Origin of the sequence: Seonamhaeicola maritimus (assembly GCF_008056315.1) — a bacterium.
GTDB classification, from domain to species: domain Bacteria; phylum Bacteroidota; class Bacteroidia; order Flavobacteriales; family Flavobacteriaceae; genus Seonamhaeicola; species Seonamhaeicola maritimus.
The window spans coordinates 461,374-519,044 of the sequence record NZ_VRKQ01000008.1 but is presented as its reverse complement, the minus strand read 5'-3'; the positions used below and the strand labels follow the sequence as shown (position 1 = coordinate 519,044).

Below are 57,671 nucleotides of genomic sequence, written 5' to 3'. Positions count from 1 at the left end.
GTCTTTCTACATCACCTGATGATTTGTCTAACTCTAATGTAATATCTCCATTATTAGGCAACCCCTTAAACACATAGTTCTGTTCACTACTTATTGCAATAGATCCCGAAGTCCCTTTCATGGTATACCCCTCTCCTGGAAGAAGTTCAGAATTCTGATTTAAAGAAGCCCATGAACTCATATCATCTGGAGCCCCATAAAATTTATATAACCAATAAGAACTAATTACACGTGGTGTTGATGGCGTATCGGAATCGGCCGCGGTATAACTACTGTTGAACAGAACGCTTTGATATGTTTCAGAATCAGTACCATCCATTAAAACACCTGAAATAGTAAAATTAGAATTCGATCTTGAAACGCCCGTTCCCCTTGTTCCAGTATTTCCGCTTATTGGGCCAACAGATGACGACCAATAATTATAGTTAAAAGCATTGGCTGTACCTTGTTGATCGCGCTCAATATACCCGCCACTATCAGTATCTACAATACTTCCTTCATCTTGTATTAATTGGGACTCTCCAACTAGGTCAATAACCCCATCAATTTCCAAATAATGAGTAACACGAAGACTTTGACCATCATTATCTTCTATAGGAGCAGTTATCACGGGATCCTGAATAGTAAGCTTGCCTCCAGTTTGTGTTAAACCTAAAACGGTTATATCCTTATCGCCAGAAGTGATATCATGCCCTATTTCAACAATATTCCAATCAACATATGTACTACCATCCAAGCTTAGTGAATTTGGAGCTACGACGTCAGTACTATTTGCCCATGTACTAGAACTACCCCATTCTCCACTGGCAGTAGATATATAAGGCACAGGAATACTTTGATCTTCAACTAGAGTTTTGTCTTTATCTAAATACTTTAATCTTAAAAAGTTCCTGTCGTCAGTCATTCCTTCAACAGTCGACCCATAGAATACATTAAAGTCATAATACGCTTTTAGTTTACTCCAAGGAATAATTGCCACCTCATTACAAGATGCATCTTGAGGAAGCATTTTTCCAGATACAAAATCGCCTGTACCCTTTTCTATTTCCTGATTCATTAAATAACGTACTTGAGACTCTGTTAACCCCTGATCCCAAACATAAATCTCGTCTATTTCACCTAGGAATGGATTAATAATATTTCCCTTATCAATATAAACCGCGCCAACCGAAAATCTATTATAATTTGGAGAAGGAGCACTAACATTTTGTTCAGATTTATCCAATACCCCGTCTACATATAAAAATATAGAACCACTATTATACACAAAACTTACCTGATGCCATTTGTTGTCATTTAAAACCATTGAAGAAGTAAATCTTGGTGTAACATCATCATCAACCATTACTTCTATTTGATGGGAACTATTAAGCCTTAACTGAAGTTTAGTTCCTTTTGCCATAATGGTTCTCGTACTAGTTTGAGTATTATCTGCCTTTACCCAGGCTGAAATTGTAAAGTCATTTATATTTAGGTTTAAAGCATACTCACCTACCAAATAATCTCCTGTGGCAATACTTACAGCTTGATCTTCTTCAAGTTTAGCGACTTTTCCAAACGTAAAAAACTTAGTCCCATCAAAATCATACCAGGTTTGAAGATTAGAACCACCATCTGATTTTAGAGGAATTACATCAATAATATCTCCATTGGCAAAATTGGCATTATCAGCTACAATAAGTGCATATTCCTCATCTACATCCAAAGCGAACCCGCTAAAGGTATCAGAAGGTATGGACAAATAAACATTACCCACATCACCATTAGCATCTTCTTTAGATTCAACAATTTTCCATTTTCTGTCTATTCTAGTTATGGATGTTGTTATACCAGAAGCAATAGTTATTGTATTTGTATTGGATCCTGAATAAGAATCATTATTACTCCCCCAAACTAAAAAATCTCCGTCTTCAACAAATTCATTTATATTGGCACTATTAGTACTAAATATACCATTTAAACCTATTGTTACTTCATTAGAAGTATTTATGGTTTTTGATTGTTTCTGATTTAAATCTGAAATAGAATCTCTTCCAATTCCAGCGACATGGTGGTTATAACCAGAATTAGTTGTAAAATCCCAGACAGAAGTTCCAAATGAATTAACATAGTCCTTTTGAGCCTCTGTTGATGCGCCTAGTGTTATTCCGTATTTAATAGCTAAATAAGATTCTATTTTCTGTCTATCAGTATCTGTTACACTTTCTGCAAAAGTGAAAATTTCTGCAACGCGTCCATTTAAACTTCCTTGCACATCATAATTTCTCCCAATCCAATACTCCGTACCATAAACCACGTCTGGATCAGGGGTCGTATTTATCCAACCTACATTAGCAAAAGCTATATCATTAATAGAAGATGTTGTTAATACACTAGAATTATATAAGATATCTTGTCCTGTTGGAGAACTAGAAGCATTATTCCTAATATTAATAATTCCTGCATTTGAGTAGGTAGTACTAATTTCTGCTTCACCATTATAAGAAAAGGATGGCGAAGGAATATCTTGATTGTATGAAAGTGTTTCGTTAGTAAAACGAGATGAATAATCTCCAAAACCAACTCCCGTTTCATCTCCCGTATTACCTGAAGACACACCGGCAAAAATTGTACTTCTTGAAGTTGAACTCGTCATGGTTGAGTTTGGAATCATAACAATAAAGATATCCTGACTATAAAAACCATTAGAGGCATTATACATATATTGCTCTATTGAGCCTCCATCATTCTCAAACTTAACAACAGGATTAAAATTAATATTATCGGTAACTGAATCAGCATAAGTAGGTTCTTTTCCAGAAACCGTTGTAGCATCCTTACCGTTTGAACCTAAATCTAACCAATCTGTTACATTATTCCCAGAAGTTGTAATTCCCCTAGTAGATTTTAACCATAATCTAAAATCTGCCGTAACCCCACCTGGTCCAGGAATATTAAAATTGAACATTTCTGCACTTACATCAAAAGTAAAAGTGGTATTATCTGAATTAGAAACACTTATAGTAGAGGTGTATGTTCCTGAGCCAGCCAATGGCGCTGTAAAAACAACTGGCAAGATTACATAAGAACCAGCATCAACACTGGTAGTAAATGGAGACGGTGTATAATTTGGAAGCAACACATACGATGGTACAACAAATTCAGTTTGTGAACTTGAAACCCCAGTAATATCTAATGGACAACTACCTGTATTAGCAATAATATAATATCGCGTTTCTGAAACCCCTTCTTCAATTACACCAAAATAGGTTCCGTTAACGGAAGATGTTGTAGAACTAGCATGAATAATATCTGCAGAAGGGCTACCTCCTAAAACATTAATCTCGGGGGATCCATTAATAGAAAAGGTAAACAAAAAATCTGGATCACTATTACTAGCAACCGTCACATCTGTAGAAGCACCACAAATACCGCTGATGTTTGTTACAGTAAAATCCATAAATTTTGTACCATTTCTACAATGTGAAGGTTTTATATTCTGAGGAAGACCGCTATGAGCAATAGAAAAGTCTGTATTATTGGTCAATGTAATATCCTGAACTCTTAAATTGGCACAACTACTTGCGGTTGTTGTAATTCTAAAACTAATAGCATTACCAGCAGTTATAGAAACTGTAGAACTTTGTGATACAACAGATCCTCCAATAATATCTATTTGTATATTTTGGGAATTTACACTTAGTACGGTTAATAAAAAAACGACAGTAATGTTCCGTAGGAAAAATTGGAGGGATAGGGCTAGTCTCATTTAAAAATTTATTTAATTATTAAATTTGGGAGAGATTAGCAATTTACAAAAAACACGATGAAATGCATTTTTCATCGATAAAAGTAGTGTAATTTATTGAATCAACAAGTTTTTCTCTTGTTTTTATATAAAAAAAAGTAGGACTAGACCGTTTATCGGGTTTTTAAGATAAAAATTAAATCAGACTAATAATTAACCTTTAAACTTTTGAGGTAAGTGCACTAATTTCTTGGTTTCGAAAAAGTCCTCTGAATAATAATCTGATAAATTATGGATGGTTGCCGTAGTATAACCTTCAAGTTCTTCTTTTAAATCCCCTCCTTTAAGATAAAGAATACCATTCTTTAAATCGTGATTCTGTTTTTTAGCAATTTTCCCTTTTATCCAATGTACAAAAGTAGGCATTGCGGCAACTGCTCTACTTATAATAAAATCATAAGTATCATTAATTTCTTCAACCCTACTATGGGTAGTCTTAACATTAATTAATCCCAATCCATCAACCACTTCATTTACTACTTTTAACTTTTTTGCAATACTATCCACTAAATGGAAAGTACACTCTGGAAACATAATGGCTAGTGGAATTCCAGGAAAACCACCACCTGTACCCACATCCATTATTTTTGTGCCATTTTTAAAAGTAATCAACTTAGATATTGCCAAAGAATGCAGTACGTGACGTAAATAAAGTTCATCAATATCCTTTCTTGATACCACGTTAATCTTTAAATTCCAATCTTGATATAAACCTTCTAACTTTTCAAATTTTGAAATCTGATCTTCAGTTAAATTTGGGAAATATTTTAAGATGAGCTCCATCAGTTCAGTTTATTTTAAAAAATTGTAAGAAACAATTCTGTTAAATTTTCAACAAAAATATGTTTTTTATGTGCATATTTTTACAAAAAAACGTTATTACTTAAGTTGGTTTATACCTATCTTTGCCCGTTGTAAAGTATAAAACCTATTTTACGAACAGAAAAATTAATAGCATAATGAAACAAGCACTATCTTTTTCAAGAGTTGACTCTGCAAAGTTTTTTAAAACATTGAATAAGCGAGTTAACAATTACTTCAAAGAAAATAACATAAAACGTACTGGTAATTGGGAATTATATACCAAAGCCATTGTAATGTTTAGCTTATTAATAGTTCCAGTAGTTTTAATATTAACTCTTAAAGAAGATATCCCTGGTTGGATTCAAGCACTATTTATGGTGATTGTTGGCGTAGGTATGGCAGGTGTAGGCATGAACGTTATGCACGATGCCAACCATGGTTCTTTCTCAAGCAAGAAATGGGTTAACAAATTAATGGGTAGCAGTATTTATATTTTAGCTGGTAACGATTATAACTGGAAAGTACAACATAATGTTTTGCACCATACTTATACAAATATTCAAGGGCATGATGAAGACATTGACGCTGGCAGAATTATAAGGTTTTCTAAACATGCTAAATGGTTCAGATTTCATAAATACCAAAGATTTTACGCATTCTTTTTATATGGTCTTTTAACTGCAAATTGGGCAATTACTACAGATTTTATCCAAACCTATCAGTACCTAAAAAGAAAATTAGCTTATGGGAAATTCCCTAACCCAGCAACACAATGGACAAAACTAGTTATTGGAAAAATAGTATATTATGCTATATGGGTAGTGCTACCACTTTCTTTAGGATTTACTTGGTGGCAGGTTTTATTAGGTTTCTTCATAATGCATTACACGGCAGGAATAATTTTAAGTGTTATTTTCCAATTAGCACACGTTATGCCAAATACTGAAATGCCACTTCCAGATGAAAATGGTAATATGAAAAACACTTGGGCCATTCACCAACTATTCACTACTTCAAACTTTTCACCTAAAAGTTGGTTAGTTGGATTTTATACAGGTGGGTTAAACAGACAAGTTGAGCATCATTTGTTTGCTAATATTAGTCATGTTCACTACAAAAAAATCGCAAAAATAGTTAAGGAAACGGCTCAGGAATTTAGCTTACCATATAACGAGTATAATACTTTTTGGAAAGCTGTAGCTGAACACTACAATCAATTAAAAGCACTAGGGAAAAAACCTAGTTTTGCATAAATCATATAATTTACCCTATAAACAAAAACTAAAATGAGCTTACTATCTGACAGAATTTTAAACATGTCAACGTCTGCAACTTTAGCTATGGCAGCTAAAGCGAGAGAATTAAGAGGAGAAGGAAAAGATATTATTGGTTTAAGTCTGGGAGAACCAGATTTTAACACTCCAGATTTTATTAAGGATGCAGCAATTAAAGCCATTAATGATAATTACAACTCTTATACTCCAGTTGATGGGTATGCTGATTTAAAAGAAGCTATCATTACAAAGTTTAAGCGTGATAACAATTTAACTTATAAACCATCTCAAATTGTAGTATCAACTGGTGCTAAACAAGCATTATTTAATATTGCCGGTGTTATGCTTAATGATGGTGACGAAGTAATTCTACCATGTCCTTATTGGGTAAGCTACGCGGATATTGTAAAATTATTTGGAGGTGTTCCTGTTGAAGTTAAAACTTCTATTGATACAGACTTTAAAATGACTGCTGAACAACTAGAAGCAGCTATTACGCCTAAAACTAAAATGATGTGGTTTAGTTCTCCTTGTAACCCTAGTGGTTCTGTTTACAGTAAAGAAGAATTACAAGCTTTAGTTGATGTATTTGCTAAACATCCAGATATTTATGTAGTTTCTGACGAAATTTATGAACACATTAATTATGGACAAGGACATACAAGTATTGCAGGGTTTGAAGAAATGTACGATAGAACCATTACTGTAAATGGTGTTTCTAAAGCATTTGCAATGACCGGATGGCGTATTGGTTATATTGGAGCTCCTGAAAAAATTGCGCGTGCTTGTAACAAATTACAAGGGCAAGCAACTAGCGGAGCAAACTGTATTGCTCAACGTGCTGTTATTACGGCATGTAATGAGTCTCCAGAACGTGTTCAATTTATGATTAATGAATTTAAAGAGCGTCGTGATTTAATCTTAGGATTATTGAATGACATTGAAGGATTTAAATCTAACGTTCCTGATGGTGCTTTTTATGTATTTCCAGATGTAACTCATTTCTTTGGAAAAACATTACGTGGAAAGAAAATAAACAATGCCACAGATTTTTCATTATACCTTTTAGAAGAGGCATTGGTAGCTACAGTTACTGGTGAAGCATTTGGAAACCCAGATTGTATAAGAATATCTTATGCAGCTTCTCAAGAGCAAATTATTGAAGCTATTAAAAGAATTAAAGAAGCTGTGAGCTAAATTATAATTTTTTATATATAATTAAAAAAGCCACTTTTTAAAGGTGGCTTTATTAATTTATGAAGTATAGGAAGGTTGAAAACAGTATTATAAAAATAATTAAAAAGGTGAGCCATTGCCGTATTCTAGTTTTCCTGTTTTCCTTCTGAATTTTGTTTCTAATTACATTTAATTCCTTTTTTGAAGCCTTTGGAAAATCTATAAGTTCATCTTTAGACCAGGCATAACCACCAACAGTTTTTCTAAATCGTCTTGATTTATCGAGCATAATATTCCTATTACTCTTTAACGTACTTAACATGGATTCTGCTAATGGCATAATTTTAAAATTAATTTATTAAATATAGAAATCATGAGAGGAGCACTACAAATAGGATAAGAAACAAAACTATTTGCTTTAATTTAGACATTCTATTTTGTTACTGAATTCTCTGTCTAATTTTTTCTAATTGGGCTTCTGTGGCTACTGGAAAATCTTTTAATTCAAGATTGGAATAACTTCCACCTAAATGAGATCTTTCCTTTCTCTTAGACAACATACCCCTATTATTTTTTAAGGATACATTCGCATTCATCATGGAGCCTTCTCCCCCCATAGTTTTGATTTTTTATCTGATTAAATAAACAAAAGTTGAAACTAAAATTGTCATAAATACAATTAAAACAACAATTTGTTTTCTCCTAATTCTTTTGTTCTCTAAAAGTACCTTATCCCTAATAGCATTTAATTGATAAGAAGTTCCTTTGGTGTTTTAAATTCTGGCTTTGTTTCATCCTTTCCTGAAAGCCTATTCTTTAACCTATCTCTTTTAGATAATAAACTTCTATTATACTTAAAAGATGCTATTGCATATTGTATTGACCCTAGCCCCATACTTTTCTAAATTAGAATAAATTACCTAAAAAGAACCTTTACAATATAGGTAGCAAATAAGATGGAAATGTTACACCATTACCGCATGTAACAAGCACCTGCGTTAGGGATTGCAATGGCATCCTTTTTTGAGATTCGAGAAAAAGATATAATGGAAAGCCCGCCCTGTTTTACTGAACAGGGAACGCCAAAAAGCAAGCCTGCTATTAAGAGAAAATGACTATAAGCATAGTAGTAAAAGCACATACTTTTAAGGCAGTAGCTATACCAGAAGTGAATTGGTATCGGTGACTTTTAATACGCTGCTTAATACCGAAAATTGAGCGTGAATTTTTATTGTAAAAATTGCTCTTTACAAGTCTTTTATAAGATGAATTTAAAATTCCTTCTGGTTCAAAATCTTGTTCTGTTAGTACTGTTTGCATGATTAATTATTTTATTAGTTTATACAAATAAGACGTATAACAAATAATTTTGTTACACTAACTACTTAAAAGTCAAACAAAAGAGTCCTGAAATCACCTATTACGCCAGAAGAATGGTGTAAATAAAATAAGCACCGTAAAGAGTTCTAAACGCCCTATAAGCATTAAAAATGATGCCCACCATTTTGCTAATGGTGGCAATGGAGCGTAATTATTTACTGGTCCAAAATCACCTAATGCGGGTCCAACATTTCCTAAAGTTGAAGCTGATAAACCTATGGCGGATTTAAAATCTATATCGAACATAGAAAACACCAAACTACCTATTATAAACGATAGCATATACAGAATAAAAAACGCCAATACATTGAACACAATAAATCTGTTTATAGCTTTTTTATTGTATCTAACTGGTACAATAGCATTTGGGTGTAGCGTTCGCTTAAATTCTAAAAATCCGTTTTTAATAAGGATTAAATGACGTACGACTTTCACTCCACCTGAAGTACTTCCGGCAGAACCACCTAAAAACATAAGACCAAAAAAGAACACCATTAAAAAAGGTGTCCACATAGTATAATCTGCTGTCACAAAACCAGTAGTTGTAATAATGGCCAGTACTTGAAATAATGAATGCCTAAACGCACTTTCACCTTCGCCTAAAACCATTGGATGATCTACAGATGATGCACTAACATCAGCTCCAAAATAAATTACAAGTGCCCCAATCACGGTAAAAACAGCGATAAATTTAAAATAGAGCTTAAACTCCTCATCTTGAATAATCTTTTGAACCCTGCCTTTAAAAGCAAAATAACTCAACACAAAATTGGTTCCTGCTAAAAACATAAACAGCATAATTATGTACTGAATTACAGGTTGTCCATTCCAATGGGCTACGCTTGCATTTTTGGTTGAAAAACCACCTGTTGAAAGTGTACATAAAGCATGATTAATTGCATCAAAAAACGACATACCCGCTACTTGTAAAAGTATAGTTTCTGCAGCCGTATACCCGAAATATATTAGCCACAAACGCTTAGCGGTATCCGTTATTCTTGGGTGTAACTTATCTCCACTTGGCCCAGGAGCTTCTGCCGCAAAAAGCTGCATACCACCAATACCCAATAAGGGCAAAATGGCTATGGCTAAAACAATGATTCCCATACCACCAATCCAATGCGTTAAACTACGCCAGAATAGAATGCCTTTTGGCATTGCTTCAATATCATTTAAAATAGAGGCTCCTGTTGTAGTGTAACCAGACATGGTCTCAAAAAAGGCATTGGAAAACTCTGGTATACTTTGGGTTAAAATATATGGTAATGTTCCTGAGAGTGACATAATAATCCATCCAAAAGTTACCACTACATAACCCTCGCGCTTATTAATTTCCTTTTTATGGTTTCTGGTAAAAACCATTCCTATAAGCCCAATTATCAAAGTAATTATTCCTGCATAAAAAATCTGTGATGTAACACCATCTTCATAAAGAAAACTTACTAATGAAGACAATAGCATAAAACCACCATTAAATAATAGTAGTAATCCTAAAAAGTGAAAAATAATTTTGTAGTTAAGTTTCATTTACCAGAACTAAAGGAATAATTTTTCAACGCGTTTAATAGATTTTAATAAGCAACATACTACTACTCTATCTCCTGTTTGAATTTTAAAATCTCCAAGTGCTATCATTCCAACACCATTTCTAATAACACCACCAATAATAGCGGTTCTTGGAAAATCAATTGATTTTATAAGCTTATTACAAACAGCCGATGTTTCCTTTACTTCAAACTCCAGTAATTCTGCATTAAGGTTACTTAACTTGGTCATAGCAACCACTTCTCCTCTACGTATGTATCTAAAAATGTCATTCGCAGCTAGTAATTTTTTATTTATTAATGTTTCAATTCCAATGGAATGAGACAAATCGAAATAATCCATATTTTCAACTAAAGCAATGGTCTTTTTAACCTCTTTAGATTTGGCTACTAAACAAGACATAATATTGGTTTCAGAGTTTGGACCCACCGCAATAAAGGCATCCATATCAGCAATATTTTCTTCATCAAGCATATCTACATTCCTTCCATCACTATTAATGACTAAAACTTTGGTAAGTTCTTCTGCTATTTCAAAAGCCCTATCTCTATTACCTTCAAAAAGCTTAACATTTAGTCCCTTTTCGCTTAAATCGCGTGCAGTTTTATAAGCAATCTTAGTACCACCAAGAATCATAACATTTTTGATTTCTTGGTTTATTTTTCCTGTGAGTCTACAAAGTTCATCAGCGCCACCTTCAGATGTAATAAACACCACATTATCGCCTCTTTTAAACCTAGTATCTCCTCTTGGAATTATAGTGTATTGCGTACCAAAACGTTGAATAGCAATTGGCACAAAATGTATTTCAGGGAAAATTTCCGCAGCTTCCTTAACCGTTTTACCAACAAACGAAGCTGTTTTTGAAAGTGTTAAACCAGCCATGGTTAAGGCTCCATCTTCAAACTCATAATTTTCATTAAAAGAAGATTGTTTTAAAGACAATTCAATTTCCGCCGCGGCCAAGGCCTCAGGAGAAATTAGTTCGTCAATTCCCAATTCTGTAAAACCAATTTCATCTTTATGGCGAATAAACTCGGTATTAGTAATTCTTGCAATGGTTTTTTTTGCTCCAAGCCGTTTAGCCAAAACAGAAACCGTAATATTAGTAGGCTCACTAGATGTTACCGCAATAAATAAATCGGCGTTATTTATTCGAGCCTCCTTTAAAACAGAAATAGAGGTAGCGTCACCCCTAACAACTCTAATATCTAACTGAGAATCTGCGTATGCTAAACTTTTTTTATTGGGGTCTATTAAGGTAATTTCTTGAGATTCGTAAGACAATAATTTTGCCAAATGAAATCCAACTTCACCGGCTCCAGCAATAATAATTTTCATTTCTGATTAATCATAAAAAGTAGAGCAAATATACTATAAATTACATATTGGCACATTAAATTACCTTAATATAATATTTGACTAGGTATTCCTTTTTGATTTTTCAAAGTCGGAATAAATTGTGTAGGTTTGCCAAAAAATATTAGTTTGTCAAAAATAAAACCCTACAAAGACAGCGATTTAGGTAAGAAGGAACAGGTTACCAAAATGTTTGATAATATTTCTGGTGATTATGATGGTTTAAACCGTGTCATTTCTTTTGGAATTGATGTAAAATGGCGAAAAAAAGTGGTTAAGTTAGTTAAAGACACTTCTCCAGATTCGATTTTAGACATCGCAACAGGAACTGGTGATCTAGCCATAAATCTTGCCGAAACTAATGCCTCTAGAATTGTTGGCCTAGATATAAGTAGTGGTATGTTAGAGGTTGGTAAAGAAAAAATTAAAAAGAAAGGTTTAGAATCTAAAATTGAAATGGTTTTAGGAGATAGTGAAAACATGCCTTTTGACAATAATACATTTGATGCTATTACAGTAGCCTTTGGAGTAAGAAACTTTGAAAATCTTGAAAATGGTTTAAAAGAAATACACCGTGTACTTAAACCTAATGGCACTTTTGTTATTTTAGAAACATCTGTTCCTACAAAAACTCCTTATAAGCAGGGGTATAATTTTTACAGTAAAAACATCCTTCCATTAATTGGTAAAATCTTTTCTAAAGATAGAGTCGCCTATAAATATTTAAGTGAATCTGCTTCTGTTTTTCCTTATGGGGAAACTTTGAACAATATTTTACGTAAAATTGGGTTTATTAATGTTGAAGATTTCCCACAGACTTTAGGTGTGGCAACAATTTATAAATCATCGAAATAAGAAAATGAAGTACTTTCTTGCCTTAATATCATTTTTATTTATTTTTCAATCTACTGAAGCGCAGTTGTTTAAAAAAGAAAAAGTAACATATGATGCTAATCAAGGTAGAGGTTCTACAGACAATGATTTATTACGTTGGGGCTATTATTTAGGTTTTAGTCATTACGATTATAATTTTGACTACGAGTTTAGCAATAACATTGATTTAAGAGATATTTATGTTAAAAGAAACCCTGGATTTAATGTTGGTTTAATAGGAAACCTTAGAATTAACAGCTTTTTAGATTTACGCCTGGAACCTGGTTTATTTATAACCTCAAGAGAAGTTCATTATAGTGGATTATATTTTCAAGGAACTTCATTTAATGATTCCGATTTAGTTAGAGAAGTTAAATCTACATATATTCATGTACCTTTATTGTTAAAGGTTTCAACAAAACGAATTAATAATTTTAAACCTTTTATTGTTGGTGGTTTTTCTACTGCTTTAAACCTATCAAGTAATGAGAAAAACCCAAACGATAATAGTAATGGCCAATTTAGGACTACTAAAAATAATGTTTTTTATGAATTAGGTTTTGGAATTGACTTTTACCTATACAATTTTAAATTCACTCCCTCTGTGAGAGGTGTGTTTGGGCTAAATGATGAGCTAGTTAGAGATAAAGATCCTAATAGCCCTTGGACCAGCAATATTCATAGCATGAAAACACGAGGTGTTTTTGTAAACTTTACATTTCAATAACATTTGGTGTCAACAGTAAAATTGCTTTTAGTTTATATTTTCAGAAGTTAAGAATACAAATAAACAAGCATCACCTTCTCTTAAATTCACTAAGTAAAACAGCGGTAGCGGTAGCAACATTTAAACTTTCAGTAGCACGAATATTACCAAATCTAGGTATAGAAACCCTTTCATTTATTACGGATTCAATCTCCTGGGAAATACCATTCGCCTCATTTCCCATAACTAAAACTCCTTTTTCTAGTAAATTGGTTTGGTAAACATTTTTACCATCCATAAATGCTCCATAATTAGTGGTCTGGTTATCCTTCAAAAAACTAGCTAAATCTATATAACTAATATTAACTCTAGTAATTGAGCCCATGGTTGCTTGAATTACTTTAGGGTTAAAACAGTCTACAGTTTCTTTACTACAAATCAAATCTCTAATTCCAAACCAATCACATAACCTTATAATAGTTCCTAAATTTCCAGGATCTCTAACATCATCTAGGGCCACAATCAATTTACTTTTATCTATTTGTTTTACTTCAGGAATTTTAAAAACAGCCAATGCTTTGTTAGGTGATTTCAAAAAACTTATACGCTTCAAATCGGCTTCCGAAATTAAAATTTCATCTTTGGCATCAATATTGAATGTTTCCGTCGTATATAGTTTATGAAGTACTAAGTTAGATTGAAGTAGCTCTTTTATGGTTTTGACACCTTCAACAACAAAGAGTTCATGTTGCAACCTATATTTTTTTTGCTTTAAACTCGTTATTAATTTTATCTGACTTTTGGATAGCATGTAACCTATGGTAGTTTCATTTTATTTTATAAAGAAAATAAAAAATCTGGTTATGGTTACCCAAGATTAAAATTATTTAAATAAACAGATGAAATAGTGTATTTTTGAGCACGTACTCAATAAATATTATTTCTTTTAATTTATAAACAACAGAACCCTTATTAATTTTTAGTTTCATTTGAAAAAGCTTCTCTCAAAAATATTAGTTTTCTTATTATTTATTGAATGCTTAACAGGATGTGAGGCTACCAAAAGAGTTGCTGAAGACGAATACCTTTTAACAGATAATACCATATTGGTAAACGGTAAAAAAGAGAACTCTGAAACCATTAATAATTTGTTGGCTCAAAATCCAAACAGAAAGATTTTAGGCGTTCCCTTAAGATTACACGTATATAACTTAGGTAGAGAAAATAGAGACTCTTTATTTGAAGTTTGGCTAGATAAAAAGCCTAATCGTAGAGAACGATTAACTCGAAAATTATCAAAAAAGCAGGTTGATAAACTAAAAGAATCTTCGGTTGGTTTCAATAATTGGTTAAGAAAAACTGGAGAAGCTCCTGTTATTGTAAATGAATCACAAACAAAAAAGTCTATTGGACGTTTCCAAAATCACTATATAAATAATGGTTGGTTTGATGTAAACACAGACTACAAACTTAAAAAAAACGACAATAAACGTGCTCAAATTGAATATATTATAAACACTGGAGAGGCTTTTATTCTAGATTCTATTTCATCTAATGTAAAGTCAGAAATTGTGGATTCTATTTATCAAAACACAAAAGAAAAAGCACTAATAAAATCAAATGAGCAATACAGAACTAATAATTTTGAGCAAGAAAGAGAACGAATTTCTAATGAATTAAGGAATTCTGGTGTTTACCATTTCAATCAAGATTATGTAACCTTTGAAATAGATACCGTTGGAACAAATAAAAAGGTTAATGTGGGGGTTCAAATTCAAAATAGAGCAATTAGAACTCCAGACTCTATTAGAAGAGAGCCATTTAAAATTTACGATATTCGTGAAGTAAATATTTATACTGATTACTCTTACGATAAAAGAAACCAAACTCCACAAGACACGATTAAATTTGGAGGCTATACATTTTATAGCTACGGGAAAATGCGTTATAAACCAAGAGCTTTAACCGATGCTATTTTTATAACACCGGGAGATATTTTTAGAGATAGAGATAGAACGCTAACATATAGACATATTAACCAATTGCTCACGTTTAAATACCCAAATATTGAATATGCCGAAAATTTAGATAATTCGCTTTCAAGCACTATCAAATTAGCTCCATTAAAGAAATTTAGCTTAAGCATGGGAGCAGATATATCCCAAAGTAATATTCAAACTATAGGTTTTTCAGTAAATCCAAGTCTTTTAATTCGAAATATTTTTAGAGGTGCTGAAACATTACAAGTTTCAGCTATTGGTTCAGTTGGAGCCTCAAAAGATAAAAATAACCCCGATGATCCATTCTTCGATATTAATGAATTAGGTCTTGACGTGAAACTTACAATTCCTAGATTATTATCACCTTTCTATACCGAACGAATTATACCAAAATACATGTCGCCCAATACAAGAATTGGTATATCAACTTCGGGGCAAACTAACATTGGCCTTGATAAACAAACTTTTACAGGAACCCTTAATTATAACTGGTTTCCCAATAGTAAAAAAACAAATAGGCTCGATTTATTCAATATACAATACGTAAGAAACATTAATATTGACAACTACTTTGAGGTTTATCAAAACTCTTATGACCTTTTAAATCAAACCGCAAAAGATGTAAATTATATTGATGAAGATGCAGATTTATCTATACCTGATGGCGCTAATACATTTATTGATTACGCCCTTGCTGATAATACACCAAATGAGATTTCAGAAAGCCAATTATCAACAATAAATAGTATAGACGAAAGAAAAGAACGTCTAACAGAAAACAATCTAATACTGTCATCTAGCTTTAGTTTTACCAATGATGGAAGAACCAATTTATTTGATGAAAACTTCTCCATTTTTAGATTTAAAGTTGAGTTAGCTGGTAATTTATTATCTACTACCTCAAAGCTTTTAGGTCTTGAGAAAGACGAGAACGACCGTTACAAACTATTTAATGTGGCTTTCTCTCAGTACGCTAAAACTGAATTAGAATACACAAAACACTGGGATTTAGGAAAAAAAAATGTATTAGCATTTAGAAGCTTTTTTGGTATTGCCATTCCTTACGGAAACTCTACCAATATTCCATTTTCAAAAAGTTTCTTTGCAGGAGGTCCAAATGATAATAGAGCGTGGACTGCTTACCGCCTAGGTCCTGGAAGTTTACAATCCGCAAATGAATTTAATGAAGCTAATTTAAAATTAGCTTTTAATTTGGAACAACGTTTTAATATTTTTGAAAATTTAAATGGCGCCCTATTTGTTGACGCAGGAAATATATGGAATGCCCTAGATGATGTTGAAGATGAAAGAGCCACTTTTACAAGTTTGAACTCATTAAAAGATATTGCTGTTGGTTCTGGTTTTGGCTTACGATATGATTTTAGCTTTTTCGTATTTCGTTTTGATATAGGCTTTAAAACCTATGACCCTGTTTATGAATTAGGAAATAGATGGTTAAAAGATTATAACTTCTCAAATGCCGTTTATAACATAGGTATAAACTACCCCTTTTAAGCTCCTTTTCAATAATTTATACTATAACGTTTTAGTGGTTAATTCATCTTTTCAGTACAAAAAACTGACTGTAATTCTCTAAATTTTAATTACTTTTGCTGCCACTAATTACTAAATTAAAATTAATTCAAAAATGGGACACAATATAAAACCGGGAGTAGCTACAGGTCAGGAAGTTCAAGCTATTTTCAACCATGCAAAAGCTAACAATTACGCACTTCCTGCTGTTAATGTTATTGGTTCAGACACTATAAACGGAGTTTTAGAAACTGCAAGAGATTTAAATGCTCCTGTTATTATTCAATTTTCTAACGGTGGTGCACAGTTTAATGCTGGTAAAGGTTTAAGCAATGAAGGACAAAAAGCAGCTATTGCAGGTGCAGTAGCCGGAGCTAAACATGTTCACACCTTAGCTGTAGAATATGGTGTTCCTGTTATTTTACATACAGACCACTGTGCTAAAAAACTATTACCTTGGATTGATGGTTTATTAGATGCAAGTGAAAAACACTTTGCAGAAACTGGAAAATCACTTTTCAGTTCTCATATGATTGACCTTTCTGAAGAGCCAATTGAAGAAAACATTGAAATTTGTAAAACCTATTTAGAGCGTATGAGCAAAATGGGTATGACTTTAGAAATTGAACTTGGTATTACAGGTGGTGAAGAAGATGGTGTGGATAATACAGATGTAGATGATTCTAAATTATACACACAACCAGAAGAAGTAGCTTATGCTTATGAAGAGTTAAGCAAAGTAAGTCCTCAATTTACAATTGCAGCAGCTTTTGGTAACGTACATGGAGTTTACAAACCAGGAAACGTTAAGTTAACACCTAAAATCTTAAAGAATTCTCAAGAATATATTACAGAAAAATATGGTGTAGAGCATAATCATATAGATTTTGTATTCCACGGTGGTTCTGGTTCTACGGTAGAAGAAATTAGAGAAGGTATTAGCTACGGCGTAATTAAAATGAATATCGATACTGATTTACAATATGCATTTATGAGCGGTATTCGCAATTACATGAGTGATAAATCTGGTTACTTACAATCTCAAATTGGAAACCCGGACGGAGATGACGTGCCTAACAAAAAATATTATGATCCACGTGTTTGGTTACGCGAAGGAGAAAAAACTTTTGTTGAGCGTTTAAAGAAGGCTTTTGAAGATTTAAACAATGTAAATACTTTATAAATCAATATTTTAAGTATTCTAATTATAAAAAGGTTCTGAGTTATCAGAGCCTTTTCTTTTACCCATACTTCAAAAAAGTAATATGCACGCATTACAATAAAGTACTTGGGTGTTACCACAAAATTAAAAAAAGGTTTAATTTTGTCTTCAGGCTTTTGGCAGTCGCTCTCTTTGAGGAGCTCCAACAAATGCCTCAAATGCTGTGCATTCACGATTTCATAATTTACGATCAATATGCATGAGTAATCCTTAACACAAATACAATGATAAATCATTAAATATTGGTATCATTGTAAAACTAAAATTATAAATCATATGTCTTGGTTTAAAAGAAAAAATAAAGGAATAACCACTACAACCGAAGAAAAAAAGGACACTCCTAAAGGACTTTGGTACAAATCACCAACCGGTAAAATTGTAGACACAGAAGAGCTAGAACAGAACTTTTATGTAAGTCCAGAAGATGGTTATCACGTACGTATAGGTAGTAAAGAATATTTCGAAATACTTTTTGATGATAATAAGTTTAAAGAACTTGATGCTGGCTTAGAGTCTAAAGACCCTTTAAAATTTGAAGACACTAAAAAATATCCAGACCGCTTAAAAGCAGCTCAAAGTAAAACTAAACTTAAAGATGCTGTTAGAACTGCAGTTGGTAAATCTAAAGGAAAAGACTTAGTAGTTGCCTGTATGGATTTTAGTTTTATTGGTGGCTCTATGGGTAGTGTTGTTGGCGAAAAAATTGCACGTGCAGCAGATTATGCATTAAAGCATGAACTACCTTTAATGGTTATCTCTAAATCTGGTGGTGCAAGAATGATGGAAGCAGCCTTATCTTTAATGCAGCTTGCAAAAACATCGGTTAAGTTAGCACAATTGGCTGAAGCTAAATTACCTTATATATCATTATGTACAGACCCAACTACTGGTGGAACAACAGCCTCTTTTGCTATGTTAGGTGATATTAATATTAGTGAACCAGGAGCTTTAATTGGGTTCGCAGGACCAAGAGTAGTCAAAGACACCACAGGACAAGATTTACCCGATGGTTTCCAAACCTCTGAGTTTTTATTAGAACACGGATTCTTAGATTTTATAACTCTTCGCAGAGATTTAAAAAACAGGGTGAATCAGTATATAGATTTAATACTAAATCAACCTTTAAGAGCATAAAAAAAGCGACCTAAATAGGTCGCTTTTTCTTTTCAATATATTCATTTGCAAATCAATAAAAAACCGTATATTTGCCGCTCGAAAGAAGACCTTTCGTATACATAAAAATCATTTACAATAATATTAGCATGTATTTAACAAAAGAAATTAAAGAAGAAATCTTCGCAAAACACGGAAAAGGGAAAAACGATTCTGGTACTGCGGAAGCGCAAATTGCGTTGTTTACTCACAGAATTAACCATTTAACTGAACACTTAAAAAACAATCGTAAAGATTATAACACTGAGCGTTCGTTAGTAAAATTAGTAGGTAAGCGTAGAGCGTTATTAGATTACTTAACTAAAAAAGATATCTTAAGATATCGTGCGATAGTTAAAGAATTAGGATTAAGAAAATAATCACAATAAGTAAAGACCACGCATTTAGCGTGGTTTTTATTTTTTACCCTGAGCGAAGTCGAAGGGTGCGTTAGGGATTGAGGTATTGTTGGAGCTCCTCAAAGAGAGCGACTACCGAAAGCCCGACCCCTTGCGGGTAACGCCCAAAATATAAATACTCTATTCGGGAGAGTTAAAACTCCGAAAATTAGAAGAAGCTAATTATAGTTTTTCATTGGTCACAGACATTTACATGTCTCACACAACAACTACAACAACACAACGACCATTGTTTAACATGATTCAGGCATAGGTTTGCTTGAACGAGAAGAAAAAATTTATGATTCCAAAAACATTTAAAGAGGTTATAGACCTTGGTGACGGTAGAGAAATCTCTATTGAAACTGGAAAATTAGCAAAACAAGCGCATGGTAGCGTTGTTGTGCAATCTGGAAAATGTATGTTACTATGTACAGTTGTTTCCAACTACAAACAAGCAGACGTAGACTTTTTACCTTTAACGGTAGATTATCGTGAAAAATTTGCTGCTGCTGGACGTTATCCTGGTGGTTTCTTTAAAAGAGAAGCTAGACCAAGTGACGGTGAGGTATTAACAATGCGTTTAGTAGACCGTGTTTTACGCCCATTATTCCCGAAAGATTACCATTCTGAAACTCAGGTAATGATTCAGTTAATGTCTCATGATGATGAAGTTATGCCTGATGCTATGGCAGGTTTAGCGGCTTCTGCAGCTATTCAATTATCTGATTTCCCATTTGAATGCCCAATCTCTGAAGCTAGAGTTGGTCGTGTAAATGGTGAATTCGTTATAAACCCAACACGTGCTCAATTAGAAGAGTCTGACATCGATATGATGATTGGTGCTTCTGCTGATTCTGTTATGATGGTTGAAGGTGAAATGGATGAGATTTCTGAAGAAGAAATGACTGAAGCTATTAAGTTTGCACATGAGGCTATTAAAGTACAATGTGCTGCTCAAGTTGCATTAGCAGAAGCTTTTGGTAAAAAAGAAGTTCGTGAGTACGAGCCAGAAAGAGAAGATGAAGATTTAGCTAAAAAGATTCATGATATGGCATACGATAAAGTGTATGCTGTAGCACAAGCTGGTTCTGCAAAGCATGAAAGAGGAGCTGCATTTGCTGAAATTAAAGAAGAAATAAAAGCTACTTTTTCTGAAGAAGAATTAGAAGATTTTGGTGATTTAGTTTCGAAATATTACTCTAAAGCTGAAAAAGCGGCGGTTAGAGATTTAACCTTAAATGAAGGTTTACGTTTAGATGGTAGAAAAACTGACGAGATTAGACCAATTTGGTGTGAGGTTGATTACTTGCCTTCTACTCATGGCTCTTCAATCTTTACACGTGGAGAAACTCAAGCTTTAGCTACAGTTACTTTAGGGACAAGTAGAGAAGCAAACCAAATAGATATGCCATCTTACGAAGGTGAAGAGCGTTTCTATTTACACTATAACTTCCCTCCTTTTTCAACGGGTGAAGCTAGACCTATTCGTGGAACATCTCGTCGTGAGGTAGGACATGGTAATTTAGCACAACGTGCTTTAAAAGGTATGGTTCCTGAAGATTGTCCTTATACAGTACGTGTGGTTTCTGAGATTTTAGAATCGAATGGTTCGTCTTCAATGGCAACTGTTTGTGCTGGTACAATGGCAATGATGGATGCTGGTGTACAGTTAAAGAAACCTGTTTCTGGTATTGCAATGGGATTAATTACTGATACTGAATCTGGCAAATATGCTGTATTATCTGATATTTTAGGTGATGAAGATCACTTAGGAGATATGGACTTTAAAGTTACTGGTACTGAAGATGGTATTACAGCTTGCCAAATGGATATTAAAGTAAAAGGATTAAGTTACGAGATTTTAGTAAATGCTCTAAAACAAGCTCGTGATGGTCGTTTACATATCTTAGGTAAGATCACTGAAACTATTGAAACTCCAAATGCTGAAGTTAAGGATCATGCGCCTACAATGGTTACAAGACGTATTCCTAACGAATTTATTGGTGCCTTAATTGGCCCTGGTGGAAAAGTAATTCAAGAATTACAAAAAGAAACTGAGACTACTATTGTAATTAATGAAGATCCTGTTACTGAAGAAGGTGTTGTTGAAGTTTTAGGTGTTGGTAGTAAAGGTATTGATGCTGTTTTAGCAAAAATAGATTCTTTATTATTTAAGCCTGTAGTTGGTAGCGTTTATGAAGTTAAAGTCATTAAAATGCTTGACTTTGGTGCAGTTGTAGAATATGTTGATGCTCCTGGAAATGAGGTATTATTACACGTTAGTGAATTGGCATGGGAACGTACTGAAAATGTATCTGATGTTGTAAACATGGGTGATGTATTTGATGTAAAATACTTTGGTATTGATTCTAGAACTCGTAAAGAGAAAGTATCTAGAAAAGCTATTTTACCAAAACCTGAAGGTTACATAGCAAGACCACCAAGAGATAACTCTAGAGATAACCGCAGTGGACGTGATAACCGAGGTAGAGATAATCGTGGACGTGATAATCGAGGTAGAGATAACCGCAGAGACGATAGAAAACCAAGAGAAGACAAAAAAGAAGATTAATTCTTTTTGAATACATACTTTTGAAAGCCCGTCAATTTAAATTGATGGGCTTTTTGTCTTATATAACTTGAATAAATAGGTCGGATCTTATAAAGCTCTCTTCTATTTTTCAATTTATTATATTAGCTAAACTTTTTGAATTTAAATAATATAATTCCATTTATATCAGATGTTTAAGCGGATATTTTTTTTGAATTGCGAGAAATTTTGATTACATTGAAATCTCAAATTTTTGCATGAGCAAGCCTTTGGAATTATTATTCTCCCTAACAATAATTTAATTCTAAAGTAATTTTGATAAAACCGAGAATTCTTTTAATCAGTCCGACAGGTTTGGATAAAAAGGGGGAACCCATCATCCAAAGAAAAACTTATTTACCTGGGTTGACCATGCCACAATTGGCTGCAATTACACCAGAATATTTTCACGTGACTTGTGTGTCTGAGACGTCAGAGCCTATTCCTTGGAACGAAAGGTGGGATATTGTTGGACTTACTGGTATGGGAGGAGCAGGAGTCATTAGAGCATATCAAATTGGAGACGAATTTAGAAGAAAAGGTGCCATTGTAGTTATGGGAGGCATAGCCATTTCCTTATTCGATGAATCTATGACCAGACCCCATGCAGATGTAATTATTAAAGGCGAAGCAGAAGATACTTGGCCAAGGTTTTTAAAAGATTATTTAAACAATGAGGTAAAGTCTATTTACAAAATGGAATCGGTTCCAGATGTTACTTCCTTTCCGCCTCCTGCATATCATAAATTTAATGCCAAATACTATGGTTTTTGGAGACCTGTGCAAGCCACAAGAGGCTGTCCGTTTCCTTGCACATTTTGCTCCATTTCAGAATTTTTTAAACGTAGTTATCGAAAGAGGCCTGTTGACCAGGTGATTCGCGATGTTAGAGCTGCCAAAGCAAACGGCAGTAAGTATATTACTTTTATCGATGACAATATTGGGGTAGACTTTAATTACTGCAAAGAACTTTGGACGGCATTAATCCCCGAAAAAATAATCTGGGCCAGCCAATGTAGTCTGCAAATAGCTAAGGAGGATGATATGCTTCAATTAGCTTATGATAGTGGATGCAGGATCCTATCTTTTGGAATTGAAACGGTTAACGAAGCTAGTCTTACGCATATTGATAAAGAATGGAATGATCCTCAAAATTACAATACCGCATTTGCAAACATTAAAGCTCATGGTATTGAAATAAGTACTGAAATGATTTTAGGGCTAGATGGTGACGATGAAACCGTTTTCGACAAGACATTTGATTTTCTTATGAAAAATAAAATCGCCTTACCAAGAATGTACATCCTTACACCTGTTCCCGGAACACCAATGTATGACCAACTTATTAAAGAAGAAAGAATTTTTGATTTTGATATTGAAAAATATGTAGGAGGGTCTGCAGTTTTTCACCCTAAAAAAATGTCCGCTCAAACCTTGCAAGAAGGTTATTGGGATCTATATAAAAGATTGTATTCCACAAAAAACATCATAAAGCGATTAAAGGGAAACCACGCCAATCTAAACTACTTTATGAGATTATTTGTGTTTGGCACCAACATGATTTACCAATCTCATATTCGAAAAGGCATAACACCAGGTATTGTTTAATTGTTCTGAGACATCTAAAAAATGGATTAAAAATTACAAATATGAAAATTTTATTAGTTCGCCCACCTGTTCCCAAACACACCATCGGATTAAAGCATATTATGATATGTGAACCTCTGGAACTAGAATATGTTGCCGCAAGCATCAATGGGCATGAGCTCATGATTTTTGATCATTTGGTTGAAAAAGGTTTCAAAAAACGATTTAAAGACTTTAACCCAGATGTGGTTGTGAGCAGTTGCTATAAAACAGGAACTAATGAGGTAATTAAGATTTTTAGATATGTTAAGACAATTGCTCCAAAATGTATAACTATAGTAGGCGGCGTTCATGCAACACTTGTACCTGAAGATTTTGCTGATATTTCTGTAGACATTATTGGCATTGGGGATGGTACTATGCTATTGTCTGAAATAATAAACGCCATTGCACAAAATCAATCTTTATTAGATATTCCCGGAGTAGCTATTCCGATACGGAAAGGCGAACTGATAAAATCTCCAAAGCGACCCTACATGCCAAAAGCAGATACACTACCCCTTCCAAGAAGGGACTTGGTGAAGCATTTAAAACATAAATATTATTATTTAATGCATAAGCCAGTGGTTACGATGAAAACAACTTGGGGATGTTGGTATAAATGCAATTTCTGTTTCACATGGAAAATTACCGATGGACTTCCTTATAGTCGCTCACCAGAATCTATCGTAAAGGAATTATTAACAATCGAGGAAAGTGAGATTTATATAGTTGATGATATTTTTTTGATTAATAATAGTAGACTTGAAAAACTGGCAAAACTTATTAAAGCTCATAATATCAAAAAAAACTACCTCTGTTATGCCAGAGCTGATTTTATAGTTGAAAATGAAGATGTTATAAAGTTATGGGCAGAATTGGGGTTAAAAGCTGTTTTTATTGGTTTAGATGCCATTACAGATGAAGAGTTGAAGGACATGAACAAACAATCTCCTGCACATTACAATAAATTAGCCATCGAAATATTAAGAAAATATAAAGTGGACACCTACGGTTCGTTAATCCCCGGTGCAGATTATGTTAAAAAGGACTGGAATAAATTATGGAAGTTTATAAAAGAAAGTAAGCTGTACTATGTAAATATATCGCCAGCCACACCTCTTCCCGGTGCGGCGGACTATAAGAATCTTAAACCGTACTTAACAGTTCCAGAAGATGCACACGATTTATTTGACTTATCGCATCAACTTTTGCCTACAAAACTCACAAAAAAACAATATTATAGGGAACTTCTTAAACTTTATGGCAAAACCATATTGAATATGAAGCGGGCCAATGAGAATACATTTAGAACCTTACCATCTATATGGACAATCAACTATTGGAATATTATTTTGGGAGCTATAAAAATAGGATTACAGTTTTACAACGGGCACAATCATCATTCTGAGAAAGAATTAATGATTTCAAGGTACAAAGGCATTGAACTGAAGGATTACAGCTTTAACAGCAAATTTAATCATCCGTCATTCCAAAATTTTGTTACTAAAGAGGTAAGCTTTACAGAAGATATGGCTAATGCGGTTGGATAATAATTTAAAAATAACAACTTTAAAATCAGCCGACAAGTTAGATTTAGATTGGGATGTATTATGTGATAGCACCTATCAAAGGGTGAGGTTTTTAAAACATATTGAGCTTTATAATTATTGCAACCAAAAATATTATCAGGCTCATAAAAATGAGAAGTTGGTCGCTGGAGCTGTTGTGTATTCGTTAAAGGTAAATGTGTTGACATTTGCTAAATATGAATTGAAACTTCCAATGACCATCATTGGTATCCCTGTTTCTGTCGATGCGCAAGGCATTATTGGAGCTGAGGAGTATTGTGAAACTATACTTGATTATATCATGCGTCAAGAACATGGAATTATTCTATGTTTAAATTACGATGTACCTATTGAAATTAAAAAAATAATAGAAATGCAAACACTGCCTTCCATGATTTTTAACTTGAAGATTCCCAGTTGGGAAGCTTATTTAGATACCATGCGGCATAATCATAGAAGGCGCATATTAAAAGCTCAAGATAAATTCTCCAATGTTATATTAAAGGAAAATTTATGCGCAATGTTTACCACGGAACACTATAATCTTTATTTGGATGTTCTGAAGGTATCCAAAACAAAATTAGAAGTTTTGAACTTTGATTTTTTTATCAATTTACCATCTGAATTTAAGCTACACTCTTTCTATTCGGAAAACAAGCTACTTGCATGGCATATCAGCACTTCATTTAACAACATATACTATTTCTTGTTTGGAGGCATAAATTATGAGCTTAGAGATGCATTTGATTCGTATTACAACAATTTAATTCAAATCATAAAAGAAGCCATAGCTGTATCAAGCACTACCATAAATTTTGGTCAAACGGCCGAAGTTTCTAAAAACCGATTGGGGGCCACACCCCATAACAAAAAAATGTTCATTTATCATAAAAACAGACTTGTTTCCTCAATTTTTAAATGGAGCAAAAACTTATTGACCTATAGCTTGCAGCCAACAATGGTTGATATTCGTAAAAAAAACTTTAATAGAGGATAAATAGGGGCGCTATGGGAGACGATATTAAAACTATATACAAAGATTTTTCTAAACCATTAATTAGCGAATTAATAGGTGCATTAAAATTGGATAAAGTGTATCATAGAGCTCAAGGTGATTTTGTGTATTACTTTAATAAAGAGAAGGAAGTTAAGGTTTTAGATTTAACCGGAGGCTATGGTTCGTTATTATTAGGTCATAACAATTTCGAGTTAAGGGAATACATAAAATCCTTATATGACCAAGAAGTGCCGGTGCATACTCAATTGTCTGTTCGTTCAGGATCTGCTTTATTAAGCAAAAAAATAGGCAATCTAATCTCATCTAAAAGTGGCAAGAAGTACTATTGCACATTTCTAAATTCTGGAAGTGAAGCCATTGAAGCAGCTATCAAGCATGCGTTCTTGAGTTTCAATAAAAATTTGAACGCATTTTTCGAAGAGCAAGAGTTAGCTTTTCTAAATATTAAAAACTTTTATAACGCTCAAAAAGACAGTATTCAATTAAATTATAATGATAAAAACTATAACAGTTTTGAGGGCTTAAAAAAAGATATCGAAGCCTCTAATAGTCATAAAATAAAACATTATGAAAAATGCGTACTTGCATCAAAAGGGTCTTATCATGGTAAAACTTTGGGAGCATTATCTATAACCAATAATATTAAATACAAAAACCCCTTTTTTCAAACCTCTCCCATAAGCACCAAATTTTTTGAATGGGATTTAGAGAACATCAAGAATCATATTTCGGTCAATAGCTTTATCCTGGAAATCCCTAAACTAAATGCAAAAGGCAAACTTCTGATAAAGCATAAAAAAATGAATGCGATTACAGCCATTATTATTGAGCCTATTTTAGGCGAAAGTGGCATTCATGTTGCTCCGGAAACCCTATTGAAAAATCTCAAAACTGAAGCCGAAAAGAACGGCATACCACTAATTTTTGATGAAATACAATGTGGTTTTTATAGAACGGGAGAATTTTTATCCTCTTTCAAATCAAAAGTATTCGCAGATTATTATGTAATGGGAAAATCGTTAGGGGGCGGACTTGCCAAAATTAGTGCTTTGGTAATTAATACCGATGCCTATATTCCTGAATTTGAAATGAAGCATACCTCAACCTTTTCTGATGACGACATCTCCTCTCTAATAGCTTTAAAAGCCATTGACATAGCTGTCGATCAGAAAAAAAATATTATCAACAGTGGAATATATATTCGTCAGGCATTACGCAAAATAAAAACCAAATATGCAGATATTATTACAGATATCCGTGGTGATGGCTTGATGATAGGTATTTCGTTTAAAGACTTTGATCTTAGTCAATGTTACGGCCTACAATCGTTATCAAGATCAGATTATTTCGGATATATGCTTTCTTCTTATTTACTGAACAAAGAACATATTCGAGCTTCAGTTACGCTTTCAAACTCAAAAACAATTAGAATTCACCCCAGTGCTTTCATTTCAAAATCGTCCATAGATTATTTTATAAGTGCAATCGATACTTTATGCTATATATTACAATGCAACGATTTTTACGCATTAATTAGTCCTGTATTAGAAGAAAAGCATCAAAATTTAAGGGCAATAAAGCAATTTGATGTTGGAACCATTCAATTGGATGACGATAGTCATAGTTTGACCAATGTTGGCTTTCTAGTGCATTACATCAATTTAGGTTCTATTAAACAATGTATCCCGTCTTTAGATGGATTGCCAAATGGAGTGATATCTGATTTCGCCTTAAAATGTACAAGATTTGGTGCTCCTGTACTATTAGGTCGGAACGAAATTAGAAATTTATATGGGGAAAAAATTACGATAACGTTTGTGGGCGTGCCTTTTATTTCAAAAACAATAAAAGAACAATTAAATCGGTCTCGACATTATTTAAAATACTATCAAGATACCTGTAGTAAAGCCATAAATTTTCTATATAAAATGGGCATTACTACAATTGGATTAGGGCAGTTTACATCCATTATCATGCAAAATGGTCGTGCAGTAAACAATTCCAAATTAAATATTACTACAGGGAATAGTTTTACAGTGTATTCTGCGTTAAAGCAGGTTCATATGGAAATTAGGGAAAGAAAAAAGGCGTTTACCAAAATTGCGGTTATAGGTGCTGGTGGGAATATTGCAACTGTTCTATCAATACTTCTGCTGGATCACTGCGACAGTTTGTTGTTAGTTGGAAATTTCAAAAATTCTGAAAATAAAACTATAGGTCACGCTGAGCTATTATTAAAACAATTACTGTCCGATCTTTTAAACAAAACCTCTGTTCAACTTGGAAAACTTCATAAAAGATTTCTTGGTAGCACATTGTTAAAAAAAGCAAAGGCAGATAGTACATTTTTAAATTCAGGCAAATTGTGTGAACTCTATAACATGGAGTTTTCCAAAAAAGATGCCCCTGTTAAAATGTCCTGTAATCTAAAGGACCTTAAAGAATGCGACATAGCGGTGGTAGCAACGAACCAAGGGGAGCCTTTTTTAAAAACGGAGCATTTTAAGGCAGGCAGTCTGGTTTGTGATATATCGGTACCCTCAAACTGTACTGACGAACTTTTGAATAACCAAGATATTAAAACCAAAAAAGGAGGCATTGTGCAGCTTCCAAATAACGAAGACTTGCACCCTAAAGGACTACCTATTGAATCAGGAGAAGCTTTTGCTTGTATGTGCGAAACTATGCTACTGGGTTTTGAACAAAGCAAAACGTCATATTCCTACGGAAGCCTTAAAATTTCGCAAGTTCAAGACATAGGAAAGCTTGGAGAAAAACATGGTTTCAAGCATTTAAAAACGCTTCCAAGCACAACTCTAAATCTGTAATGTAAATGGGAATTGAAGTTTTAGAAGTAAAAACGAATGCAGACCAAAAGAAATTTATTCAGTTCCCTTTTGACTTGTACAAGGACAATCCGCTTTATGCAGGAGAGCTCTATGTCACAACAAAGTCAATGATTACAAAAGATAATCCTTTTTTTAAACACTCTAAAATTACGTTGTTTCTGGCCTTTTCAGGTCATAAAACTGTTGGACGAATTGCTGTAATTAAAAATCAAGTACATCTTAAGCTCTACAAAGATGAAGCTGGTTTTTTTGGGTATTTTGATGCCATTAATAATCCAGAAGTTGCAAAAGCTCTTTTTAACAAAGCCCAAAATTGGCTTAAAGATGAAAGCTTAACAAAAATTATTGGCCCTACAAATTTAACTACCAACGATTCCTGTGGCATTCTTATTAATGGATTTAAAAACCCTAATGTGATATCAATGCCTTACAACTATAAATATTATGATACACTTTTAACCCTCTGTGGATTTGAAAAAGAACTAGACCTGTATTCCTATTGGTTTGATGGAAAACAAATCGAACAGAAATATGGCAATGTTCTAAAAAGGTGCACGCAATCCATGGATAAAAAAGGCATTACAATTAGACCTGTTTCAAAAAAAACTTTTGACCACGATATAAGCAGACTAAGAAACGTTTACAACGCTTGTAATCAGAACAATTGGGGCTTTATACCATTAAACGAAATTGAATTTAAAAAAATGGCTAACGAATTAAAATTGATTGCTCCGCTAGAGCTGGCATTAATAGCAGAAAAAGGCAACGATATTATTGGTTTTATTTTGGCTGTACCCGATTTAAATCAGGCCATAAAGCATGTGAAAAATGGCAAACTGCTTCCTTTTGGCTTTCTCAAACTTTTATGGTATAAGAGAAAAATAAATAAGGCCAGGGTCATGATTTTAGGCGTATTAAAAAACTATAGCGGACTGGGTCTAGATCTTATATTATATCATAAAATTACGAAGGCCCTTATTCAAAATAATGTTATTGAGGCCGAGGCTGGTTACGTTCTCGAATCAAATAACATTATGAACTCCGTCCTTCATAAAATTGGTGGAATTCGCACCAAAACATATCGAATTTATAATAAAACTATCTGAGCGTAATTAAATATGAAAGCAGCCAATATGGATGTAATTAAAGTAAAAGGGCCTAATTTTCTGAATTTCTTAAATAGAAGAAACGAGTATCCGGCGTTTCACTTTCATGACTTAATGCATAAATATGGTGCAGTTGTCAAATGTAGTCACCTTTTTTATCTTGTTAATGATGCTGATGTTGGAAAAGAAATTTTATTGAAGGATTTAAAATATTTTAATCAGCAAGATTTTATTAGTAAAAGAACAAGAGCTGTATTTGGAGAAGGATTGGTAACCAACGAAGGGGCTTCATGGGCGTCGCAACGAAAGTTACTTTATTCAGTTTTTAGATATAAATCTGTTCATGAAAGTATAAATGAAACAATTACTACAATTAATGATTATTTAGATGAATGTGTCTCGCCGTTTTCTGATAAAAATGAACTAATCGATATTGCAAAAGAAATGGAGCATTTAACCATCATGATATCTGGCAAGGTGTTTTTTGATACAGATTTAAAACCATATATCCCAGATGTGCAAAATATAGTTTTAACCAGCACAAAATACATGAGTGATGGGTTACCATTTTATATTCCATTATGGGTTCCAACCAAGACACATCTTTCGCTTAAAAATTTGGGGCGAAGAGTTGATAATATACTCAGCCCGCTTTTATCTAAACGGCTGAAATCTAAAAGAGTTAAACCAGACCTAATCCATGCACTGCTTCAGGGTTTAGGGAGTCCAGATTTGTTTTCAAAAAATCGTAGGCTCATAATTGATGAAATGAAAACCATGCTAGCAGGCGCCTATTTTCCAACTTCTTCTACTCTGTCATTATTTTGGTTAATGATGGGACAAAACCCTAAATGCTTTCAAAAAATAAAACATGAGATTAAAAACACCCCTGAAGGCTATACGTTTACATCACGTTTTTATAAAGACTTTCCTGAAACCACAAAGGCCCTATTTGAAACTATGAGGCTTTACCCATCGGCTTTTTCCATATGGAGAAAAACCAAACAAAAATGCACCATTAAGGGCTATGTTTTTCCGAAAGGAAAGTCGGTTTGTATTTCCATGCTTAACATACATCGGAATCCAAAATATTGGAAAAACCCAGAGGAATTCAATCCAGAAAGGTTTAACGAAATAAACTCAAAAAACAGACCCAAACATTACTTTATGCCTTTCGGCTGGGGACCCCGAAAATGCATTGGAGATTATTTTTCAATCATGGTTATGCACTTAGCGATTATAAAGATATTAGGTAAATTTGATGTTGAAATTATTGAAAACCAAAAACTCATTCCAAGACCATTGGCCATACTGTGCCCTGATAAAGTGATCGCTAAAATAAAGAGCTTAGATGATTAATACGTTGATAAAATACCGACTCGTATTTATTATAATTATTATTGGTTTGCTCATCTTTTCACTAGGAAAGGTCTCTTCAATAAAAATAAATACCGACGTTTCGCAATTCTTTCCTACGGATGATCCAGATTACACGTTCTATGAAAACGTAAACACCAAGCTTCAAAAGGATGAATATTTAGTATTGGTTGGTATTCAAAATAAGGATTCTACATTCAGTAACGCACTATTAAACAATATCAGAAGTCTTTCCAATACCATAAAAAACTTGGAATATGTAAAACAGGTTACTGGAGTTCATAATTCTAAATACATCGAGAAAACATTATTTGGGTCCATGGAGTTGCCATATGTTGACTATAGTGATATAAACAACATTAAGTTTAATAAGGTGCGTGCGTTAAAAAACTTCGACACCACGCAAAATTTTATGTCGAAAAACCTTGAAGCTTTATTTATATGGGTTGAGATTGAGGATATTATCAATAATGAACAGCTAGACTCAGTAATGAGAGCAATTGAAGTTATTAAGAAAGATTATAAAGAAATAGCTATATACACTTGGGGAAGAAAATACATAGATAAATCCTTTGAAAAAATATTGATTCAGGAAATAGGAAAGCTAGGTTTATGGATATTTATTTTCATGTGTATTGCACTGCTTTTAATATTTAAAAACCCATTGGCTCTTGTGCTCCCATTAATTTTAATTACATCTGTAATCATATTATTTGTAGGTGGTATGGTGATGTTTGACAGGCCACTAGGCACCATGTCTAATTTGTTTCCTACAATTATATTAATTGTCGGTATTTCAGATATTATCCATATGTGCATAAAATTTAATATGGAGACGAGCATCAATCAAAAATCGGTTCATGAGGCTACAGTATTAACATTAAAGGAAATTGGTTGGACTACTTTTATCACATCATTCACAACAGCTCTAGGCTTTTTTATACTTATCATTTCTCCAATGAAAGCCATGAGGGATTTTGGCATGGAGTCTGCCATAGTTGTATTACTAACTTACGTATTGACCATTTTACTCGTGCCTACATTTTTCAATTTATTCAAAACAAAGAATGTTTTTGCTGTTAGAGCTATATACCATATAATATGGGAATTTCTTCTAGAAAAAATCGATCGATTAAAACTAAAGCCCAAAAAAGTCATCCTTTTTTATTTTGTTTTAATTGTAATTTCTTTGTTCGGGATGCGTACGATAAATACCAATACGCATCAATATTCCATTCCAGAAAATAGCGAATTGTTTACAGACTATCAGTTTTTTGAGACGAATTTTGGGGGCTCCAGAACTTTTGAGTTGGTGTTAACATCTGAACAGGGACATCAACTAAATAATGTTGAACTACTTAAGTTATCCAATACCATTCATGACTATCTTTCAAAGGATAAAAAAGTAAATACATTAAAATCGCCCATCACTTATTATCGAGCGGCGCTAGGCTATCTCGGATTGGATGATGACTCAAGTTTCGCCTCAATATTAAACGAAAGAAATGTAAAAAAAGCAGAAAAAGAGTTTCTTTCAAAAGCAAACAATACATTTTTATTTGATACGGACAGAACCGTTTTTAAGTTTTCAGGCCAAATCAACGATATTGGTAGAGATGACATTAAATCTTTTAACCAAGAAGTTATGAAAGACCTGGAATTAATTATTGGCACAGCACCAGTTAATGCCAGAATATCCGGCCTAGATCATTTAATCGATAGGGCACACCATTTAAGTATTCAAAAAATGGTAGTTGGGTTGATAATGATTATTATGGTGGTAGCACTAATTTTAGGTTTAATTTTTAGAAGCTTAAGTTTAACTGTACTTACTCTAATTTTAAATATTATTCCATTAATTATTTCTGCTGGTATACTTGGGTTTACTAACTTAGAACTTAGAGGAGAAATTACCTTAATATTTACTGTTGGTTTTGTAATAGCTATAGATGACACCATTCATTTACTAAGTAAGTTTCAATTTGAACGAAAAAAAGGGGCGGATATAAAAGAAGCAATTGATAAAGCATTAATTGAATCAGGAAAAGCTATTCTAGCCACTAGTATTATTTTAATCGGGGGATTTTTCGTTTTACTTATTTCTAATTCTTATGAGATTTTCACTCTGGGTTTAATAGTAGGTATTATGTGTATTGTTACTTTAACTGTAGACTTGGTTTTAGCCCCTATATTGATTTTGAATTGGTTTAAAAAATACATTTAAGGTATTAAAGCGTATTTCATTAAAGTTTGAATTAATGCTATATTCAATAACAATATCAATTAAGCACTAACATAACAGCGAACTTATGTTTGATTTTTTTGAGAAGTAAATGAGTATTTCAAAGCGACTGATTAAATGCTGGAGAAAAAGAGTGCTCACTATTTTTCCTTATCTCTAAATCCTTATTTGGTAAATATCTTCGGCCTTAATTATAAGTATTTCACTTTCTTTTTCTAATGGTAAATCACGTATAATCTTTAAGGATTTATCATCAACAGCATACAAAAAACCCTTTTGTTTGGTTTTATTTGTAAGTTCTACCCAAACCTTATAAATTCTTACTTTTTTAACTTCTTTTTGTGAATGCACTTTAAAACATAACAAAAATGTTAAGCATAGTATTATTAAACTTAAATGAGTTCTTATTGTTTTCATAATTACTAGTTTAAAAAAATTATTTACTCAAATATGTTCCCATTATCTTCTTCTATTAAACTGCCATCACTATCTCCAAAGGCATTAGCACTTAAAGCATAACCAATATCTAACCCTGCATAGAATGATTCTGAAAGATTGATTCTTGAGGCCACTGAAATTGGTATAAAAACATCCGGAATTGAACTAAACAAACCATTTGAGCCATCTGCATTATTACCTTCTCCTAAAAACAATAAAACCCCAGTATTAATTCCTAGATCAAAAGATTCAGACAGTTTCCATAAATAATAAAAATTTCCTTGAAGTGCATAGGAGAAATACTCTTTAGAGTCTCCAATAGCAGGTCCTATGTTAACTTCGGCTCTAAATCCTTCTTGCGCATTTAAATTCAATGTGAATACCAGAAATAAAAGCACTGTTAATAGCAGATTATATGAGTTTCTCATAATAAAACAATTAAATTTTAATATATTCTTTATAATAATATGATGACGTATCATCAGCCCCACAAGGGTAATCATCATCATATTGCCCAACTTTTAAAGTATTTCCAGAGATTTCAAAAAAAGTAACTTCTGCCTCTTCAAATTCGCTTTCGTTAACTATTAATTTACCATTAACTATTTTCCAAGTCCCGTTAGAGACCCCATCTTCTTCGCACATATTATCTGTATATTCATAAAAATAAGTTTCAGCCCAATTGCCATTCGCATTAATAGTTAACCTTCCTGTTTGCTCACAAGTAGAATAAATTTCTGTTTCCGAGCTCCCAGAAGAGCACGCCGCAACGAATTTTATTGGTTTCCATATACCTATAAATTGTTCCTCTAAAGTTTTTTCAGCATCTGTAGCATCATCACTCTTAGAACAACCTAGACAAAGAATGAATGAAATTAGTAATCCCAAAAAGAAAGCATGTTTTGTTTTCATGATTAAAATGTTTTAAATGAACTTAAAATTGCTAATAATTGATTCTGAGAGATTAAAATATTTTGTTTTTAAATATTGCATGAATGTGACATTTATAAAAGTATCCTTTTAACAAAATTAGCCCTTTAACTATTCTGTCAAACTATAGGATTATTCAATCATTCTTTATAATAAAATTCATTGGGTTCCTATAAATTATTATTAGAGAATCGTATACAATTACTTCTTTATAGCCTTTTTGATTACAACTCAAAGCTATATTCTTAACCTATTTTCATGTCCTACAAAATGTATGGTAGATAATTTAGGACAGCTTTTAATAGTTTTCATAATCTTTAGTTTTAAAAATTGCCATAGTTTAATTGTTTGGATCTATTTTTTTCTTGAAGTTTCCTAACAATAGATGTTACGGTATCTCTAGGAATAAATCTTGTAGCAAATGCAAATAACCTATTTATAATTCCTGGGATAGCAATTGTTTTACCCTTTAACATGGCATTGTAACCAAATTTCGCAACTGCCTTAGCATCTGCTATATTCATTTTAATTTTATTTGGAGCAGCTGATTCTGAAACCACTTCTTGAAATCCAGTTTTAGTTTGTCCGGGACAAAGTGCGGTGACAGTTACTCCGCTACCTTTTAATTCATTAGAAATAGCCCGAGAAAAAGACAATATATAAGCTTTTGACGCATAGTATATTGACATTAGCGGACCAGGTTGAAAAGCAGCCAATGAAGCTACATTTAATATCCTTCCATGACCTTGTTCTACCATGAATTTTAAAGCTAATTTTGTTAATTGCGTAGTAGTGTTAATATGTAAATTCAGCATATCCGATTCTCTTTGCCAATTTGTAGTATTAAAAGGACCAAAAAGACCAAAACCAGCATTATTAACCAAAACATCTATAGTCACATCTAAACTCTTAAAAATTTCTATGGCAATATTTTGTTGACTTAAATCTTTAACCAATGTCATAATTGAGATAGGACTCTGTTTTTCAATATGATTCTTTGCTTTTTCAAGCTTTAAAGGTTCTATATCGACCATAACAAGGTTATAATTATCTGCTGCCAATAATAACGAAAACTCAAATCCTAATCCAGATGCTGCACCTGTTACAAGAGCTGTTTTATATTCTGTCTTTTTCATGATTTTTGTTTTAAGAATTGTTTTTGAAGTTGTTTTGTTGTAAGTGTCTCACCATTTGGACTCCACCCTGGTGGATAAAAGATATATTTTAACTTATTTAACCAACAAGATGTCTTTTTTACATCTTTACAAATACTATAAAACTCATGTATATTTAAAATGAATGGGTTATGAGTATTTGGATCTTTCAATATTCCATATTGAGGACTAATTTCAGCAAAGTAAGGTTTATAGGTGCCAAATAATTTGTCCCAAATAATGAATATACCACCATGGTTTTTATCGAGATATTCTATATTACAGGAATGATGAACAATATGTAGTTTTGGTGTGTTAAATACTTTTTCGAGTATCCCCAGATTGGGAACCAATTGTGTATGTAAGAAAAACTGATATACACTATTTATAATAAGACATCCTGCTATCATTAATGGCTCAAATCCCACCGCTGCCATCCAAATCCAATAAATTGGCTTATATAAACTAATAAACCAGCCATTTCTCAGACCAATAATAAAGTTATAAGTTTTACTTGAATGATGAGGCACATGAGCCGCCCAAAGTAATCTTATACTATGACTAAATCGATGATGCCAATAAAAGTTAAAATCGTCACTTACAATTGCAAAAAACCAAACATACCATATCCATCCAAGCGATTCATACCCTAAATATTGTAATCTAAAATCCTTTAATAAATTAAAGATTAAGATAAAAATAGCTAATGCAATAGTTTTTGAGAATAATGATATTAATGAAGCTCCTACTCCAATAAATATCCCTGAAAGAGATTCCTTTAGTTCGAAATGATGTCGAACCAATAAGTATTCGAAAACTATCAAAAAACTGAAGACAGGAATAACATATTTAGATAATTCATTTAATTCTAGTTCCATTTTGCCTTTTTTAATTTAATATATTTCATCCTTTCTTGTAGCTCATTTAATCTCAGGTATAAGCTTCACTTTATAAAATGGTCCTTTAACTTCAATCATTGTGCATTTTCCATTTTTATAATGATATATGCTATTATTATTTTCGGGAAAAACAATCTTATATTTACCTTTACTCAAAGGCGTAACAGAAACCATTTTTTTGAACTTGTCTGAGTATATTTTTTGAACACTGACGGGTTCGTTAAAAAACAGCGTGACTAAATTTCTATGAATTGTATTGAAGCTAAGTGCTTCTTCTTTACCCATATTTTCAAAAATATATTGTCCATTATGAAATGATAAAGACTGATTTATTTTTACTTTATCATTTAATTTTCGAAAAATAGATGAATAAACTAAGGCTCCTTCCTTATAAACAGATTTTTCCCTTGCTTCAATATCAAACTTGATTATAAATTGGGTATCAATTTTGCTCTCCAAAGTGTAAATAATAGAATTTTCAACTTCTTGCTTATAAATAGTTACAGAACCAATAGGTTTATTATTTTTCACTATTTTGAAAGTAATTGTTTGAGAAGTTCTATAAAAATTACTTGCACTTACATTGGTTACCAAAAGAATAAGGAGAAGACTTAATCCTCGAACAACAATTGATCTATAACCATTGGCTTTTTCAATAATGAGCCTACCGAAACTAGACCTTTTAAAAATGTAGATAATCAACATAGGTATCATGACTAAAAGTTTAACGATTAATAACAATCATAAAATTATTAGCATAACTCAACATAGATATCCTAGAAGGTCTAGGAAGAAAGAATTAGGATGTCCAACGATAATCTAGGACAAAAATCAATTGAAATTTGCCCGAAAGGAAGTTGGCGTTTCGGAAGTAAATTTTTTAAATGCCGAATAAAAGGTAGATTTAGAATTAAAACCACATTCTAGTCCAATGGCAACTATAGTATACTCACTAAAATCATCATTCGACAAAAACTTTTTAGCCTGTTCTACTCGAAAAGAATTAATAAAATCTGAAAAATTAAAGTTGCTATAGGAATTGATGAGTTTAGAAAAATAACTCTTGCTCACACCCATATCTGAAGCTAAAATTTCCATACTTAAAAGTGGATCTAAATACAGTTTATTATTCACAATGTGGTTTCTTATTTTTTCAAAATCACTTTGATGCTTTTCATTGAAAAAACCATCCTCTTTACTAGAATTATTAATAATTTCACCCGAACCAATTAATACCTGGTTGGTTTCAATAGTGCTCCTTAACAAAATTCTATCCTGTACTACGTTATATCTATAAAACCCTTGATAGCCCAACCAATAAAGTAGGATTGACATACCTAATCTAAGAAATATATAAGCGTCATCATTTCCTGTCAATATATTCACAGTTAAAGCGACAGCCCATAAAAAAAGAACAATTGAACCCAATTTAATAAACCACTTTATCCAGTTTAAATCATCAAACGACAAAATATATTCTGTTAACCGATGCCTTCTAAAAATAATGACACAAGCATTTAAAAGTAAAAATATCGAATAAATCAAATTGAAAACATCCTCAACAAGCGTGTAAGTTTTAATTATTTGAGGGTTGTTCTCCGGAACTTCATAATATACATAAGAAATTAAACATAAGCGTATAATCAATTCTGTAATAAAAATAATGACAGACAATTTTATAAAACCACGAACCTTTTTTTCAACTTTTAAAAAATGAGTCGTAAAGGCATAAAACATTGGCAAAATAAACAGATACCATGGTATATATAATTGCTGAATTATAAATAAATCTAAAATGTGGTTTTTCTCTATAAGCCAACGTTGAAGATTATTTAACGAAATAAAAAGAATAATTAGATTAAGAAAAAGAATCGTTTTATTAAATTTTTTTCTAATAAAAATGGTTACCAGATTAAATCCAAAACCTTGAACAACCCCAGCTATAAGAAGAAAATTTATAATCGAACCAAAATTCATAAAGCTCTTTAAACATTATAATAATGTAAGATTCTTAGCATCTTTTCACTAATATAATGAAAAAGGACTCTGAATTAAAAAAACAAACAATTATTTGCTAAAAATGATTTATATAAATTATTGAATTAAACTGTTTTAAGCTAGTTTATAATTTGCTTTTTTAACGCCTTCCGTTGAAGTTAAATTTTTAATAGACTCTTTAAAATCCTTTTTTACAACTACACTACACATGTAGCTATCTATCATCTTTGAAAAGATGCTTGGATAAACATTTGATTTCGATTTTGATTTCATGGCTCTGACTTTATAATAGGGTTATCTTCTTAATTTCATTAACATTTAATAATATCTTACTTATCTGTCCTTTCATATTTTCCACTCCAAAATATCTACCGGATTCTAGACCAACTTCTGTAAGTTTCAAAATGACATCTTTAACAGTAACTATTTCAACAGCCTTAACTCTATTTATGGCTTGGTTGAGTTGGCTACATTTCTCTTTATAAGTCTCTAGCATAGAAATACTTGGTAAAGACCAAAAGAGAATAATAGGAGTGTTAATATTTTGCTTGTGATTTTTCATCATTTAATTACTATTACACAAACTTACATTGCAATAATTGAAAACCATTTGACCAAAATGTAGAAATAATAATATATTTTTCTTAATTTTCACAAACCAGATTACTTTCCTACTTGTATATTTTCAAAAAATGCAAGAACAATTCATCAAATACCTTAAGGAGAAATCTCAAAACAACACGTCTTTCGTTGACGAAATTGCTGATGTCTTAGACATTGGTTATGATGCCGCTTACAGGCGTATTAATTTAAAAACAAACCTTTCTTTAGAGGAAAGCGTAGCACTAGCAAGGCATTACAAAATTTCTCTAAACAAACTATTTGAAGTTGGCAGCTCTAATAGTATTGTTACTGAATTACCTCCACAGCCAAAAAACGAAAAAGCCTTGGAAATGTATTTCAAAGTGTCTTTACAAAACGTTTTACCTTTAACAAAACTTAAGTCTGCTGAAATTGTTTGGTCCGGAAAAGACATTTCTCTATTTCACACGCTCACAGACAATCACTTAGCTCGCTATAAAATGTATGTGTGGCTTAAAGACTTAGATCTAGAAATGGCCAAAAGTCAAATTTCTTTTGATGATTGGTCAAAAACCATTCCTGATTCTCTTTTAGAAAGTGCATTTGCTCTAGGTAGCGTGTATAAGAATGTCAATATTAGTGAGCTATGGAATGACAACACTGTTACGGGAACATTACAGCAAATCCTATATTATTTTGAAGCTGGTTTAGTTTCAAAAGATATTGCCCTAAAGATTTGTGATGACGTGCATGAGGTCATTAATCAGACCGAGAAACAAACCATTGAACAAAGTATTGGCTCTCCAAATAATAACACATTCTTCCACCTTTACAAATGCGACTTGCATATGCTAACTAACACAGTTATGGTAAGAACACCTCATAAGAAAGTATTCTATTCACCTTTTACAGTATTGAGTTATTTTAAAATTGAACATCAAGACACATGTGAAATGATGAACGATTTCCTAAATAAACAAATGTCAAACTCAAAACTACTTGCTACTTCCGGAGAACGTGATAGAACGCTTTTCTTTAAAACAATTCATAAAAAAATTTCTATTGCCAAAGAACGTATTAACATGGATTATAAAATGACCTTTTTATAAAACCACATTTTAAAAAATTTACTTTTTTAAGAACCCAATTGAATATTCAATTGGGTTCACTTCAAATAACTATACAGATTAACTATATAAGTTAGGGTTAACTATTTTCTTTATTTAATGGCGAATGGTGCTCGTGTACCAGTTTCCAACCACTATCTGTTTTCACAAAAAGCAAAGTTATTTGGTCATTTACAATAACTAAATCCTCCCCAAATTTTAAATGAAAATCTGAATGAAACGTAACATTAGCAACATCACCATAAACAGCAACATTTAAATCGTTTGTATTAAACTACACCACCCTCTTACCTTTTAAAAATGGCATAGGCTTCTAGACCTAAGTTTTTAAGCGTGTCCTTATTACCATGTATTTCAAATTTCATGCTTCCTGTTCCTATTAAGGCTCCAATTGCTCCTCCTGCTACTCCAAACCCTACTACAACTGAGCCTGTATCTAACCAGCTATTATCAGCCTCATTTATAATTGCCCCTGCAGCTGCAGAAATTGTCATTCCAGTCAAAGCACTTCTCCAAACTCTTCCTTTTCTTTTAATAAATATTGTAGAAATGTTGTTGGCGTTTAAAGTCAATATACTTTCTTCCTGAACTGAGTATTGCTTTTCCGGGGTGATATTAATTGATGATTCATTAACAGAATGCAGTAAACCCTTATGTTTCTATCCATTTCTAAGCTCTACACGTACTTTAAAAACCTTTGTTTTTTTATCTTTTTTTTGTGAATGGACTGTTGGTATAGAAATAAACAGAAAGGCTGCAATCATCCAAAAAAAATTGTTACAGTATATTTTCATAATAATATTTTTAACTAATTTTCTTTATTTAATGGAGAATGATGTTCATGCACCAGTTTCCAGCCATCATCTGTTTTTACAAAAAGCAACGTGATTTGGTCATTTACAATCACTAAATCTTCTCCAAATTTTAAATGAAAATCTGAATGAAACGTCACATTAGCAACGTCTCCATAAACGGCCACTTTTAAATCTTTGGCATCAAACTTTAAAACTTCTGTCACTGAGCCAAATACTTTACGTTCGTGTGCTTCATTTTCTTTACTTCCCACACGCGGCGCTCCTGCGTTGAATTCTGTAAATTTTGGCCCATAAGCATGAAATGAAATTAACTTATCTATATCGCCATCTAAAATGCTTTGTGCTATGTCACCAAAAGTCTTCATTACTTCTTCTTTCGCTTGTGGAAATTCATCATTAATTAAATCTACTTTTTTTACTTCTTCTTTGACAACCTCAGCTATTTCTTGCGGTTTTTCTTTGCAGCTAATTAAGAAGAATGTTAGACTAAAAAGTAAGAGGGCTAAAATTTGTTTTGTTTTCATAATTGTTGTTATTAAATGGTTAAAATTTGTTTTTAAAATGATTAGATATTTTTATCAATTGCGTTATCTAAAACCCGAAATTTAGCCCCAAACTAATAGATGAGGAGTTATAATTCTTTTCACTAATAGAGGAATATGCAAGAACTAAAGCCAACTTTTCCTTTATCTTATAAGCAACTAATGGTTTGAAGTAAAAACCTCCATAGTCATCACTTATTAAACCACCATCACTATCACCAAAACCATTGGCGTTTAAGGCATATCCAATATCCAATCCCATGTAGAATGACTCTGCTAGGTTAGCTCTAGATGCTATTGCTATGGGTATAAATACATCTGGAATTGAACTAAACAAACCATTTGACCCATCTGAATTATTACCCTCTCCTAAAAACACCAATACTCCCGTAGCAGCTCCGAGATCAAACGAATCTGAGACACTCCATAAATAATAAAAATCGCCCAGAAGTGTATAGGAAAAATAATCACTAGAATCTCCAGTTACTGGACCAATATTCACACCTAAACTAAAGCCTTCCTGAGCATTAACTTTTATGAGAAACAACGCCAACAAAATCACAATTAATAAACTTCTTAAATTTTTCATTATAAAACAGGTCTAAATTTTAACATACTCTGTATAATAATGTGACGATACATTGTCAATACCACAAGAAAAATCATCATCATATTGCCCAACTTTTAAAGTACTTTCTGAGATTTCAAAAAAGGTAACTTCTGCCTCTCCAAATTCACTTTCTTTAATTATTAATTTGCCATTCACTATTTTCCACGTTCCACTATCAACTCCATCTTCTTCACACATGTTATCAACATACTCATAAAAATAAGTTTCAGACCAAGTACCATTAGAACTAATGGTTAATCTTCCTGTTTGTTCACAAGCAGAATAGTTTTCAATTTCGTTTCCTCCATCAGAACATACTATCACAAACTTCAACGGTTTCCATGTACCTATAAACTGTTGCTCTAAAGTGGTTTGACTATCAGCCCCATCATCACTTTTGGAGCAACCTAAATTAAAAACCAGAAATATCAATAATAGCTTAGCAGATAAATATTGTGTTTTCATATTACACCTATTAGGTTAATAAAATTGCTTATTACTAATAATTAGGAAGAGAGAAGAAATACTATACCACAAATGTAGATGTGATAGTATGAAATGACTTTAACTATTCCGTCAAAGCCTAGGAGTATTAATGCAATTATGATGAAAGTGCTTCATTATTCCTGCACATAAAGCTTGGAATAATTAAGGTTTAGGAAGATTACTAGGAGAGTGACCAAATTCATCTTTAAATACTCTACTAAACCAAGAGGGATCATTAAAACCAACTTCATAAGCCACTTGAGAAATGGTTTTATTACTAGTTTGTAAAAGAAGTTTTGCTTTATTTAATCTAACAGATCTTATAAAAACCGCAGTAGATCTATTAGTAATTGCTTTAATTTTTCTGTAAACCTGAGATTCACTTAAATGTAATTTTGATGCTAACTGAGTTGCTCCGAATTCGGAATCATCTATAGCTTCGGTAACTGCTTGAATTACTTTTTTAATGAAGATAGCGTCTGGGTTTTCATCTTTCCTTTCAATAAATTCTTTAAAATCTTCTTTACCAAATTTTTCAATCATCTTTTTACGAAGACTCACCAACTGATTAATTCTAGCAAATAATTCTTCCTTATTAAAAGGTTTAATTAGGTAAGCATCAGCCCCATATTTCAATCCTTCAACTTTAGACTCATCCGAAGCTTTTGCAGTTAGTAAAATAATAGGGATATGATTAGTGACCATTTCTGTTTTTAAATGCTTACAGACCTCAAACCCATTCATTTTGGGCATCATTACGTCACTTATAATGATATCCGGTATATACTTAAACGCGGTCTTTATTCCTTCTTCTCCATCGGCTGCATGTATGACTTGATATTTATCTTCTAAACAACTCTGCAAATAATAGGCTACATCTTTATTATCTTCTATTATTAATGCAATAGTCGATTTTTCTGCAATCTTTAAAACAGGGGCATTTTTAATCTTCTGTTTACCACTACTTTTTATGGCTTTAGTTTTATCAGAATCATTAGCATTCTCTACAACTTTGGAGGTATTTGTAATAGGCAGTGTTATTACAAACTCACTACCTTGCTCCTCTTTACTTGAAACTTCTATCTCCCCTTTCATAAGCTCAACAAGCTCTTTGGTAAGCGCAAGCCCAATACCAGTTCCTCTAGAATCTGGCGAAGAAGCCTTTTTAGATTGATAGAATTTCTCGAAAATACTAGATAAATCTTCCTTCGGAATTCCAACACCGGAATCTACTATTTTTAAAAATAATTGACTGCCTTCGTTAGTTTTTAAGTGACAGATAATTTCTCCATCGGAGGGCGTGAATTTAATAGCGTTAATTAATAGGTTTGTGATAACAGTAGCCAATTTTTCATTATCAAAATCCATTAACAAGTAATCAATCTCAGAATAAAAAGTATATTTAATGCGTTTCTCATTAGCCAAAGACTGATAGCTTTCAAAAAGATACTTTGTAAAACTGATTATATCTGATTGAGTCATATTCAGTTTCATTTCGGCACTTTCAAGCTTCGTTAAATCCAACATATCATTTACCATTTTTAATAAACTTTCGCTATTGTTTTTGATAAGATGAATTGGCTTTTCTAAAGTTTTTGAAGATTTACCAAGTTTGGTTTCCAAAGTGTCAATCATGCCTAAAATAACTGTTATAGGCGTTCTAAACTCATGCGTAATATTTGTATATAATGAATTTTTTAATTGGTCTATTTCTTTAAGTCTTTCACTTTCAGCTAAGGCTAGTTTTCTAGAAATTTGAAATCTATAAAACCAATATGCTAATAAAGCTAACAAGACTACATAACCAATAATTGTGACGGTTGTTAACCACCATGGTGGGTTAACCTTTATATTAATAGACAATGGTAACTCATTCCATTCTTCGCCTCTTGAAAACCCATTAACCTCAAGCTTATAATCACCAACAGGTAAACTTAAAAATTGTATTTCGGTATCATTTAAGAAATTCCAACCATCATCCAGTGGTAATAATCTATATGCATATTGGGCATTTTTATCAAAACGAAAATCAGTTGTTGAGAATTTTAAATAAAATGGAAACTGGTCATGATTAAATTCAATTTCCGCTGTTTTCTCAATAGCCTTATCAAGAATATTTGATCTGGGACTAATAACTTCATCTTTTATTTGTAATTGCGAAAAATATAAAGTCTTTGGAGTATCTAAAAGCTTTAATTGATTGGGGTTAAAATAAGTAACACCATCAACACCTCCAAGATATACGTTACCCAGTTGATCTCTGTACCTTGCGTGTGAATCAAATTCTCGACCTTGTATATTATCCAATGTACTGTAATGAAAAAACTGATTGTTGCCTGAATCAAACCTAACCAATCCATCATTAGTTCCTAACCACAAATTTCCATATAAATCATCTTGAATACTATATATTAAAGCATTAGGAAACTGCTTTTGCGCAGTCCAAGACATAAAACTCCCATCATCATTTAACAGGCTTAATCCATTTCTTGTTCCAATCCAAACTTGATTACTTTTATCTATTAAAATATCATTTATAGATTTATGAGGTAGCGTAGAGGTTGTCCTATTATTCTGCACATAGTTTTCGAAACGAATGCTATTATTGTCACCGTTGCTGAGATTAATTTTAGAAATCCCATTTTGAGTTCCTACCCAAATAACATCTTGATTATCAATCTCTATACAATTAGTTTCATTGTGCACTAAAGAATTCTTATTTCCTTCTTCTGAAGTAAATCGGGTAAACGTATAATTATTATCATTATTATAAACCAATTTGAAAATACCATGTTCGTGCGTAGCACCCCAAAGATTATTTTCACTATCTAATTCTAAGTCCTTCAAAAAGTTTGAATTTATAGAATTATCGTTCGTTGGATTGTAATAAAAATTCTTGAAAACAGGATTATCGGGATTAAAGTTGTCTAAGTTTAACAAACTAAGTCCTCTGGTTGTTGCAAACCACATGCGCTGATTTTCTTTATCATGAACTATAGCTCTAACAACAGAACCCGCTATGGTGTATGGGTTATTTTGATTATCAATGTAATAATAGGTTTTGTGTTTTGTTATCAAGTTTAATCCGCCATCTGATGTTCCAACCCATAAATCCTTGTCCTTATAAATTGAAAATATAACATTGTCATTAAGAATATTTTCTCCCTTTTTGTTTTTGGAAATATTATTAAACCCGGAAGCATTAAACTCTAAACAATTGAGTTCATTAGCAGTACCCACATACAACAAACTAGGAGAGACTCTTAGTAAAGATTGAACTGTATTATTACTTAATCCAGTTCCTATTTTCTCTAGGTACTCAATTTTATTTTCAACCTTAAAATTTAAATAATCATATAAATAAAGCCCTCTACCTGTAGCTACCCAAATATGCGTATCATCCTCTTTTAAGAAATCAACCACATGCATGGTTTTAAAATTTCCAGAGGCTTCAAGTTCAATAGTTTTTATTTCAGTAGTATCGAAATTATACGAAAAGAAACCGTCATAAGTCCCGATAAACAAATGGTTATAGGCTCTAAAAAAGGATTGCACATTCCCTTCTACCTTTAACCTCATTTTGGGTTTATTAAAATCTTCAGTAAACCCATAAACTTGACCATTTAAAGTACCTACCCAAGTAACACCCTTTCTGTCTTTGAAAATATTGGTGATTGAAAGATTTGACAAAAAAAGTTCCTTATCAAAACTTTTCTCATTATTGCTTAGTAAAACCAGTCCATCATTGACGGTAGAAACCAAAACATCACCATCTGTTTCAACTATAATTCCGGTGATTATTTCATTTTTGGCACTTGAATTAATACTCACCTTTTTAAAGGAATCTTTAATAGGGTCAAACAAATTTAGTCCATTACCTCTGGTACCAACCCAAATTTCACCATTAATTCCTTCAACAATTTTTGTTATATAATTTCCCGAAATTGATGTGGAATCACCAGGATTATGTTTGTACTGTTTAAACATATTTCCATCAAACCTATCTAAACCGTCGGCTGTTCCTATCCAAACAAAGCCGCTACTATCAAGCATCATATCATTAACCGATACTTGAGACATTCCATCCTTCATGGATAAATATTTTATTCTAGGATTTTTGGTTTGAGCTGAAGCTAAAAAAAAACAAACACAAAGGCACGAGAAAATTAGGCGTTTTATTGTTGTCTTTGGAATTAATCTCATGCTTTAAAAGAATCTTATAATCCAATTTACAAATTATAAGATTCTTAAAAATAATAATTTTCTGCTAAGTAATATAGCATTGGAAATAAAGTATGCTAATTTCTGTCTTAATAAATGAAATAGATAATAGAAAACTTAAAAACCTGTGTTTTTCTTAACATATGTTAAGAAAACTCAATAATAATGTGACTTTACCGAGTTTTTTGCGTCTAATTGATACAAGAGAAAAATAAAATGAAACTTTTTGTAACATTTATCGACATATAAACGTATAACTACTGAATGCCCAAAATATTCATATTTAACATAGGAGATTTTTAGATGAGACAACTTAAAATTACGAAGCAGGTTACCAATAGAGAAACTGCGTCGTTAGACAAATATTTACAAGAAATTGGTAAGGTTGATTTAATTACGGCCGATGAGGAAGTGGAGTTAGCACAACGTATTAAAGCTGGTGATCAAATAGCTTTAGAAAAGTTGACAAAAGCTAATTTACGTTTCGTGGTATCGGTAGCAAAACAATACCAAAACCAAGGACTTACTTTACCAGATTTAATTAATGAAGGTAATTTAGGGTTAATTAAAGCGGCTCAACGTTTTGATGAAACTCGTGGATTTAAATTTATCTCTTATGCTGTTTGGTGGATTCGTCAGTCTATTTTACAGGCGTTAGCAGAACAATCTAGAATTGTACGTTTACCGTTAAACAAGATTGGTTCTATTAATAAGATTAACAAGACTTTCGCCTTTTTAGAGCAAAGTCATGAGCGCCCACCAAGTGCTGAAGAAATTGCCAAAGAGTTAGACATGACTATTAACGATGTTAAAGAGTCTATGAAAAACTCTGGTCGTCATGTAAGTATGGATGCACCTTTAGTAGAAGGTGAAGATTCTAACTTGTACGATGTATTAAATAGTGGTGAGTCTCCAAATCCTGACAAAGAATTATTACATGAGTCTTTACGTACAGAAATAGAGCGTGCTTTAGAGACTTTAACACCTCGTGAAGCAGATGTAATTCGTTTGTATTTTGGTTTAGGAAACCAGCACCCAATGACTTTAGAGGAAATAGGTGAGACTTTCGATTTAACTCGTGAGCGTGTAAGACAAATTAAAGAAAAAGCTATTCGTAGATTAAAACATACGTCTAGAAGTAAAATATTAAAAACTTATTTAGGATAATTATCAAATTACTCCTAAATTACGGCAACAACAGTTACACATAACTGTTCGTTTTTTGATTGATGAAAGAACCTCCGGCTGATTACCGGAGGTTCACTTTTTTATACTATTTTTGCCAAATAAAACTACTCTTTAAGAATGAACTCTAAGTTAATTGCACCTTCAATTTTAGCAGCAGATTTTGGCAACCTACAGCGTGATGTAGAAATGGTAAATAACAGTGATGCCGATTGGTTTCACATTGATGTAATGGATGGACATTTTGTTCCAAATATATCCTACGGAATGCCCGTTATACAAGCAATAAAAAAGCATGCTACTAAGCCTCTTGATGTTCATTTAATGATTGAAAAGCCAGAACGTTATATTGAAGAGTTTGTTAAAGTTGGAGCAAATATCATTACCGTTCACTATGAATCTACGGTTCATTTACACAGAACTTTAACTCAAATAGAGAATGCTGGTTGTAAAGCTGGTGTTGTTCTAAATTTGACTACTCCGGTTTCTGTATTGGAAGATATACTACCTAAATGTTTTATGGTTTTATTAATGTCTATCAACCCAGGTTTTGGAGGACAAAAATTTGAAGACATCACTTATAATCGTGTAAAAAAACTTCGTAAAATGGTTGACGAAAGAGGTTTAAATACGCGCATTGAAATAGACGGAGGTGTTACTAATAAAAACATTAAAGCACTTGTTGAAGCTGGCGCTGATACATTTGTAGCAGGAAGTTATATTTTCAAAAGCGAAAACCAAACAGCAACAATTAAAGACCTAAGAGCTCTAGCCAACTCTTAAATCTGTTTTATAAAATAATTTAATAAATCGGTTGTGGTAACAATACCCACAAGTGTATTATCATCAACAACTGGTAGTGCATGAAATTCTCTATCTGCTAAAATCTTTGCTACTTCCTTGATTGAAGTTCTACTATTTACGGTTACAACATCTTTTACCATAACCTGTTCAATGTCAAACATGTTATAAACTACAGAGTCAACCGAATTACCGTCTTCATCCGCTAATTCAGCATAACTTATTCGCATTAAATCTGTATAACTTAAAATTCCTATTATAGTCTCACCAGATACTACAGGAATATGCTTAATCTTGTACCTTTTAAAAAGTAATTCGGCTCTTTCTAAGTCATCAGAACGCGTCAATGCAATTACATTTTTGGTCATTATACTTGAAACTGGAACATGATGTCTCATATCTCTAGAATTTGAATATTTCTAATAAATGGTACTGTATATAATCAGGTTTTTAGAACTGCTTTAAAAGATACTTTATTAAATCTGTAGTAGTTACTATACCCACTAGTTTATTGTTCTCTAGCACTGGTAATGCGTGAAACTCCTTGGTTGCTAAAATTTCAGCCACTTCTTTAATAGAATTAGACGGAGAAACGCTTGCCACTTTTTTCTTCATTACTTGATTTATTGTCAACATATTATATACCATGGCATCCGCATCACTATCAAACTCATTAGTAATGTCTACGAAACTTAAACGCTTTAAATCAGTATAGCTTAACATACCTATTACAGCATTTTCCTCAACAACAGGAATGTGTCTTATATGATAATGTTTAAACAACTTTTCGGCTTTTTTTAAATCGTCTGTTTTCTTTAATGTGATGACATTTTCCGTCATTATCATTGAAATCGGTGCTTTTCGTATCATGACATCTAATTTTTAGTTAACTACCTTAAAAATATTAAACCAAGCTTTAAAATATTATGACATTAATCATACTTTATGCTATTATCGCTTTAATAGAAAATATTGGCGAATACTATCAGTTTTTAAATTTTTAATAAATTTTATTCGTATATTTAGACTAACCTCCAAAATTCTAGCCCATTAACTTCTTCTGTTAGGAAAACACAAGTTTTTTAATTTAAAAAATGGAATGCTATGAAAACACAAATCACAATTTCGATGCGAATATTGCTATGTGCAATATTCTGCCTATCACTAGCAAGATGTTCAACTGAGCAAACTGACCTAGAAAACAATTTACTTGAAGCCCCTTTAAATGCCAAAACCAGTTCTAAAAAAGTGACTGAAAGTAAATATAATTTTACTACCCATTTATCTGGAAAAAATGAGGTTCCCGCCAGAGAGACCAGAGCAACTGGTGAAGCCATAGTAAAAATTAGTAAAGATGAAAGCATGATATACTTTAAAGTTATGGTTGCCAATATTAAAGATGTAAGGGCGGCTCACTTTCATAAAGCGCCTGCTGGTTCTAATGGGGGTGTCATTATTGGCTTATTTCTTGGCCCAAAAAAAGAAGGTAAGTTTAATGGCATATTAAACGAAGGTTATATAACTTCAGCAAGTTTTAGTGAAGATGGTGAAAATAGACTACCCTTGCTAATACAAGACATTAGAGCTGGCAACATTTATATTAATGTCCATACAGACACTTTTCCACCAGGAGAGTTGAGAGGACAACTTTAATAATTTATACTTCACAAAAAATGCCGATAATTATACATCGGCATTTTTTAATACCCTGCAAAATTATAGTTTAGCATTTGCTTTACCATTTTATATATATCAGGGAATTGTATTTTGAACTCCTGAGGGGTTTCAATAAAATTTTCAATAGCCACAGCCAAAAATTCAAACCTATTAGTAAACGCATAGTTTCTAAAATAGTCTGAAGTCATCAGTTCTTTTCTTAAAGATTCATTATCAGCAAGCATTTTAGACAGTTCTTCAAAAGAATCACTAAAAATAGTTGAACTAACATCACGTTCCTTCATACTATTTAAATGAATAGCATGGGTGAATTCATGAATAGCAAGATTTATGTTATCAGTTCCATCTTCATAACCTTTTTTAAAATCTTCCCAAGATAATACCAGAGCCTTAAATTTAGGATTGAATTCTCCTTTGTGGTAAGCATCATTAATTTTAGAATAAAACTCACTAGGATAAATAACAATTTTTGAAATTAACCCTATGTAAAAATCTCTAAATCCAAACGTTAACATAACGGCGGAAGCAGAAATTAGAACTTTCATTTCTTCAGTAACTTTAACACCATCCCGCCCCAAGAAATCTTTATCTTTTATAAACGAAGCTACCCTATGTTCAAAAGAAGATTTGTGCTTTAAGTCTAATTTATTATAAAACGGTAAACCTTGTCTTAAAATAGATTTTTGAGATTGACTTAGCTTTTTTTTGAAAAGACAGAAATGTGTGTAAAGTGGTTTTCTATGCTTTATTACATATGCCATTTCAATAAGTTTAAAGGCATACCGTAATACCATAAATAGTAAAACAGCAAATAAGATTGCTAAAATTACGTTACTACCAAGATCATGTTTCTCCAGCACTAAACTCTTTTTGTATAATTTACAACGAATTTACGTAAGTAAAATTACACCATACCTATATAAGTTGAGTTAACTATTTTATGATACTGTAGTTTTCTTAATAAAACTTGAGGGAGATTCTCCAAAAAACTTTTTGAAGCATTTTCCAAAGTAATTTGGGTCATTAAACCCAACCATATAGCTCACTTGCGCAATATTAAGCTTATTCTGTTCTAACAATTGAGCAGCCCTTTTTAGCCTAACAAGTCTTATAAATTCATTTGGAGTTTGTCCTGTTAACTTTTTTAATTTTCTGAAGAATGTTGACCGACTGGTATTCATATCTGCCGCCAATTCATCAATCCAATAAGATTCATCTGCCATATTTTCCTCCATTAAGCTCATAATCTTATTTAAAAATCCTTCATCCAATGAATTAAGCGTAATTTCCTCTGGAGTAAGCTCCTTTTCAGTCTGAAATCTTTTTCTTATTATTTCTCTGGATTCAATAAGTTTATCTGTTCTAACCTCTAATAGTTTCATATTAAAAGGTTTTGGAATATAGACATCTGCTCCAGATTCAACACCTTTTATTCTATGCTCAACAGAGTTTAAAGCAGTTAACATAATAATTGGAATATGACTGGTTCTTAAATTATTTCTTAACTCAGTACAAAACTCAATACCGTCCATTTCTGGCATCAAAACATCGGTAATAATTAAATCTGGCATTTCTTTTAGGGCAACGTTAAGCGCCTCCTTACCATGAATAGCTTCAAGAACATGATATTTTTTTACCAATCCATTTTTAACAATGGTTCTAATATCATCATTATCATCAACTACTAAAATGGTATACCTATCTTCATCTTTTTTATATCCTTGCTCATCATTAGCATCAAAACTCTCATCCATTTCCTCTTCAGACAATGGTTCAGAACTAGAAATTTCAACCATTTCATCTGATAAAAGATGTTCATTTCCTAATGGTAGTTTAATAGTAAAACAGGTGCCCTTATTTTCTTCAGAATCCACCTCAATACTGCCGTGATGCAGATCTACCAAATCTTTTGTGATGGCTAATCCGATACCTGACCCCCTATCGGAATTCTTTTTTGAGGTTTGATTTACTTGATAAAAACGTTGAAAAATATAGGGCAATTTATCTTTATGAATGCCTATACCGTTATCTTCTATTTCAATTTGTATGTATTCAACAGATAATTCTCTACCAACAATGTCAATTTTACTGTGTTTTGGTTTTTTGACTCTTACTGTGATTTCTCCTTCAGACGTCGTGAACTTTATAGCATTATAAATAAGATTATTTAAAATCTTTTCAAGTTTATCCCAATCAAACCAAATACTTGCATCATACAACTGACTTTCAAAAGAAATTTCCACTCTTTTTTTCTTAGCAGAAGCACGAAACGAAAACGTAATTTCTCTAACAAAATTTATTAAGTTAGATTTTGTGGCTCTTAATTGAGTTTCTCCAACTTCAATCTTTCTAAACTCCATTAACTGGTTTACAAGTCTTAATAATGAATTAGCATTTCGCTGAATTATTTTTAAACTAGATTTTAAATCGATGTTATTGCTAACAGACTCCAGTACTTCCTCTAAAGGATTCAATATTAAAGTAATGGGAGTTTTTAACTCATGAGATATATTGGTAAAAAACTGAAGTTTTAATCTATTTACTTCTTCAATTTCCTTTTGTAATTTTAAAGAAGCCTTTTGCTGAGACTTCATATTGCTATATGAATTGATACTCCAAACAAAGGCTAAGAATAATAGAGTGTATAGAAGGTACGCCCAATTTGTCAACCAAAAAGGAGGGTTTATTTTTAACTCAAGTATAGCATCTTCGTCTGTCCAAAAACCATCATTATTTGAAGCTTGAACTTTAAACACATAATTACCCGGTGATAAATTAGTATAGTGAGCAAAAGATATGTTTTTACGACTCTCCCATTCCTTATCAAACCCTTCTAATTTAAACCTAAAATTATTCTTCTCAGGAACGGCATAATGCAAAGCGGCAAACTCAAAAGTTAGAGTATTTTCATGATGCTTCAAGTTTACACTTTCATTAATATGAGAAAGAGATTTGTTTAAAATAACCCTACCATTATATTCTTGCCCTACTTTTATTTCTTCATTTTTAATCTTTAAGCTAGTAATCTTAACTTCTGGAGGAATAGTATTTTCTTTTAAGTTGCTTGGGTGAAAAATATTAAGCCCTCTTAATCCTCCAAAAAGTAAGTAGCCATTCTTGTTTTTAAAATAGGCATTCATTCTAAAGTTATTACTTTGAAGGCCATCATCTTTCCTTAAGTTTTTAAAAACTTCTTTTTTAGGATCAAAATATGATATTCCGTGGTCTGTACTTATCCACAGTTTTCCTGTGCCATCTTCCAAAATACCATAAACAGCATTATCTGCTAAACCCTCATGCTCTGTATAATGTTTAAATGTGGGAGCTGCGTCACCAACCAAAGGAAAGGTCATTTTATTTAAGCCACCCCCAAAAGTTCCTATCCAAAAATTCCCTAAAGCATCTTCATGAATTGAATAAACCGAATTATGACTTAAACTATTTGAGTCTTCTGGATTATGTTGATAACTTACAAAACGATCAGGCTCTCCTTTTTTGCCCGGAACCACCAAATTTATCCCTCCTCGTTGAGTTCCTACCCATACATTTCCCTTCCTATCTTCATAAATGCACGTAATCTCCTTTGCATTAATACTATATTTATCATTTGGGTTTGGTAAATAATGAACTGCGTTAGAAAAGTCAAATTGATTACTATTTGGTAATAACTTCTTTTTCCACTTCACTAAACCATCTAACATAGAACCGAACCACAGAACACCATTACTATCCTCTAATACAGAAAAAACTTCATTCATATTTAGACCTGTAGCAGTGAACGAGAATTTCTTTTCTGCATCGTCTGCCTTCATATGAACAATTCCCGCAGAACATCCTAACCAATAATCATCATCTTTATCTTTTATAATTGAATAAACTGGTTGTTTAATTCCAAAATCAGATTTGGCCAATTTTTCATCAACATATAAGTGTTTATAGGATGGGTTCTCATAACTTCCATCATCAAACACAATTTTATTGAGTCCGTTTTGTGTGGCTACCATAATTGAATTTTCAGTATCACTAATAATAGCATTTACTGAAGGATCACTTAGGGAGTTTTTGGTAAGGCCGTTTTTGCCAAAGAAAAGAATATTCTTTTTTTCTAAATCACATTTATTAAGCCCTCCTTCTTCTGTTCCTACCCAAAGAACATTGGTACGATCTACAAGTATGGTTTCTACATTATTACTACTTATACTTTCTGGGTTTAATACGTTGGGAATATACAGCTTGAATTCTTCCGTTTCTGGATTAAACCAACACAAGCCATAACCATGAATTCCCAACCATAGATTATCTCCAAGAGCCTTATTAATAGCAATCAATCCGCTAATTTCACTTATATCATTACCAACATCATTATTGAAAGCATATTTTTTTATTCCCTTAGAATTTCCTGTCTTAAAATTAGCAGGATCCATTATCCTAAATAATCTAGCCCCTCTTAAACCAATCCAAAGTTCACCTCTTTCATCTACGAATAAAGATTTTATCTCCTCATTAACTTCTTCTATTTGTAGAAAACCATTTCCTGACTTGGTCTCATACATTTTATTAAGACCAGTAAAAGTACCTACCCAAAGGTTTCCTTCATGGTCTTTAGTAATTGATTGAACCTTATCACTATCTATACTTGTAGATTTACTAAGTTGGTGTGTATAATGTTCTGGATCATTTCCGTATGAATCATCTGCCTTCAAATGATACAACCCCGAGTGTAATGTTCCAACCCAAAGACCACCATCCTTTTCAGGATAAATAGCACTTATCCGACCATTTTTTAAGTCACCTGGAAAGGTTGAAAATGTTTCCTTTAACCTATCAAACTTGCATAATCCACTTCCAGTTCCAATTAAAATATTACCATGAATATCTAATTCTAACTCGTAAATAGAATTATTTGATATGGATAGTGAATCATTTGTTTGGTGTCTATAAACCTTATATTGATTTCCATCATATTTATATAGACCATTGGGAGTACCAATCCACAAGAATCCATCTAAATCTTGAAGCACATTCATAATAGAATTTTGTGCTAGCCCTTTTTCATCAACAAAATGTTCAAACTTCAATTCTGGAGCCTGCCCAAAAATCGATATACTTGACAAAAAGAAAAATGTGATATATAAATATAATACTCGAATCAAAATAAGAATTTATCAAATTTACCTAAAAGAATAAAGCGGCTCCAAACTATAGAGCCGCTTTTTCAACTAAAACTAACTTCATGAACTAAAAATATTCTAAAAGCTATAATTTAAAGACTAATAATTCGGGTCTTGTGTTAAAATTCCTGGTTGCAAATCCAACTGGGTTTGAGGAATTGGCCAATGATCATCTTGACCTGCCGTATAAGTAGCTCCTTGTATCCAATTTAAACGACCATTCGCTAATTCTGAATTCAAATAACTATTAATTGTAGTTCCATCAATGCCCCATCTAACTAAATCCTGAAAGCGCATACCTTCTAATGCAAATTCCAAGCGTGTCTCATGACGTACCGCTTTTCTAGCATAGTCTTGATCTGGAAACGAGGTATATAAACCCAACATATAATTGGCTGCTGGTGCATTTTCGTCAATAACAATAGGGTCTCCTGCCCCAAATGTTGTATTACTAATTTTACCCATCACAATATCATCCTGAGCTCTAAGGCGGATTTGATTGACCAAATTCATTGCGGTTGGAAGGTCATTTTCCTCAACAGCAACCTCGGCACGCCATAACATTACATGACTCAATCTAAACAACCTCCAATTATTACCATTCATTCCGGCAGACCATGTAGGCGTTGCAATGGAAATATCTCTAAAGTTACGCTTGTAAAACATAATCTTTTTATTAAGGAAAGGCCCCATACCTGCTTGATCCAGCATCCAATCTCCTCCACTCATTGGTCCCCAATCGAAAAATGGTATTCCTCTTCTTGCTATTGTCCAATCAACTCTTGGATCTAAAAGCTCATCAGTTGGTGTAAATGGATCTACATCCAAAAGTCCATAATCCTCAGTTAACAAATTATTTTGAAACGTATCCAAAAATGGCAATCCGTTTGCATCTACCTTGAAAGCATTAAAAAGGTCAAAACTAGGTGCACTATAAGCACAACATAAGCCTATATCAGCTCCTCTAGGGAATAAAGTTCTATGGTCTGCTCCCGCATTCCAGCCTCCGCCAGCACCATCATTCACCGTATATTGTACTTCAAAAATACTCTCTGCATTGTTCTGTTTTTCTTCATCATGATTATCATAAAAGTGATCCATCAAAGTAAAGGGACCATTATTAATAATATCATCCAATAAAGGTTTAGCTTGAGAATATTCTTGTTGAAATAAGTGCACTCGAGCTTTTAAAGCTTTAGCAGCCCAACGAGATGCACGCCCAACATCAGATGGTACTTCATCCATATTATTATCAATACCCCATTGTAAATCGGCTTCAATATCATCCCAAATTTCTCTATCATTAGGAACTTCTCTTCCAATTACGTCTTCAGTAATAAAAGGAACCTTTTCAATTTTTGAACGCAGTTGAAAGTGATACCAAGCACGTAACCATCTTGCTTCTGCTTCAATTTGATTTGCTTTATCTACAGGAATGTCTTCT

General features: G+C 32.6%; 48 protein-coding genes and 1 pseudogene (2 of these 49 only partly in view). 20 read left to right on the top strand and 29 right to left on the bottom strand.

From position 1 onward, the window contains the following. Positions 1-3,748, bottom strand: partial view of a LamG-like jellyroll fold domain-containing protein gene (locus tag FUA22_RS02050; RefSeq protein ID WP_147766088.1) — the 5' portion only. Its footprint begins 1,172 nt before the window's first position; the window shows 3,748 of its 4,920 coding nt (coding positions 1-3,748); its start codon is at positions 3,746-3,748; its stop codon lies off the left edge, out of view. A gap of 192 nt (positions 3,749-3,940) precedes the next feature. Next, entirely contained in the window at positions 3,941-4,570 is a 630-nt protein-coding gene (gene rsmG, locus FUA22_RS02045) for a 16S rRNA (guanine(527)-N(7))-methyltransferase RsmG (RefSeq protein ID WP_147766086.1), read from the bottom strand. Positions 4,571-4,746: 176 nt separating this feature from the next. On the opposite strand from rsmG, the gene FUA22_RS02040 reads away from it, so the two are divergent. Both FUA22_RS02040 and FUA22_RS02035 read left to right on the top strand, forming a co-directional pair. Beyond that, positions 4,747-5,844, top strand: a complete 1,098-nt coding sequence (locus FUA22_RS02040) for a fatty acid desaturase family protein (protein ID WP_147766084.1) — start codon at positions 4,747-4,749, stop codon at positions 5,842-5,844. A gap of 33 nt (positions 5,845-5,877) precedes the next feature. Further along, a complete protein-coding gene (locus FUA22_RS02035; RefSeq protein WP_147766082.1) occupies positions 5,878-7,062 on the top strand; it encodes a pyridoxal phosphate-dependent aminotransferase in 1,185 nt (394 codons plus the stop codon). A 52-nt stretch (positions 7,063-7,114) separates the two neighbouring features. Here FUA22_RS02035 and FUA22_RS02030 read toward each other — a convergent pair whose 3' ends face one another. The 6 genes from FUA22_RS02030 to trkA all read right to left on the bottom strand — a co-directional run bounded on the left by FUA22_RS02030 (position 7,115) and on the right by trkA (position 11,307). After that, a complete protein-coding gene (locus tag FUA22_RS02030) occupies positions 7,115-7,381 on the bottom strand; it encodes a hypothetical protein (RefSeq protein ID WP_147766080.1) in 267 nt (88 codons plus the stop codon). A gap of 100 nt (positions 7,382-7,481) precedes the next feature. After that, positions 7,482-7,658, bottom strand: coding sequence for a hypothetical protein (locus FUA22_RS18385; protein WP_170309824.1), 177 nt, complete (start codon positions 7,656-7,658; stop codon positions 7,482-7,484). A gap of 128 nt (positions 7,659-7,786) precedes the next feature. Beyond that, positions 7,787-7,936, bottom strand: coding sequence for a hypothetical protein (locus FUA22_RS18380; protein WP_170309823.1), 150 nt, complete (start codon positions 7,934-7,936; stop codon positions 7,787-7,789). Between the two features lie 206 nt (positions 7,937-8,142). Further along, complete coding sequence (locus tag FUA22_RS02025; protein ID WP_147766078.1) at positions 8,143-8,361, bottom strand: hypothetical protein; 219 nt, start codon at positions 8,359-8,361, stop codon at positions 8,143-8,145. 93 nt (positions 8,362-8,454) lie between these two features. Continuing rightward, the gene (locus FUA22_RS02020; RefSeq protein ID WP_147766076.1) at positions 8,455-9,948 is read right to left on the bottom strand and encodes a TrkH family potassium uptake protein; all 1,494 of its coding nucleotides are present in this window, start codon (positions 9,946-9,948) and stop codon (positions 8,455-8,457) included. A 9-nt stretch (positions 9,949-9,957) separates the two neighbouring features. Further along, entirely contained in the window at positions 9,958-11,307 is a 1,350-nt protein-coding gene (gene trkA / locus FUA22_RS02015; protein ID WP_147766074.1) for a Trk system potassium transporter TrkA, read from the bottom strand. Between the two features lie 147 nt (positions 11,308-11,454). Here trkA and ubiE point away from each other — a divergent pair, with 147 nt between their 5' ends. Beyond that, the gene (gene ubiE, locus FUA22_RS02010) at positions 11,455-12,180 is read left to right on the top strand and encodes a bifunctional demethylmenaquinone methyltransferase/2-methoxy-6-polyprenyl-1,4-benzoquinol methylase UbiE (protein WP_147766072.1); all 726 of its coding nucleotides are present in this window, start codon (positions 11,455-11,457) and stop codon (positions 12,178-12,180) included. A 4-nt stretch (positions 12,181-12,184) separates the two neighbouring features. Then, positions 12,185-12,925 (top strand): type IX secretion/gliding motility protein PorT/SprT, encoded by a 741-nt coding sequence (gene porT / locus FUA22_RS02005; protein ID WP_147766070.1) that lies wholly within the window; start codon positions 12,185-12,187, stop codon positions 12,923-12,925. Positions 12,926-12,995: 70 nt separating this feature from the next. Here porT and FUA22_RS02000 read toward each other — a convergent pair whose 3' ends face one another. After that, complete coding sequence (locus FUA22_RS02000) at positions 12,996-13,715, bottom strand: TrmH family RNA methyltransferase (protein ID WP_147766068.1); 720 nt, start codon at positions 13,713-13,715, stop codon at positions 12,996-12,998. A 178-nt stretch (positions 13,716-13,893) separates the two neighbouring features. On the opposite strand from FUA22_RS02000, the gene tamL reads away from it, so the two are divergent. The 12 genes from tamL (at position 13,894) to FUA22_RS01940 (ending at position 33,573) form a co-directional block, all read left to right on the top strand. Then, positions 13,894-16,419 carry a translocation and assembly module lipoprotein TamL gene (gene tamL / locus FUA22_RS01995; RefSeq protein ID WP_147766066.1) on the top strand — a complete coding sequence of 842 codons (2,526 nt, stop codon included), beginning with the start codon at positions 13,894-13,896 and terminating at the stop codon, positions 16,417-16,419. A 133-nt stretch (positions 16,420-16,552) separates the two neighbouring features. Continuing rightward, entirely contained in the window at positions 16,553-17,620 is a 1,068-nt protein-coding gene (gene fbaA / locus FUA22_RS01990) for a class II fructose-bisphosphate aldolase (RefSeq protein ID WP_147766064.1), read from the top strand. 315 nt (positions 17,621-17,935) lie between these two features. Then, complete coding sequence (gene accD / locus FUA22_RS01985) at positions 17,936-18,793, top strand: acetyl-CoA carboxylase, carboxyltransferase subunit beta (protein WP_147766062.1); 858 nt, start codon at positions 17,936-17,938, stop codon at positions 18,791-18,793. Positions 18,794-18,921: 128 nt separating this feature from the next. Then, positions 18,922-19,191 carry a 30S ribosomal protein S15 gene (gene rpsO / locus FUA22_RS01980; protein WP_147766060.1) on the top strand — a complete coding sequence of 90 codons (270 nt, stop codon included), beginning with the start codon at positions 18,922-18,924 and terminating at the stop codon, positions 19,189-19,191. Positions 19,192-19,510: 319 nt separating this feature from the next. After that, positions 19,511-21,784 carry a polyribonucleotide nucleotidyltransferase gene (locus FUA22_RS01975; RefSeq protein ID WP_147766058.1) on the top strand — a complete coding sequence of 758 codons (2,274 nt, stop codon included), beginning with the start codon at positions 19,511-19,513 and terminating at the stop codon, positions 21,782-21,784. A 333-nt stretch (positions 21,785-22,117) separates the two neighbouring features. Further along, complete coding sequence (locus FUA22_RS01970) at positions 22,118-23,410, top strand: B12-binding domain-containing radical SAM protein (RefSeq protein WP_147766056.1); 1,293 nt, start codon at positions 22,118-22,120, stop codon at positions 23,408-23,410. A gap of 41 nt (positions 23,411-23,451) precedes the next feature. Beyond that, on the top strand, positions 23,452-24,981 hold the full coding sequence (locus tag FUA22_RS01965) for a B12-binding domain-containing radical SAM protein (RefSeq protein ID WP_147766054.1): 1,530 nt from the start codon (positions 23,452-23,454) through the stop codon (positions 24,979-24,981). Further along, positions 24,968-25,996: a hypothetical protein gene (locus FUA22_RS01960; RefSeq protein ID WP_147766052.1), complete on the top strand. Its 1,029-nt coding sequence runs from the start codon at positions 24,968-24,970 to the stop codon at positions 25,994-25,996. Before FUA22_RS01965 ends, FUA22_RS01960 begins: the two co-directional genes overlap by 14 nt. Positions 25,997-26,007: 11 nt before the next feature. Next, entirely contained in the window at positions 26,008-28,845 is a 2,838-nt protein-coding gene (locus tag FUA22_RS01955) for an aminotransferase class III-fold pyridoxal phosphate-dependent enzyme (protein WP_147766050.1), read from the top strand. 5 nt (positions 28,846-28,850) lie between these two features. Next, positions 28,851-29,972 (top strand): hypothetical protein, encoded by a 1,122-nt coding sequence (locus FUA22_RS01950; protein WP_147766047.1) that lies wholly within the window; start codon positions 28,851-28,853, stop codon positions 29,970-29,972. 12 nt (positions 29,973-29,984) lie between these two features. Further along, positions 29,985-31,331: a cytochrome P450 gene (locus FUA22_RS01945; protein WP_147766044.1), complete on the top strand. Its 1,347-nt coding sequence runs from the start codon at positions 29,985-29,987 to the stop codon at positions 31,329-31,331. After that, positions 31,324-33,573, top strand: a complete 2,250-nt coding sequence (locus tag FUA22_RS01940; protein ID WP_147766042.1) for an efflux RND transporter permease subunit — start codon at positions 31,324-31,326, stop codon at positions 33,571-33,573. The genes FUA22_RS01945 and FUA22_RS01940 overlap by 8 nt, the downstream gene beginning before the upstream one ends. A 174-nt stretch (positions 33,574-33,747) precedes the next feature. On the opposite strand, the gene FUA22_RS01935 is transcribed toward FUA22_RS01940, so the two are convergent. The 9 genes from FUA22_RS01935 to FUA22_RS01900 form a co-directional block, all read right to left on the bottom strand. After that, positions 33,748-34,008 (bottom strand): hypothetical protein, encoded by a 261-nt coding sequence (locus FUA22_RS01935; protein ID WP_147766040.1) that lies wholly within the window; start codon positions 34,006-34,008, stop codon positions 33,748-33,750. A gap of 23 nt (positions 34,009-34,031) precedes the next feature. Beyond that, the gene (locus FUA22_RS01930; protein WP_147766038.1) at positions 34,032-34,457 is read right to left on the bottom strand and encodes a hypothetical protein; all 426 of its coding nucleotides are present in this window, start codon (positions 34,455-34,457) and stop codon (positions 34,032-34,034) included. Positions 34,458-34,467: 10 nt separating this feature from the next. Beyond that, positions 34,468-34,941 (bottom strand): lipocalin-like domain-containing protein, encoded by a 474-nt coding sequence (locus FUA22_RS01925; protein ID WP_147766036.1) that lies wholly within the window; start codon positions 34,939-34,941, stop codon positions 34,468-34,470. A 341-nt stretch (positions 34,942-35,282) separates the two neighbouring features. Continuing rightward, a complete protein-coding gene (locus FUA22_RS01920) occupies positions 35,283-36,095 on the bottom strand; it encodes an SDR family NAD(P)-dependent oxidoreductase (RefSeq protein WP_147766034.1) in 813 nt (270 codons plus the stop codon). After that, complete coding sequence (locus tag FUA22_RS01915) at positions 36,092-36,991, bottom strand: sterol desaturase family protein (protein ID WP_147766032.1); 900 nt, start codon at positions 36,989-36,991, stop codon at positions 36,092-36,094. The genes FUA22_RS01920 and FUA22_RS01915 overlap by 4 nt, the downstream gene beginning before the upstream one ends. A gap of 42 nt (positions 36,992-37,033) precedes the next feature. Further along, the gene (locus tag FUA22_RS01910; RefSeq protein ID WP_147766030.1) at positions 37,034-37,543 is read right to left on the bottom strand and encodes a DUF6134 family protein; all 510 of its coding nucleotides are present in this window, start codon (positions 37,541-37,543) and stop codon (positions 37,034-37,036) included. Between the two features lie 300 nt (positions 37,544-37,843). Beyond that, entirely contained in the window at positions 37,844-38,989 is a 1,146-nt protein-coding gene (locus FUA22_RS01905) for a helix-turn-helix domain-containing protein (protein ID WP_147766028.1), read from the bottom strand. Positions 38,990-39,124: 135 nt separating this feature from the next. Continuing rightward, positions 39,125-39,283: a hypothetical protein gene (locus tag FUA22_RS18375; protein ID WP_170309822.1), complete on the bottom strand. Its 159-nt coding sequence runs from the start codon at positions 39,281-39,283 to the stop codon at positions 39,125-39,127. A gap of 10 nt (positions 39,284-39,293) precedes the next feature. Beyond that, positions 39,294-39,575: a hypothetical protein gene (locus tag FUA22_RS01900; RefSeq protein WP_147766026.1), complete on the bottom strand. Its 282-nt coding sequence runs from the start codon at positions 39,573-39,575 to the stop codon at positions 39,294-39,296. Between the two features lie 127 nt (positions 39,576-39,702). Here FUA22_RS01900 and FUA22_RS01895 point away from each other — a divergent pair, with 127 nt between their 5' ends. Beyond that, positions 39,703-40,701: a hypothetical protein gene (locus tag FUA22_RS01895; protein ID WP_147766024.1), complete on the top strand. Its 999-nt coding sequence runs from the start codon at positions 39,703-39,705 to the stop codon at positions 40,699-40,701. A gap of 97 nt (positions 40,702-40,798) precedes the next feature. On the opposite strand, the pseudogene FUA22_RS18560 reads toward FUA22_RS01895, so the two are convergent. From FUA22_RS18560 to FUA22_RS01865, 6 genes and pseudogenes are all read right to left on the bottom strand, one after another. Next, positions 40,799-40,978 (bottom strand): annotated as a pseudogene (locus FUA22_RS18560) (nuclear transport factor 2 family protein); the annotation flags it as partial. A gap of 28 nt (positions 40,979-41,006) precedes the next feature. Beyond that, a complete protein-coding gene (locus FUA22_RS01885; protein WP_147766022.1) occupies positions 41,007-41,291 on the bottom strand; it encodes a hypothetical protein in 285 nt (94 codons plus the stop codon). 236 nt (positions 41,292-41,527) lie between these two features. Beyond that, on the bottom strand, positions 41,528-42,058 hold the full coding sequence (locus tag FUA22_RS01880; protein WP_147766020.1) for a YybH family protein: 531 nt from the start codon (positions 42,056-42,058) through the stop codon (positions 41,528-41,530). A gap of 67 nt (positions 42,059-42,125) precedes the next feature. Further along, the gene (locus tag FUA22_RS01875) at positions 42,126-42,665 is read right to left on the bottom strand and encodes a hypothetical protein (RefSeq protein WP_147766018.1); all 540 of its coding nucleotides are present in this window, start codon (positions 42,663-42,665) and stop codon (positions 42,126-42,128) included. Between the two features lie 12 nt (positions 42,666-42,677). After that, on the bottom strand, positions 42,678-43,151 hold the full coding sequence (locus tag FUA22_RS01870; protein ID WP_147766015.1) for a lipocalin-like domain-containing protein: 474 nt from the start codon (positions 43,149-43,151) through the stop codon (positions 42,678-42,680). A 183-nt stretch (positions 43,152-43,334) separates the two neighbouring features. Further along, positions 43,335-47,264, bottom strand: coding sequence for a hybrid sensor histidine kinase/response regulator transcription factor (locus FUA22_RS01865; protein ID WP_170309821.1), 3,930 nt, complete (start codon positions 47,262-47,264; stop codon positions 43,335-43,337). Positions 47,265-47,696: 432 nt separating this feature from the next. Between FUA22_RS01865 and FUA22_RS01860 the strand changes: the two genes are divergently transcribed. Both FUA22_RS01860 and rpe read left to right on the top strand, forming a co-directional pair. Continuing rightward, a complete protein-coding gene (locus FUA22_RS01860; RefSeq protein WP_019387909.1) occupies positions 47,697-48,560 on the top strand; it encodes a sigma-70 family RNA polymerase sigma factor in 864 nt (287 codons plus the stop codon). Between the two features lie 138 nt (positions 48,561-48,698). Beyond that, on the top strand, positions 48,699-49,361 hold the full coding sequence (gene rpe / locus FUA22_RS01855) for a ribulose-phosphate 3-epimerase (RefSeq protein ID WP_147766011.1): 663 nt from the start codon (positions 48,699-48,701) through the stop codon (positions 49,359-49,361). Here rpe and FUA22_RS01850 read toward each other — a convergent pair. Together FUA22_RS01850 and FUA22_RS01845 are read right to left on the bottom strand one after the other, a co-directional pair. Then, positions 49,358-49,777 carry a CBS domain-containing protein gene (locus FUA22_RS01850; RefSeq protein ID WP_147766009.1) on the bottom strand — a complete coding sequence of 140 codons (420 nt, stop codon included), beginning with the start codon at positions 49,775-49,777 and terminating at the stop codon, positions 49,358-49,360. The genes rpe and FUA22_RS01850 overlap by 4 nt on opposite strands. A gap of 52 nt (positions 49,778-49,829) precedes the next feature. After that, complete coding sequence (locus tag FUA22_RS01845) at positions 49,830-50,249, bottom strand: CBS domain-containing protein (RefSeq protein WP_147766007.1); 420 nt, start codon at positions 50,247-50,249, stop codon at positions 49,830-49,832. Between the two features lie 234 nt (positions 50,250-50,483). Here FUA22_RS01845 and FUA22_RS01840 point away from each other — a divergent pair, with 234 nt between their 5' ends. After that, positions 50,484-51,032 (top strand): CHRD domain-containing protein, encoded by a 549-nt coding sequence (locus tag FUA22_RS01840; protein WP_206667075.1) that lies wholly within the window; start codon positions 50,484-50,486, stop codon positions 51,030-51,032. Between the two features lie 47 nt (positions 51,033-51,079). On the opposite strand, the gene FUA22_RS01835 is transcribed toward FUA22_RS01840, so the two are convergent. The 3 genes from FUA22_RS01835 to FUA22_RS01825 all read right to left on the bottom strand — a co-directional run. After that, positions 51,080-51,916: a zinc-dependent peptidase gene (locus tag FUA22_RS01835; protein ID WP_241664734.1), complete on the bottom strand. Its 837-nt coding sequence runs from the start codon at positions 51,914-51,916 to the stop codon at positions 51,080-51,082. A gap of 78 nt (positions 51,917-51,994) precedes the next feature. Then, a complete protein-coding gene (locus FUA22_RS01830) occupies positions 51,995-56,170 on the bottom strand; it encodes a hybrid sensor histidine kinase/response regulator transcription factor (protein ID WP_147766005.1) in 4,176 nt (1,391 codons plus the stop codon). 156 nt (positions 56,171-56,326) lie between these two features. Beyond that, a protein-coding gene (locus FUA22_RS01825; RefSeq protein ID WP_147766003.1) for a RagB/SusD family nutrient uptake outer membrane protein crosses the window boundary here: on the bottom strand, positions 56,327-57,671 show its 3' portion. 410 nt of this gene lie beyond the right edge of the window; the window shows 1,345 of its 1,755 coding nt (coding positions 411-1,755); the start codon falls outside the window, past its right edge; its stop codon occupies positions 56,327-56,329.

Bases quoted from the DNA above. Each gene is read 5' to 3' on its own strand.
- porT (WP_147766070.1), top strand. From the start codon at position 12,185: ATGAAGTACTTTCTTGCCTTAATATCATTTTTATTTATTTTTCAATCT.
- FUA22_RS01955 (WP_147766050.1), top strand. From the start codon at position 26,008: ATGGGAGACGATATTAAAACTATATACAAAGATTTTTCTAAACCATTA.
- FUA22_RS01975 (WP_147766058.1), top strand. From the start codon at position 19,511: ATGATTCCAAAAACATTTAAAGAGGTTATAGACCTTGGTGACGGTAGA.
- FUA22_RS01915 (WP_147766032.1), bottom strand. From the start codon at position 36,991: ATGGAACTAGAATTAAATGAATTATCTAAATATGTTATTCCTGTCTTC.
- FUA22_RS01850 (WP_147766009.1), bottom strand. From the start codon at position 49,777: ATGAGACATCATGTTCCAGTTTCAAGTATAATGACCAAAAATGTAATT.
- FUA22_RS01900 (WP_147766026.1), bottom strand. From the start codon at position 39,575: ATGATGAAAAATCACAAGCAAAATATTAACACTCCTATTATTCTCTTT.
- FUA22_RS02000 (WP_147766068.1), bottom strand. From the start codon at position 13,715: ATGCTATCCAAAAGTCAGATAAAATTAATAACGAGTTTAAAGCAAAAA.
- rsmG (WP_147766086.1), bottom strand. From the start codon at position 4,570: ATGGAGCTCATCTTAAAATATTTCCCAAATTTAACTGAAGATCAGATT.
- FUA22_RS01930 (WP_147766038.1), bottom strand. From the start codon at position 34,457: ATGAGAAACTCATATAATCTGCTATTAACAGTGCTTTTATTTCTGGTA.
- FUA22_RS01895 (WP_147766024.1), top strand. From the start codon at position 39,703: ATGCAAGAACAATTCATCAAATACCTTAAGGAGAAATCTCAAAACAAC.
- FUA22_RS18385 (WP_170309824.1), bottom strand. From the start codon at position 7,658: ATGGGGGGAGAAGGCTCCATGATGAATGCGAATGTATCCTTAAAAAAT.
- FUA22_RS01865 (WP_170309821.1), bottom strand. From the start codon at position 47,264: ATGAAGGATGGAATGTCTCAAGTATCGGTTAATGATATGATGCTTGAT.
- FUA22_RS02020 (WP_147766076.1), bottom strand. From the start codon at position 9,948: ATGAAACTTAACTACAAAATTATTTTTCACTTTTTAGGATTACTACTA.
- FUA22_RS18380 (WP_170309823.1), bottom strand. From the start codon at position 7,936: ATGGGGCTAGGGTCAATACAATATGCAATAGCATCTTTTAAGTATAAT.
- FUA22_RS02035 (WP_147766082.1), top strand. From the start codon at position 5,878: ATGAGCTTACTATCTGACAGAATTTTAAACATGTCAACGTCTGCAACT.
- FUA22_RS01945 (WP_147766044.1), top strand. From the start codon at position 29,985: ATGAAAGCAGCCAATATGGATGTAATTAAAGTAAAAGGGCCTAATTTT.
- trkA (WP_147766074.1), bottom strand. From the start codon at position 11,307: ATGAAAATTATTATTGCTGGAGCCGGTGAAGTTGGATTTCATTTGGCA.
- FUA22_RS01940 (WP_147766042.1), top strand. From the start codon at position 31,324: ATGATTAATACGTTGATAAAATACCGACTCGTATTTATTATAATTATT.
- accD (WP_147766062.1), top strand. From the start codon at position 17,936: ATGTCTTGGTTTAAAAGAAAAAATAAAGGAATAACCACTACAACCGAA.
- FUA22_RS01840 (WP_206667075.1), top strand. From the start codon at position 50,484: ATGAAAACACAAATCACAATTTCGATGCGAATATTGCTATGTGCAATA.
- rpe (WP_147766011.1), top strand. From the start codon at position 48,699: ATGAACTCTAAGTTAATTGCACCTTCAATTTTAGCAGCAGATTTTGGC.
- FUA22_RS01965 (WP_147766054.1), top strand. From the start codon at position 23,452: ATGAAAATTTTATTAGTTCGCCCACCTGTTCCCAAACACACCATCGGA.
- FUA22_RS01925 (WP_147766036.1), bottom strand. From the start codon at position 34,941: ATGAAAACAAAACATGCTTTCTTTTTGGGATTACTAATTTCATTCATT.
- FUA22_RS01870 (WP_147766015.1), bottom strand. From the start codon at position 43,151: ATGAAAACACAATATTTATCTGCTAAGCTATTATTGATATTTCTGGTT.
- FUA22_RS01920 (WP_147766034.1), bottom strand. From the start codon at position 36,095: ATGAAAAAGACAGAATATAAAACAGCTCTTGTAACAGGTGCAGCATCT.
- FUA22_RS01935 (WP_147766040.1), bottom strand. From the start codon at position 34,008: ATGAAAACAATAAGAACTCATTTAAGTTTAATAATACTATGCTTAACA.
- FUA22_RS01860 (WP_019387909.1), top strand. From the start codon at position 47,697: ATGAGACAACTTAAAATTACGAAGCAGGTTACCAATAGAGAAACTGCG.
- fbaA (WP_147766064.1), top strand. From the start codon at position 16,553: ATGGGACACAATATAAAACCGGGAGTAGCTACAGGTCAGGAAGTTCAA.
- FUA22_RS01875 (WP_147766018.1), bottom strand. From the start codon at position 42,665: ATGAAAAATTTAAGAAGTTTATTAATTGTGATTTTGTTGGCGTTGTTT.
- FUA22_RS18375 (WP_170309822.1), bottom strand. From the start codon at position 39,283: ATGAAATCAAAATCGAAATCAAATGTTTATCCAAGCATCTTTTCAAAG.
- FUA22_RS02040 (WP_147766084.1), top strand. From the start codon at position 4,747: ATGAAACAAGCACTATCTTTTTCAAGAGTTGACTCTGCAAAGTTTTTT.
- FUA22_RS01960 (WP_147766052.1), top strand. From the start codon at position 24,968: ATGCGGTTGGATAATAATTTAAAAATAACAACTTTAAAATCAGCCGAC.
- FUA22_RS02025 (WP_147766078.1), bottom strand. From the start codon at position 8,361: ATGCAAACAGTACTAACAGAACAAGATTTTGAACCAGAAGGAATTTTA.
- FUA22_RS02030 (WP_147766080.1), bottom strand. From the start codon at position 7,381: ATGCCATTAGCAGAATCCATGTTAAGTACGTTAAAGAGTAATAGGAAT.
- rpsO (WP_147766060.1), top strand. From the start codon at position 18,922: ATGTATTTAACAAAAGAAATTAAAGAAGAAATCTTCGCAAAACACGGA.
- FUA22_RS01905 (WP_147766028.1), bottom strand. From the start codon at position 38,989: ATGAATTTTGGTTCGATTATAAATTTTCTTCTTATAGCTGGGGTTGTT.
- FUA22_RS01950 (WP_147766047.1), top strand. From the start codon at position 28,851: ATGGGAATTGAAGTTTTAGAAGTAAAAACGAATGCAGACCAAAAGAAA.
- FUA22_RS01845 (WP_147766007.1), bottom strand. From the start codon at position 50,249: ATGATACGAAAAGCACCGATTTCAATGATAATGACGGAAAATGTCATC.
- FUA22_RS01880 (WP_147766020.1), bottom strand. From the start codon at position 42,058: ATGAAAACAAAACAAATTTTAGCCCTCTTACTTTTTAGTCTAACATTC.